We start from the raw sequence: 55,743 nt of genomic DNA on the forward strand, positions 1-55,743 counted from the left end.
GCTCGGCCAGGCCCGGCATGATCTCGCCTTCCTCACCCAACGTGCAGGTCACCACGGTCACCTCGGCGCCTTCGGCGGCGTATCGTGCGATCGTGGCGCCGGTGGTGATGCTCTCGTCGTCGGGATGGGCGTGGACGAGCAGCAGCCTGCGCGGTACCGGGGAGATCACGGGTTGAGCGTAATTCCCGTGCTCCGACCTTCGTCGGGGACACCCTCGGTTATCCTCGCGCGAGTCGCGACCGCCGCGTCGCGATCGTCTGTACCCCCACGAAGGGCATCTTGGTGAGCACTGAAGCAACTTCGGCGGACGTCGCCGGCGTGTCCGGATCCGTTCTGTCGATCTCCGACCTCAGCGTGTCGTTCCAGACCGAGGACGGCGTCGTGAACGCCGTCAAGGGCATCGGGTTCGACGTGCAGCCCGGCGAGATCGTCGCCGTGGTCGGGGAGTCCGGGTCCGGCAAGTCCGTCACGTCGATGTCGGTGCTGGGCCTGCTGCCCAAGACCAGCCGGATCGCGGGCGAGCTGCGCCTCGGCGAGCGCAACCTGGCGGACCTCAAAGAGAAGGACATGCAGAAGATCCGCGGCAACCAGGTCGCGATGATCTTCCAGGAGCCGATGACCGCGCTGAACCCGGTCTACACGGTCGGCTGGCAGCTGCGCGAGTCCCTCCGCTCGCACCTGGACATCTCCAAGGACGCCGCCGACAAGCGCGCGATCGAGCTGCTGGAGATGGTCGGCATCCCGAACCCGCCGCTGCGGTTCAAGCAGTACCCGCACCAGCTGTCGGGCGGGCTGCGCCAGCGCGTCGTGATCGCCATGGCGATCTCCTGCGACCCGAAGGTCATCATCGCGGACGAGCCGACGACGGCGCTCGACGTGACGGTCCAGGCCGAGATCCTCGGCCTGCTGCGCAAGCTGCGCGACACGCTCGACACCGCGATCGTGCTGATCACCCACGACATGGGCGTCGTCGCCGACATGGCCGACCGCGTCATCGTCATGTACCAGGGCGAGATCGTCGAAGAGGCGCCGGTGCGCGACCTGTTCGCGGCGCCGAAGGAGGACTACACCCGGCGGCTGCTCGCCGCGGTGCCGGTGCTCGGCCAGCGCCCCGAGGGCCGCCGGCTGCTCGACGACACCGGGATCGCGTCCGACAGCACCGAGGCGGCCAAGATCGCCGAGGAGATCCGGCTGGCCGACGCCGAGCTGGAGGCCGTGATCGAGGAGGCCGCGCCGGCCCTGGAGATCAAGAACCTCGTGCTCGAGTACCCGGGCCGCCGCGGCCAGGCCAAGAACCGGGCGGTGGACGACGTCTCGCTGACCATCGCCAAGGGCGAGATCGTCGGCCTGGTGGGCGAGTCGGGCTCCGGCAAGTCGACGGTCGGCCGCTGCGCCGTCGGCCTGCTGCGCGCGACCCAGGGCACGATCGCGATCGCCGGCAAGGACATCACGACGATGTCGGCGAAGGAGATCCGCCCGCTTCGCCGGTTCTTCTCGATCGTGTTCCAGGACCCGGCGTCCACGCTGGACCCGAAGATGACGATCGGCGAGTCGATCGCCGAGCCGATGGTGCTGCACAAGGTGCTCTCCGGCAAGGAGCTGTCGGCGCGGGTGCGCTCGCTGCTCGACAAGGTCGAGCTGGGCGGGCACTACATGAACCGCTACCCGCACGAGCTCTCCGGCGGCCAGCGCCAGCGCGTGGCCATCGCCCGCGCGCTGTCGCTGGACCCGGCGCTGCTCATCGCGGACGAGCCGACCTCGGCGTTGGACGTCTCGGTGCAGGCCCGCGTGCTGGACCTGTTCCTCGACCTGCAGCAGTCGCTGCAGTTCGCCTGCCTGTTCATCAGCCACGACCTCGCGGTGGTCGACCTGCTGGCCGACCGCGTCGCGGTGATGCAGCACGGCAAGCTGGTCGAGGTCGGCACGCGCGACCAGGTGCTGCACTCGCCGCAGCAGGACTACACGAGGCGCCTGCTGTCGGCGGCCCCGGTCGCGGACCCGATCCTGCAGGCCGAGCGCCGCGCGGCCTGGGAGGCCGGCAAGCTGGCCCCGGTGGCCGACTGACGCACGCTGAAGGGGACTTTCCTCGCATCGGATGCGAGGAAAGTCCCCTTCACTGCGTCTGACGCGCCGAACGTCCCCTTCAGCCCACGCGGATGCGGGGGTCGAGGATGCCGTAGAGCAGGTCCGCGAGCAGGTTCGCGACGATGACGCTCGCCGCGATCACCACCAGCCAGCCCATCAGCACCTGCGGGTCGTTCTTGTTGACCGCTTCCACCAGCAGCGTGCCCATGCCGTGCCAGTTGAACACCGTCTCGGTGATGATCGCGCCCGTCACCGTGGCGCCGAAGTTGACCGAGAACAGCGTCATCACCGGGATCAGCGCGTTGCGGAACGCGTGCCGCCAGATCACGCGGCTGTTCGAGACGCCCTTGGCGCGCGCGGTACGCACGTAGTCGGCGCCCAGCACCTCCAGCATCGACGCGCGCTGGAACCGGCTGTACGCGGCGAACGTGATCGCCATGATGGACAGCGTCGGCAGCAGGAACGCGCCGACGTACTTCGCGAGCGCGTCGCCCACCCCGGTCGCCGACAGGCTTTCCGGGCTCGTCGTGCGCAGCCACGGGTCACCCAGGACGTCGGCCAGGCCGAGGTCGCGCACCCAGATGTTCGCGCGGATCGCGTAGCCCTTCAGCACGATCGCCACGCAGAAGATGGGCATCGAGAACATCAGGAACGCCAGCGTCGTCGCGGCGTAGTCCCAGATCGAATACTGCTTGACCGCGGCCAGCACCCCGACCAGCACGCCGAAGACGAGCGCCAGCACGGACGCCGCCAGCACCAGCTCCAGCGTCACGTTGAACGCGGCCATGACCTTCGGCGCCACCGGCGTGAACGCGTTGCCCTGGGCGATCGAGATGCCCCAGTCGCCGGTCAGGAAGTGGCCGAGCCAGGTGAAGTAGCGGGCGACGACGCTCTGGTCGAGGCCGAGCTTGTGCTCGGTGTCGGCGATCGCCGACGCGCTGATGCCCGGTTTGCTGCGGAGCTCGCCCAGCGGGTCGCCGGTGTTGGCCACCATGACGAAGCAGAGGAACGTGCCGACCAGCAGGACCGGGATGGAGATGGCCAGCCGTCTGAGCACGTAGAGCACAAGGTTCATCCGAAACCCCCAGGTCCGGCGATCCCGCGGCGGGAACGAGCGCGGGGGTGACCGGAACCCCGGTCACCCCCGCGTCGTGCGTTCAGGCCTTCATTCTCCGCTGGCGCGGGTCGAAGGCGTCGCGAAGACCGTCACCGATGAAGTTGATCGTCAGTGAAATCAGCACGAGCACGATGAACGGCCCGAAGAACAGCGCCGGCCGCGTCTGCAGCTGGGCGTAGTTCTCCAGGATGACGCGGCCCAGCGAAGTGTCGGGCAGCTGCACGCCGAGGCCGATGAACGACAGCGCGGCTTCCGCCAGCACGGCCTGCGCGACCGCGAGGGTCGCGTTGACCGTGATGCTGCCGACCATGTTCGGCACCAGGTGCTTGAAGATGATCCGGACGACGCCGGCCCCCGAAGCGCGCGCCGCGTCGACGAACTCGCGCTGCGACAGCGACATCGCTTCGGCCCGGGTGATCCGGGCGATCGGCATCCACGCGAACGCGGACAGCACCAGCGCGACGATGTACCACGTACCGCCGCCGAACACCTTGGCGAGGATGGCCGCCGCGGCGATCTGCGGGATGATCAGGAACAGGTCCGTCACCCGCGAGATCGCCGAGTCGGTGAACCCGCGCAGGTAACCGGCGACCGCGCCGAACACGACACCGATCACGGTGGCGAGGATCGACACGGTGAGCGCGATCAGCAGCGAGTACTGCGTGCCGCGCAGCACCTGCGACACCATGTCCTTGCCGACCTGGGTCGTGCCCAGCGGGAAGTCCCCGCTCGGCTTGGCGAAGGACGGGAACGAGCTGTCCTGGTAGCCGTGCTTCCAGAAGATCGGCATGACCACGCTGATCAGCACGATCAGGATCAGCACCGCCGTCGACGCCATCGCCAGCTTGTGGTGCAGGAACTTCCGGAGGACCAGCCTGCCCTGGCTGCGCGGCTCCGGCAGCGCGTCCGGCGGGAGCGTACCGTCGGCGGTCGCCTGTTCGGTCGCGAGAAGAGAGTTCAAGTCAGCCAACGCGAATCCTCGGGTCCAGGATGCCGTACATCAGGTCGGCGATCAGGTTGGCGATGATCACGAGGGAGGCGATCACCACGAGCCAGCCCATCATGACCTGGGTGTCGTTCTTCGTGACCGCTTCCACCAGCAGCGTGCCCATGCCGTGCCAGTTGAAGACCGTCTCGGTGATGATCGCGCCGGCCAGGACCGAGCCGAAGTTCACCGAGAACAGCGTCGTCACCGGGATCAGCGCGTTGCGGAACGCGTGCCGGAAGATGACCCGGCCGTTGGCGAGGCCCTTGGCGCGCGCGGTGCGCACGTAGTCCGAGCCCATGACCTCGAGCATCGAGGCGCGCTGGAACCGGCTGTACGCGGCGAAGCTGATCGCCATGATCGACAGCGTCGGCAGCAGGTACGCGCCGATCGTGCTCGTTATGAAGTCGCCGACCCCGTCGGTCCGCAGCTGCTCCGGGCTGGTGGTGCGCAGCCACGGGTTGCCGAGGACGTCGGACAGGCCCAGGTCGCGCACCCAGCCGTTGATCTCGATCGCGTAGCGCTTCAGGACGATCGCGACGCAGAAGATCGGCATCGAGAAGAGCAGGAAGGCGAGGGTGGTCGCGATGTAGTCGATGATCGAGTACTGCTTCACGGCGGCCAGCACACCGACGATGATGCCGATGATCAGCGCGAGGATCTCGGCGCCGACGACCAGCTTGAAGGTGACGCCGAGCGCGGCCATCACCTTCGGGGCGACCGGCGCGAGGGCGTTGCCCTGCGCGATGGAGATGCCCCAGTCGCCGGTCAGGAAGTCACCGAGCCACGAGAAGTAACGGGGGATGATGCCCTGGTCGAGACCGAGCTTGGCGGCCGTGGCGGCCAGCGCTTCCTTGCTGATCTGCGGGTTTTGGCGCAGCTCGCCCAGCGGGTCACCGGTGCCGGCGACCATGACGAAACACAAGAAAGTCCCGACCAGGAGGACGGGAATCGATATCGCCAGACGGCGAAGGATGTAGATCACCAGGTTCAACGAACTGCTCCTCATCCGGGCCTGGTCGTCAGAAGTGCGCTGGACCGCTACCCGGTTGTCTACCGTAGTGGCGGTAACCCTACGGTCAACAGCTACTTCCGGTGGGTACCGGGGCCCGGCTCGTGGCCGGACCCCGGTACCTCCCAGGTCATCTGGAGCGAGGGGAAAGAAGAGGCGGGGCGAGCCCTACTTCTTCTGCTCCCACTCGCCGACGTTCCACAGCACACCGTCGTACGACTGCATGTAGACGCGGTCGATGCCCTTGAACGCCCACATGCTCGGCGTCTGGAACAGCGGCAGGGTCGCGTAGTCGTCCGCGATGGCCTTGTCGGCCTCCTGGTACTTCTGCAGCTTGACCTGCTCGTCGGTCGCCTTCACCGCAGCGGTGTAGGCGTCGTCGATCTTCTTGTCGCACAGGCTCTGGTAGTTCTGCTCACCACCGTTGTCCGGGCAGACGTAGATCGACTTCGACTCCGCCTTGAAGGGCTGGGCCGACCAGCCGAACAGCGCGACGTCGTAGTCACCGGTCGAGACGCGGCCACCCTTGAGGAAGTTGGCGTCGGTCTCGTCCTTGACCTCGATGCCGGCGGCCTTGGCCTGCGAGATGATGATCTCGACGGTCTGGCTGCGGCGCGCGTTCTGGTTGTGCGTGATCTTGAACGAGGCACGCACACCGTTCTTCGCGAAGATGCCGTCGCCGCCCTTGACCCAGCCGGCATCGGTCAGCGTCTTGGCCGCCGCGTCGGCGCCCAGGCCCGCCTTGCTGCTGTACAGGTCGGTGTAGCCCTCTTCACCCTGGAAGAAGACGACGCTGTTCAGCGGCTCCGCGTCCGCCTGGACCTCCTTGAGCAGCTTGTCCGTGATCTCCTTGCGGTTGACCGACTCGAGGAACGCCTTGCGGAGGTCCTTGTCGGCGAACATGCGCTTGAAGTTCAGGTCGAGGTGCTCGTAGGTCAGCTGCGGGGCCGAACCGTAGACCACGCCCTGGGCCGCGAGGCCCTTCATCGTCTGGGCCGCGGTGGCGTCCGGCTGGGTCGACGCCGCGACGTCGATCTCACCGTTCTGCAGCGCGGTCGCCATGGCCTTGGTGTCTTCCATGGCGCGGACGATGATCTTCGACGGGCCACCCTTGCCGCCGACCCAGGTCGGGTTCTTCTCGAGGGTGACGGCCTTCTGGTTGGCGTCGAACGCGGTGATCTTGTACGGGCCCGACGACGGCATGATGTCCGCCTTGAAGCCCTTCCACTCGTTCGACCAGAAGTCACCGGCGGCCTTGATCTGCGCCGGGTCGCCGGTCGGGGCCAGCTTCGTGATGTCCGCGATGCCGGTCTTGGCCTCGAGGATGTGCGCGGGCATGATCGCCGGCGCGTTGAAGAGGCCCTTGTAGTCGAGGTAGGGCTCGCTGTAGTCGGTGACGAAGGTCAGGTTGTCCTTGCACGTCGCCGTCTTGATCAGCGAGTACCCGGTGGTCGAGGCCGAGTTGAACGGGTTCTTGCCGTCCGGGCCCTTCGCCAGGCCGCTCTGCGACAGCCACGCCAGGTACAGGTCCTTGCAGTCGTACGGCTGCCCGTCCGACCACTTGACGTTCGGCTTGATCTTGTAGGTGACCTGCTGCGGGTCCTTCGTCGTGATGTCCCACGACTCGAAGACGTCGCTGTTCAGCAGCACCTTGTTGTTGCCGTCGAGCTTCAACGTACCGGAGAGCACCGCGGTCAGGACGTAGTTGTTGTACGAGCTGTTGGTGTCCGGGGTCTGGTTGTTGTACCCCGAGTACCCGTCGTCGATACCGATCGTGACCGTGCCGTCGTACCCCGGGGTGTCCGCGAGCTTGAACAGGTCACCGGTCTCGGCCTTGCCGACAGCCATCGCCTTGACGTCGGTCGACGATCCGTTCTGATCGGTGTTGCCCGAACCCGAATCACCGCCGCTGCAGGCGCTCAGCAGCAGCGAAGCGCCGGCGACGAGCGACAAAGCGGAGACTGCTTTGGATCTCCTCATGAAGTGTGCCCTCCTAGCACTGAACCCTTGAATATCGGGACAAGGGCCCACACCGCTCCGGTTGGATGGGCCGGAGCCTACGACACGCCAAGCGACACTCAACTGGCGCACTGCGGGAGCACGCTAGAAAGGAAAAGCACCGACAGTCACCAGTTCAGGGTCGATCGTGACCAAAGGGTGACTTCCAGTGGACATCCAGAAATACGACGGTTACCTCACGGATTCAAAGCCACCCACTCGAAGGCGTCGGTGAAGATCACCCGGTAGTACTGAATGCGTAGTCGCGCGATTACTTCGGGCCGCGGGTCCAGTTCACCGCGGACCCGAATGGGCCCACCATGGGGGGACCTGGCGTGACGCCCGAGATGCCCGATCCGATCGCCAGGGTGTCAGCCAATTGGAACAACGGGACCACCACGTTCTGGCGCCAAAGTTCAGGCTCAAGGGTGGTGAGCGCTTCGGTGATCGGCGTCGATCCGGACAGCGCCGCGTCGATCGACGACTGCAGTGCCGGATCGCAGAACCCGGCCGAGTTGCCCGGAACGACCGGTTTGGCGGGGTCGGCGCCGGTGGCCGTCTGCTCGAGGCGGCAGCCGAAGGTCGACGCGAGCACCGAGGCCGGGTCGCCGCCGACCGCCTGCGGCACGACGGCGATGTCGATCCCGACGTTGCCCGCCGAGTCGCCCGTCGGCTGCTGGACGCCGTTGACGACCGGCATCGCGAGCAGGCCGCCGAACAGGTCGCGCGGCTGCGGGGTGATCGCGTTGACCTCGATGCCCTGCGCGACGAGCTGGGCGGTGAGCTCCTTGGCGATCGACGCGTACGGCTCCTGGGTGCCCGGCGAGGCGATCACGAGCGAGAGCGCCTTGCCGTTCTTGCGCCAGGTGCCCGCCGTCTTGGCGTAGCCCGCCGCCTTCAGCGATTCCTCGGCCTTGGCGACGTCGGGCGCGGTCGGCGGGCCGGGCGGGATGGTTGCCGCGTACCCGGCTTCCGACGGCGCCTTGACCTGGGCGTCGGCGTGCAGCGTCGACGACGGGCCGCCGTCGACGCCTTCGGTGATCAGCTTGTTCCGGTCGATGAACGCGGCGACCCCGGCGCGGACCTGGGCGTCCTGCAGGGTGGCGCTGACCGGGCGCAGCAGCACGCCGGCCACCACCGGCCGGGCCACCGTGTGCAGCCGCACGGCCGAACCCAGCTCGCCGAGCCGCTTGAGCTCGTCGCCGCTGGTCCGGGCCAGCGCGAACTGGTCGTTGCCGCTCTGCAGCGCGGCCAGCAGGGTGTTCTGGTCCGACCGGCGCAGCACGATCCGGTCGATCGCCGCGGGCTTCTCCCAGTAGCGCTCGTTGCGCTCGAGGATGACCTCGCCGCGGGCGGTGTCGATGCTCTTGATCGAGAACGGGCCGGCGACGGCCGGGAAGTTCGCCGCGAGCGCGCCGCGCCAGCCGTCGGGCGCGTCCTTGAGCAGGTGGGCGGGCAGCAGCCCGGAGAAGAGCGCCTGCCAGCCGGGGTACGGCTTGGCGAAGGTGACCTCGACGCGCTTGCCGCCCTCGCGGGACTGCAGGTCGGTGATCTGCCGGTAGCCGGCGGGCTCGATGACGCCGGGCTGGTCGCGCATCTGGGTGCGCAGGTAGTCGAAGTCCTCGGCGGCGATCGGCGCGCCGTCGGACCAGGACGCGTCCGGCCGGATCTCGTAGGCGACCACGAACGGCTGCTGCGAGACCACCTCGGCGGACTTCATGAGGTTCTTGTCGAGCTGGCTGCTGCCGTCGTCCTTCTGGCGGAACACCGAGGGCAGCAGCAGCTGCGACAGCGCCGAGGTCACCTGGGACGAGTCCGCGAGGTTGTGCGGGTTGTACCCGCCGAGCACGTCGTCGACCCCGACGACGATCTGCGACGGCGTCTTGCCGGTGGTGGACACCGGCGCGACCGACGAGGACACCACCGGGGGTGGCGGGGTGTTGGAGCACGCGGTGAGCAGCACGGCCGCGAGTGCCAGTACCGGCACCGCCTTGCGATTCACCCGCACGCCCAGTTCCTCCCAGATTCCGCCGATCGGGTCAGCCATGCTCCCACGACCGCGTTCGCGACCGGAACCGAGATTCCCACACCCGGATCGGCCGGGCCCACCGCCCCTTGGTGCCGCTATGGAAAAAGGACGCGCGGACCACCGTCCGGGTTCCCGGACCGTTCCGGAACGGCGGAACACGCGCCGGGGCCGCCGTCGGCCCCATAAAGATATAAGGAGAAGAACACCGGATTTCGTGACAGCCCGTTCGCCGCTTTTCCACCCGCGGTAGCGGAGCGGGCGCGAAAAAGCCTCCCGGCAGCTGGCACCGGGAGGCTTTTTCGCGGTCTCGAAGAGATCAGCCGTTGTCGCGACTCTTGGCGCGCGAACGCTCCTTCGCGCGGGTGTTGACGTCCAGGGTGACCTTGCGGACCCGGACGACCTCGGGCGCGACCTCGACGCACTCGTCGACGGAGCAGAACTCCAGCGCCTCTTCCAGGCCCATCTTGCGCGGCCGGGCCAGCGTCTCCATCACGTCGGCGGAGGACTGACGCATGTTGGTCAGCTTCTTCTCCTTGGTGATGTTGATGTCGAGGTCCTCGAAGCGCGGGTTCTCGCCGACGACCATGCCCTCGTACACCTCGGCGCCCGGCTCGACGAAGAAGGTGCCGCGGTCGGCCAGCTGGATCATCGCGTACGCGGTGACCGGGCCGGTGCGGTCGGCGACCAAGGAGCCGCTGTGCCGGGTGCGGATCTCGCCCGCCCACGGGAAGTAGCCCTCGAACACGTGGTTCGCGATGCCGGTGCCGCGGGTCTCGGTGAGGAAGTCGGTGCGGAAGCTGATCAGGCCGCGCGACGGGAGCACGTACTCCAGCTTGATCCGGCCGGTGCCGTTGCCGCTCATGTCCTCCATGCGCCCCTTGCGGGCGGCCAGGAGCTGCGTGATCGCGCCGAGGTGCTCCTCCGGCGAGTCGATGTAGAGGCGCTCGAACGGCTCGTGCAGCTTGCCGTCGATCGTGCGCAGGACCACCTGCGGCTTGCCGACGGTCAGCTCGAAGCCCTCACGCCGCATCTGCTCGACGAGGATGGCCAGCGCCAGCTCGCCACGGCCCTGGACCTCCCAGGTGTCGGGGCGCTCGGTCGGCAGGACGCGGATCGAGACGTTGCCGATCAGCTCCTGGTCGAGACGGGCCTTGACCAGCCGCGCGGTGACCTTGTCGCCGCCGTTGCGCCCCGCCAGCGGCGAGGTGTTGACGCCGATCGTCATCGAGATCGCCGGCTCGTCGACGGTGATCCGGGGCAGCGCGACCGGGTTCTCGACGTCGGCGAGGGTGTCGCCGATCGTGATGTCCGGGATGCCCGCGATGGCGACGAGCTCGCCCGCGCTGGCCTCGGTCGCCGGGACGCGGGTGAGCGCCTCGGTGACCAGCAGCTCGGAGATGCGGACGTTCTGCACCGTGCCGTCTTCGCGCATCCAGGCCACGGTCTGGCCCTTGCGCAGCTTGCCGGCGTGGATGCGGATCAGCGCGATGCGGCCGAGGAAGTTGGACGCGTCGAGGTTGGTGACCAGCGCCTGCAGCGGCGCGTCGAGGTCGGCGGCGGGCGGCGGCACGTGCCGGAGCAGCGTGTCGAACAGCGGGTCGAGGCTCTCGCTCTCGGGGATCTCCCCGTCGGCGGGCTGCTCGAGGCTCGCCTTGCCGGCGCGCGCGGAGGCGTAGACGACCGGGAGGTCGAGGATCGCGTCGTGGTCGGCGTCCTCGATGTCGCTGGCCAGCTCGAGCAGCAGGTCGTGGGTCTCCTCGACGACCTCGGAGATCCGCGCGTCCGGCCGGTCGGTCTTGTTGACCAGCAGGATCACCGGGAGCCGGGCCTCGAGGGTCTTGCGCAGCACGAAGCGGGTCTGCGGGAGCGGACCCTCGGACGCGTCGACCAGCAGGACGACGCCGTCGACCATGGCCAGGCCGCGCTCGACCTCACCGCCGAAGTCGGCGTGGCCGGGGGTGTCGATGACGTTGATCGTCACCGAGCCCTCGGGCGTCTGGCGGTGGATCGAGGTGTTCTTCGCGAGGATGGTGATGCCCTTTTCCCGCTCGAGCTCACCGGAGTCCATCACGCGGTCGACGACCTCGGCCCGCTCGGCGAAGGCGCCGGACTGGCGGAGCATCGCGTCCACGAGCGTGGTCTTGCCGTGGTCGACGTGGGCTACGATCGCGACATTGCGCAGGTCGGGCCGGGTCTTACCGGTCGGCCGGCCGGTTTCGACGGTAGCGCTGGCTGCGGGCACGCGAGAACTCCTGAACTTCAAGGGGTGGGTGGCCGCGCAAGCCGTCAGGCATCCCGTGACCGGCTCTGGTCACACGCGGACCTCACCAAGGATACCTTCCGCACGTTTGTGAGGAGCCCCACGCCCCCAGATCGGTTAGCCTCACCTAACGTGGATACCCGGTAGCGTCGCCGATCCGGAAGGTGCGTGCGCGTGGGGAAGAAGCAACCGGACGACCCCCGGAAGGTCGTGCGCAAGCTGATGAAGGCCGGCAAGGTCAAGAAGAAGTGCTGCCGGTCGAAGCCGCGCTGCAAGAAGTGCCCGGTGCTGGCGCTCAAGAAGGCGAAGCTGGACCTCGCCGCCTAATGCGGTGCCGCTTCGTTGAGCAAGCGCAGCTCCGGAGCGGTCTTGGTCGGTGAGAACTCGATGACCTCGTACTGCGCGAGGTGCTGCACGCAGAACGGGTCGGACGCCAGGATGGCGTCGAGCTTCCCGCGGTTCAGCGGACGCGTGATGATGACACCGCCGACGCGGGGGTTCCGCCGCCCGGACGCCAGGAAGTGGCCGTGCTCGTACTGCCTGTTCAGCCACTCGACGTGATCCGGCAGCGCCAGGTCGATTTCTTCGATCGGAGCCGTGTAGTTCAGCAGGACGACATACATGGTTAGACGGTAGACCCGCACGCCCCTTCGCGCCTATGCTCGCCGTATGCACGCGCAGACGTCCAGCTGGTGGCCGCCCTCGGCGGCCGTCTAGTCCTGCGCTGATCACCAGCGGCCGCCCCGGACGGGCGGCCTTTTTTCGTGCCTTCTCCGGGGTGGTCCCGCCCCGAAAGGAAGACACATGAGCAAGCTGTCCGGGATCACCCCGTCCGGTCACGTCCACCTCGGCAACTACCTCGGCGCGGTCCGCCGCTGGGCCCGCGAAGGCGGCGTGGACGACCTGTACTTCGTCGCCGACCTGCACGGCATGACGACTCCGCACAACCCGGCGAAACTCCGATCCTTGGCGAGCGAGCAGCTCGCCGTGCTGATCGCCGCCGGCATCGACCCCGAGCGGGTGTTCGTGCAGTCCGACCTGGCCCGCGAGCTGGGCGCGCTGACCTGGGTCCTGGAGTGCACCTGCAACTACGGCGAGGCCGCTCGGATGATCCAGTTCAAGGAGAAGTCGAAGGGCCAGGCCGGCGTGCGGCTGTCGCTGCTGACGTACCCGGCGCTGATGGCCGCGGACATCCTGCTCCAGGGCGCCCGCGAGGTCCCGGTCGGCGAGGACCAGCGGCAGCACGTCGAGCTGACGCGGACGCTGGCCAAGCGCTTCAACAGCACGTACGGCGAGGTCTTCACCATCCCGGAAGCGGTCCTCCCGCCGGCGGGCGCGCGGGTGAAGGACCTCACCGACCCGACGCGCAAGATGTCGAAGTCGACGCGCGACGCGGCGGGTGTGGTGTTCGCGCTGGACGAGCCGGACCAGGTCCGCCGCAAGATCCGCCGCGCGGTCACCGACGGCGGTTCGGTACCGGTGCACGCCCCGGAGACCCGGCCGGGGATGGCGAACCTGCTGGAGGTCCTGGCCGCCTGCCGGGGCGGCTCGCCGGCGGACCTGGCGGCGGAGTTCACGACGTACGGCGCGGTGAAGGACGCCGTCGCGGACGCGGTGATCGAGGAGCTGCGACCCTTGCGTGAACGAGCGTTAACGCTGCTCGACGACGTCGCGGAGCTGGACCGGGTCCGCAAGGCGGGCGCGGAACGGGCTCGGGAGCGCGGCTCCCACCGGCTCGACGCGGCGCTGCGGATGATCGGCGCTAACTGAGCAGCGCGCGCAGCTCCGGGAGCAGGATCCGGTCGGCGGGCAGCCAGTCGACGTCGTCGAGGTCGTCGGGCCCGAGCCAGCGCACGGCCCGGTGCTCGACGGCCCGCGGCTCCCCGCCGGGCGAAACGAGCGAAGCCGCGTAGATGCGGAGCACCTTCCCACCGGGCAGCGGCACGTCCTCCCCGACGCGCGCCCCGACCTCGATGACGACGTCGAGCTCCTCGCTGCACTCCCGGGCGAGCGCGAAGGCGTCCGACTCACCCTCCTCGACCCGGCCGCCGGGCAGCTCCCACTGCCCCGCGTGGTCGGCGGGCCAGGCCCGCTGCTGCGCGAGCAGCTTCCCGTCCCGCACCAGGGCGGCACCCACGATCACACCGTTCACAGCCCCGGAATCTACCCGGAAGCCTCTCCCGCGGCCGCGCGCCAGACGACCACGAACCGCGCGCCGCCGTCCGGGGACTCCCCCACCTGCACCCGCCCGCCGCGGCGCCGGACGGTCTCCGCCACCATCGCCAGCCCGAGCCCGGTGCCCCCGGACGAGCGGGCCCGGTCGTCGGCGATCCGGTAGAACCGGTCGAACACCTTCTCGCGGTGCTCCGGCGCGATGCCCGGGCCGTCGTCGTCGACCACCACCCGGACCGCCGAGCGGGACGCCAGCACCGACACCACGATCTCCCCGCGCGCGTAGCGGCAGGCGTTGCGCAGCAGGTTGTCCAGCACCAGCTCCACCTCGGCGTGCGCGGAAGCCGCCCAGGCCTGCGCCACCGCCGTGCTCACCCGCGTGTCCGGCGCCCCGGCCGGCAGCCGCGCGACGGCCGACCGCACCTCGCTCACCAGCTCGACGGGCGAGGCGGGCGGGACCTCGCCCGCGTCCGAACGTGCCAGCGACAGCAGCCCGTCCAGCAGCGACGACAGCCGCTCGGCCTCGGTGAGGATGTCCGACAGCGTCTCCTGGGACAGCTCCGGATCCGGGTTCGTGACGGCGACCTCGGCCTGCACCCGGATCGAGGCGACCGGCGACCGCAGCTCGTGCGCGGCGTCGCCGGTGAACCGCCGGAGCCGCTCGGCCGCCTGCTCCTGCCGTTCCAGCAGCGCGTTGAACTCCTCCGCCAGCGCGCGCAGCTCGTCGTGGGAGTCCGGCAGCGCCAGCCGCGCGCCCGGCGGCAGCGCCCGCACCGAACCCCGCATCCGCGCGACCGGCCGCAGCGACAGGCGCACCACCAGCCACGTCGCGAAGCCCGCCACCAGCGCGCCGACCGACGCGACGACGACCAGCCACACCCCGCCGTAGTGCACCGCGGCCGAGAACCCGACCAGGCCCGCACCCGCCACGACCAGCCGTTGAGCGCCGTCCGGCGCGCTGACGACGGTGCCGAGGTACCGCGCGCCGTCGCGCTGGACCGGCTGGCCCGCCTTCAGCGTCGAGATGTCGTACAACGTAAGGCCGGTCGGGGTGCCGCCGTCCACCGGCGCGCCCGCGGTGTCCAGGACCCGCAGCGTCACCGGAGCCGCGCCGGACAGCGGCCGGCCGGCACCCACTTCGGCGCCGGCCGGGCCGAGCGCGCTCGAGAGCTCGCGGTCGACCGAGCCGATGAGCAGCGGCGAGAGGTTCGACGCGGCCAGCGCCGCCAGCCCGAGCAGGCAGACCAGGGTGATCGTCGCGGCCAGCAGGGTGATCCGCACTTGCAGGGACCGGCCCCGCCACCAGGAGCTCACGGGGTGATGACCTCGTCGAGCTGCGCGTCGGAAGCCAGGTAACCGTGCCCGCGCACGGTCCGCAGCAACGCACCGGCGCCGACCGCGTCCAACTTACGTCGTACGTATCCGACGTACACCTCGACGAGGTTGCGCGTCACGGCCTGCTCCTCGCCCCAGACCGCACGCAGCAGCTCGTCCTTCGTGACGACCGTGCCGGCGCGCCCGACGAGCACTTCGAGCAGCGCGAACTCGCGGGGGCTCAGCCCGACCTCCTCGTCGTTCCAGTGCACCTGCCGCAGCCCGCGGTCGACGGCCAGCGCGCCCAGCCGCAGCGTGCCGCGGCTCGCCTCCGGCCCCGCCCGGCGCAGCGTCGCGCGGACCTGCGCGACCAGCACCACGAAGGAGAACGGCTTGACGAGGTAGCCGTCGGCGCCCAGGTCGAGCCCGTCGGCCTGGTCGATCTCGCCGTCCTTGGCCGAGACGAGCAGCACCGGCGTCGTGACGCCGTCCTTGCGCAGCCGCTCCAGCACGCGGTAGCCGGACAGGCCCGGCAGCATGATGTCGAGCAGGATGACGTCGAAGGAGCCGGTGCTCGCCAGCTGCAGCCCGGTGGGCCCGTCCGCGGCGGTGACCACGTCCATGTCCTCCGCGCGCAGCCCGCGTTGCAGCGCCTTCCGCACGCCCGGTTCGTCGTCGACCACCAGCACCCGAGGTTTCACGAGGTTCATCATGGCCGGTTCGCGCAGGTCGTGCGCCGGCTCTCAGCACGATCTCAGCGTGCGGGGGAGAACCTTCAGGGGTATCTCAGCCTCGAGAGGGAAGCGTCGTGGCCAGGGAACCGGGCACACTCGGCCCGGGAACACCACAGGGAGAGACGCATGAAACCGAAGACGAAGGGCATCACCGCCGCGGTCGTCGGCACCGCGCTCGGCGCCGGCGGGCTCGCGTTCGTCGCGATGCCGGCCAGCGCGGACGACAAGCCGGCGCTGCCGCAGGTGAGCGCCGAGGACCTGGTCCAGTCGGTGGTCAAGGCGAAGCCGGGCGCGTTCGACGGCACGGTGAAGGTGAGCAACGACCTGGGCCTGCCCGCGGTGGGGAACGCGGTGCCGGGCGCGTCGGCGCTGAACATCGACTCGGCGCACATCTTCAGCGACGGCGCCGGCAAGAGCCGGCTGGCGGTCACGCAGGGGGCCAGCCAGGAGACCGTGGTCCACGACGGCACGACCGTCTGGGACTACAGCTCCAAGACGAACACCGCGACCAAGGTGACCATCCCGGCCGAGGTGGCCAAGCAGAAGGGCGCGGGCAGCGAGAAGACGGCCGACCCGATCGCCGCGAGCACCGAGCTGCTGGCGAAGGTCCGGGAGAGCAGCACGGTGTCGGTCGACGGCACCGCGACCGTCGCCGACCGCCCGGCCTACGAGCTGGTCCTGACGCCGAAGCCGACCGAGCGGACGCTGCTGCGCGAGATCCGCGTCGCGGTCGACTCGCAGACGCGGATGCCGCTGCGGGTGTCGGTGCTGAGCAACGGCACGTCGACGCCGGCGCTCGAGGTCGCGTTCAGCGAGATCGAGTTCACCCAGCAGCCGGCCGACCTCTTCACCTTCACCCCGCCGAAGGGCGCGAAGGTCGAGGAGAAGACGCCGACGATCGACCAGAAGGACAAGGACCTCGCCGCGCAGGCGAAGCAGGACACCAAGGTCGTCGGGGACGGCTGGGACACCGTCGTCACCGGCAAGGTCCCGGCGGACGCGCTGAACGCGGCGCCGAAGGCCCAGGGCGACCGCAAGGGTGCGCCCGCCGACCCGAAGGCACTGCTCGAGCGGTTCGCCAAGAAGGTGAACGGCACCTGGGGCAGCGGCTACCTCGTCACGACGAAGGTGGGCACCGCGGTCCTGACCGACGACGGCCGCTTCGCCGCCGGTGCGGTGCCGGAGCAGGTCCTCTACGAGGCGCTGGGTCAGAAGTGACCAGCACGACTGTCCAGTCCGGGGCGGACGTCTCTTCGGAGGCGTCCGCCCCGGCGGTCCCGCTCGCCGCGCGCACGCGGGGGTTGCGCAAGGTGTACGGCAGCACCGTCGCGGTCGACCACGTCGACCTCGACATCCCGCAGGGGGCGGTCGTGGGGATGCTCGGGCCGAACGGCTCGGGCAAGACGACCACCATCCGGATGCTGCTCGGGCTGGTCCGGCCGACCGAGGGCGAGGTCGAGCTGCTCGGCCGTCCGATGCCGGACGCCGCCGCGCACGCGCTGCCGGACGTCGGCGCGCTGGTCGAAGGGCCGGGTTTCCACCCGTTCCTGTCCGGGCGCGACAACCTGCTGCGCTTCGCCGCCGCGGAACCCCGGCTGACTTCGGCCGGGATCCCGGCCGCCGTCGACACCGCGCTGGAGCGCGTCGGCCTGACCGCCGCCGCGCGCCGGCGGTACAAGGGCTACTCGCTCGGCATGAAGCAACGGCTCGGGCTCGCTTCGGCGTTGCTGGTGCCGCGCAAGATGGTCGTGCTCGACGAGCCGACCAACGGCCTCGACCCTGCTGGTACCAGGGAGATCCGCAGGATCGTCGCCGAGCTGCACGCCGACGGCGTCACCGTGCTGGTGTCGTCGCACCTGCTGGCCGAGGTCGAAGCGACCTGCACGCACGTCGCCGTGCTGCAGAGCGGGAACGTCGTCGCGCAGGGCGAGCTGGCGGAGCTGCTCGAGTCCGGGAACGCGGCCCTGCTGGTCCGCACGCCGGACGCGGAACGGGCGGTGGAAGTGCTGCGGGAGAACCGGATCGGCGCCCGGCTCACCCCGGACGGCGTCCGCGCCGACCTCACGGCGGCGGAAGCCCCGCGGGTGCTGCAGGTCCTGGTGGGCGCGGGGGTCGCGGTCCACGAGGCGACGCGGGCCCGCACCGGGCTGGAAGACCTGTTCGCCCGGCTCACGGAGGGGGCGGAATGACCGCGGTACTCGACGCACCGACGGCCCGCACGGGCCACGACACGGTGCCGCTGCCCCGGCTGCTGGCCGCGGAGCTGCGCTGGATCTTCCGCCGGCCGCGCACCTTGGCCGTGCTCGGGCTGCTGGCGCTGATCCCGGTGATCATCGGCATCGGCCTGACCCTGGTCGACGAACAGCCGGGCAGCGGCGGCGGCCCGGACGACGGCGGCGGCGCACTGCTGGCGTCCGCGGTCAACAACGCGTTCGTCCTGCCGATCGCGGCGATCGTGATGTCGCTGGCACTGCTGCTCCCGCTGGCCTCGGCCATGGCGGGCGCGGACGCGATCGCCGGCGAGACAGCACACGGAACGCTGCGCGGCTGGCTGATCGCCCCGGTCGGCCGCGGCCGGCTGCTCGCGGTGAAGGCGTTCGGCGTCGCGACCGTGTCGGTGGTCTCGGTGCTCGCGATGTGCGTGACCGGCGTCGTGACCGGGCTGATCATCAACGGCACGGATTCGCTGTTCACGCTGTCCGGCACGACGTTGTCACTCGGCGGCGCGCTGGCCCGGATCCTGCTGGTGGCCGGCTGGGTGGTGCTCCAGCTGTGGGCGGTCGGCGCGGTGGCGCTGGCGATCTCCAGCTGGACCGAGCACCCGATGCTGGTGGTGGCGTCCGTCCTGGCGACCGACATCGTGTTCACCATCCTCGGCTTCCTGTCCTCTTTGGACTGGCTGCACCCGTTCCTGCTGACGCAGAACTGGTCGATGGCACCGGCGGAGGTGCTGCAGGACCCGATGGGCACGCAGATGCTCGGCGAAGGCGCCCTCCGCGCGGTCTGCTACATCGTCATCGGTCTCTCGCTGGCCTACGCACGCCTTTCCACCCGCGACGGCTGACGGTCATGGTCCGGGGACATCCTGCGCGAGCAGCGCGATGGGGGTCGCGGGCGTGGTCGTACCGATGCGCCGCGCCATGCGGGATTCCATCCCGGCTAGCAGTTCCCGGACCGCGAGGGCGTTGCCGAACTCGGCGGGGCGAGCGGCCCGGCGGGCCACCAGCCAGCCGGCCGCCCGCTCGGCCGCCTCGGGCCGCAAGTCGTACCCCTTGGCCGTGGCCGCTCGGCGCAGGATCTCGAGGAGTTCCGCGTCGGTGTAGGGCGGGAACTCGACCGGCGGGGTGAACCGGGAAGCCAGCCCCGGGTTCGGCGCGCCCCACGCGCCCAGGTCGTCCTTGTTCCCGGTGATGATCACCGCGAGCCGGTCGTGGTGGCGCTCCATCTCGACGACGAGCGTGTCCACGACTTCCTGGTCGGACTCGGCGATGGGCTGACTCAGGAGTCCGTCGACGAACAGCACACCGTCCATCGCCGACCGGACCGCCTCTCGTACCCGGTCCGCGGCCTGGCCGAAGTACGTGGCGGCGAAGTCCGCCCGGGACACCTCCACCACTTGGCCGCGGCGCAACAGCCCCAGCTCGCGCAGGATGGGGCCGGTCATCCGGGCCGCCTCGGTCTTGCCGGTGCCGGGCGGCCCGGCGAACACGAACCTCGGGAGCGGGACGTCACCGCTGCCGAGGAACCGGCGCACTTCCACCAGGCTCGCGAGGTCGTGGATCGCTTCCTTGAACGGTGCCAAGCCGACCACGTCGCCGAGATCCGTCTGCCAGTCGCGAGGCGGGGAGAGCTCCTCGGGTTCGTCCGCCTGCGCCCGGTGCCAGAGCCGCTGGAGCCGGACGCTCTCTTCGTCGACGTCGAGGCGGGCGGTGCTCCAGCCGGCGAGCACCCGCACGACCGGCTCCAGCTTCGTCCAGCTGGGGAGGCTTTCCCCTCGCAGCATCGTGCTGATCTTCTCGTGGCTGACGGTGTCGCGGAAGTCGCCGTCCACGACCGCTTTCGCGATCCGGCGCAACCCCGGCTTCCCGGCACCGCGGTACAGCTCGTGGAGCGCCTCGACGAGGTCGCGATGAGGGCCGGGTGGCAAGCGATCCGGCCCGGGCATGGCGATACCCACGGTTGTCACGGCGCTTCCCCACCCTTGGCGTCGAGAATCGTCAACTCCGGCCGAGCTTACGGGACGAGCCGTCAGTATCCGTCGACCTTCGTCAGCAACCGTTCTCGCGGTGGTGACGTGCCGGAGACTGGGTGCAGGGTCATCCCGAGCACCTTCGGGGCCGTGAACGGGAAGGGGTCTCTCCGTGTCGTCGATATCCGCGCTCGTCGTGAACACGCCGGTGCTGCCGTATGTGCTGGCCGCCGCGACCACCGTCGGCCTGCTCCTGATGGCGGCCGTGGTGCTCACGGCCACCCTGCACACCGACCACCGCCGACGCGCCGACGCTCGACGGGTCTTGAGCATTCTCCTGTCGGCGCTGACCCGCGGACGAGGCCGGTGACGCCGCTTCCCGGCGGGCGTCAACCGACGAGCGCGACGCCGTCCGGGTCGAGCTCCACCCGCACCGCGTCGCCCGCGCGCAGGTCCGACGCCGCCGGGGCCACCGCGTCCACAGTGGACTCCGCCAGGCGCACCACGAGCCGGACGTGCTCGCGGCGGTGGACCGCGGCCACCACTTCGCCGGCCACGCCTTCGGCCGCGACCCGCAGCGCGTGCGGCCGCAAGCCCAGCCGGACCGGGCCGTCGGCGACGTCCGGGAGCGCGACGTCACCGAGGGACGTGTGCACGTGCCCGTCGGCCGCGACGCCGTCCACGAACGTCGTCACGCCGAGGAACCGGGCCACGTCGTCGTCGGCCGGGTTGCGCCACACGCGCAGGACCGCGCCCTCCTGCCGGACCTGCCCGGCGTCGAGCACCGCGACCCGGTCGGCGAGCGTGAACGCCTCTTCCTGATCGTGCGTCACCAAGAGCGCCGTTATCTTGCTGCGCCGCAACAAATCCGCGAGGTCGATGGCCAGCTGCTCGCGCAACCCGGCGTCCAACCCGGACAGCGGCTCGTCGAGCAGCAGCAGCCGCGGCTTCGGCGCGAGCGCCCGAGCCAGCGCGACCCGCTGGGCCTGACCGCCGGAAAGCTCGGTAACGCGCCGCTTTTCGAAGCCGGTCAGGCCGACCAGCGCCAGCAGTTCGGCGACCCGCGGTGCCCACTGCGCGCGGGGAACGCCGTGCATGCGCAGGCCGAAAGCGATGTTCGCGGCGACGTCGCGGTGACCGAAGAGCTGGCCGTCCTGGAACACCAGCCCGAACCCGCGCTTGTGCACCGGCACCGCGCCGAGGTCCTCGCCGTCCCAGCTCACCGAGCCGCGCGCGCCCGGTTCGAGCCCGGTGATCGCGCGCAGCAGCGTCGACTTCCCCGACCCCGACGGGCCGAGCAGCGCCAGCACCTCGCCGTCGGCGATGTCCAGCCGGGCGTCGCGCACCGCGGCGAACGATCCGTAGTGGACGGTCAGGTCCCGCACCGACAGCGCCATCAGAACTCCCCCACCCGGCCGCGTCCGAGCCGGTCGATCAGCGCGACCGCCAGCACCGTCACGAGCATCAGCAGCGCGCACGCGGCGTACGCCATCTGGTTGTTGAGCTCCCCCGGCCGTCCCATCAGCGACGCGATCGCGACCGGCAGCGTCGGCGCCGTCGGCCGGGCGAGGAAGCTGGTCGCGCCGAACTCGCCGAGCGCCACGACGAAGCCGAACCCGGCGGCGGCGACCAGCGGCCGCAGCGCCAGCGGCAGGTCGATCTCGCGCCACACCCGCAGCGGGCTCGCGCCGAGCGTCGACGCGGCCTGCCGCAGCCGGACGTCGACCGAGCGCAGCACCGGCAGCACCATCCGCACGATCAGCGGCGTGATCACCAGCGCCTGGGCCAGCGGGACGAGGTAGGGCGACGTCCGCAGGTCGCCAGGCAGCGCGTCGAGCGTGACCAGGTAGCCGAAGCCGACGGTCACCGCGGACACGCCCAGCGGCAGCATCAGGACGGCGTCCATCGTCTCGCCGAGGCCGCGCGCGGACTTCGCGGGTGAGCGCCGCAGCGCCACCAGCACCACGGACGCGAGCACGCCGACCACGGTCGCGAGCAGCGTCGCGTCGATCGCGACCTTCAGCGAGTTCACCGCGGCGTCCCAGCCGGACACCTGCAGCGCGCCCTTCTCCCCGGTGCCACTCAGCGCGCGGTAGCCCGCGAGGCTCCAGCCGTCCTCAGTGGACACCGACTCGGCGAGCAGCGCGACGATCGGCGTCAGCAGCAGCGCCAGGACGACACCCGCGGCGCCGACGCCCCACCACTCGCCGCCACGCGGCCGCCGTGCGCCGCCGGAACCGGTTTTGGCCCCCTCCTTGCGCCGCCGGGCCAGCCCGCCGAGCACCAGCGCGGCGACCACGGCCGCGAACTGGATCAGGGAAAGCGCCGCCGCGCCCGAAAGGTCCAGGAGGTCGACCGTGCGCAGGTAGATCTCGGTCTCGAGCGTCCGGTACTTCGCGCCGCCGAGGATCAGCACGACCCCGAAACTGGTGGCGCAGAAAAGGAAAACCACGGCCGCGGCGGACGTGACCGCCGGGGCCAGCGCGGGCAGCGTCACCGAGCGGAAGGCCCGCCACGGGGACGCGCCGAGCGCGCGGGCGGCGTCGGTCGTCCGCGAATCCAGCCGCGCCCACAGCCCGGCGACCGTGCGCGCGACGACGGCGACGTTGAAGAAGGCGTTGGCGAGCACGATCGGCAGCACGCCGCCGTCCGGCCAGAGCGCGCGGAACGCCAGCCCGACGACGACGGTCGGCAGCACGAACGGCACCAGCACCAGCGTCCGCGCCAGGCCGACGCCGGGCAGCTTCACCCGGGCCAGCAGGAACGCCACCGGGAGCCCGGCCACCACCGCCACCAGCGTCGACGCGGCCGCGCTCGCGACGGTGAACCCGGCCAGCTGCCAGGTCCGCGCGTCGCCGAGGACGACGTCGAGGCCGCCCGCGGCGAACCCGCGCCCGACGATCGCCAGCACCGGCCAGGCGAAGAAGACCACCAGGAAGCCGATCGGGGCCAGCCCCAGCAACGCCAGGCCGAGCCCCCGAGCCTGCCTTGGCGGGGCTACGACTGCACGAGCGTGCGCCATTCGCCGATCCACTTCTCCCGGCCGGCCTGCACCTGGTCCGCCGTCAGCGTCTGCGGCTTCTGCGGCAGCGGCGCGACCTGCGCCCAGCCCGCGGGCAGGTCGACGCCCTGGCGCGCCGGGTAGACGTACATGTTGGCCGCGACGGTCGCCTGGAACTGCTGCGACAGCAGGAAGTCGACGACCTTGCGCGCGCTCTCGGTCTGCTTGCCGCCGGCGAGCACGCCGGCGTACTCGACCTGCCGGTAGCAGGTGTCGAGCAGCGCCTTGGTGCGCGGCTTCCCGTCGTCCCCGACCTCGGCGGCGGGCGAAGACGCATACGACACGACGATCGGCCGCGGTCCCTTGCCGGAGGAGCCGGAGAACTCCTTGGTGTAGGCCTCTTCCCAGCCGCTGACGACCTTGAGGCCGTTGGCCTTCAGCTTCGTCCAGTAGTCCTGCCAACCGGCCTCGCCGTACTTCGCGATGGTGCCGAGGAGGAAGGCGAGCCCGGGCGACGCCGTGGCCGGGTCCTCGGCGACGAGGAGGTCCTTGTACTTCGGGTCGGCCAGGTCGTCGTAGCTGGCCGGCGCCGGGATCCCCTTGGTGGCGAAGTAGTTCGCGTCGACGTTGACGCAGACGTCCCCGACGTCGACGGCGGACAACCGGTGCTCGGGATCGACGGCGTACCGCTGCGGCCCGCGGTCGGCCTCCGGGCTGGTGTAGGGCTCGAAGACGCCTTCCTTGAGCGCGCGCGAAGCGAAGGTCGAGTCGACGCCGTACGCGACGTCGCCGACCGGGTTGGCCTTGGTGAGCACGAGCTTGTTGGTCAGCGATCCGGCGTCGCCCTGCTTGAGCACGGAGATCTTGATGCCCGACTGCTTCTGGAAGGCGTCGAGCACCTCCTGCGGCGCCAGGAAGGAGTCGTGCGTCACGAGGGTGACGGTGGGCGTCTGCTGCGTGCCACCGTCGCCGTCCGACAGCGAGCACCCCGCGGCGACGACGCTGACGACGGCGATGGCCGTCGCCGCGCGAACAGCCCTGCGTTTCATCTACCCCTCCTGCACTTCGCCGGACGAGGAGGGAAGCCCTCCCTTCGCCGGCATGATCCGGTCAGGTGCGAACGGTCGCGGGGTGACCCGCCTCTCAGCCCGGCTGACCGGACTCCCGTGGCAACCGTGCAGCGTAGTCCAGGACGGACGACCATGGAGACATGACGGAAATCTTGAGCGACTCCGAGGCCGACGGACGACTGGGCGCGAGCTGGACCAGGTCGGGTGCGGTGATCTCCCGCGAGGTGGAACTCGCCTCGTTCCCCCAGGCGATCGAGGTGGTCGACCGGGTGGCGGTGCTGGCCGAGGCGGCCGACCACCACCCGGACATCGACATCCGCTGGCGCACCCTGACGTTCCGGCTCTCCACCCATTCGGCGGGCGGCCTGACGGCGAAGGACTTCTCGCTGGCTTCACAGATCGACTCGGTGCTGTCATCGCTGTGATCTCGGTTACGCTGAGTGCACTTTTTCGCGGTTTCGACGTCTCTCGGTAAACGACTTTTGCTAGGAGAGACGGGTCATGACGCAGGCGATCGTGGTCGGCACAGCAGCATTCGCAACGATGGTGGCAGCAGCAGGCGGCGTCCTCTGGTTCACCGCCCGGGGCCGCCGTCACCCGGATGCCGGTGAGTTCGATCACAGCCGCTAACGAAGGGCATGATCAGCGCGCTGAGCAGGGCGGAAGCATCGATTTCGACCCTGGGAAACGCCATGAACAGCACCGCCGCCCTCACCCCCGCGCAGCGCGCCTGGATCAACGCCCTCGCCCCCGCGGTGGTGCTGATCGCGATTGCCCTGATGGGCCTGCTCGGCTGAGTACGTTCGCGCCGTCGCTCTGATCATCGGAGCGACGGCGTCTTTCATCCGACCCGGATCTGGTCCGGCGCTGGGAACGCGGCCGGGGGCTCGTCTTCGACGGTCCAGTACTCGAGGCAGGAAAGCCGGCCTTCGTCGACGAACACGATGAGCCCGCCATCCGGCACGTCGGCTTCGACCGCAGCCCGCTCCGTGATTTCGGCCGTCGGCGTGGCGTCGTCGACCACGAGGCAGACGGTCGGGCACCCGCAGCCGCAGCTCCCGCTCACCTGCGCGGTGGCGGCTTGCACTCGCAGTTCGACCGCGCCGGGGAAGTCACCGGCGAGTAGGACGTCGAGGACCGCGCGCTCGTCCGGGGTCAGCGAACGATTCAAGTGTCCTCCATCTACTCATCAGCCTTCGTGGAATTGCCACGAACTTAGTACTTGGGCCATTCGCTCACGCCCAGTAATCTCGTGGATGTGGATCGTGAGGGGAGTGCCGCAGAAGCCAGGTTGGCCGTCCTCGCGCAGCAGATCTGGCACGGCAGCCGCGAGCCAGGCGACTTCATGGACGCGTTCGCGAGCACGGTGGTGTACGCGCAGCGGCCGGAGTCACCCGCTCTACTGGTGACCGACCTCGGGGAGCGGGGCCGGTGGATGGTCGTGTTCACCACTGTCGAGAGGCTGGCCGCGCACGCGGGCGAATGCGACTGCTTCACCACGACGGGGGCGGATCTTCTGGAACTGGTACCGCCGGGTGTGGGTCTGATGGTCGACCCCGACGATACGCACCGGTTCCCCGTGCTGTCGCGGATGGCACCACCTGAGGTGATCGCACGAGCATGGGTTCAGGCCGACCGGCGGCGACATCGGACGGCGTAATCACCTGACGCGAGCCACGGGGTGCGGAGCGGTGGATGGTCCAGGCTTCCACGTCGACGTCGACGTGCTGGAGAGTGCGTCGAAGAACATGAGCGCAGTAGTGCACGACCAGAGCAGTTTCGAGTTACGCGGGTTGTGCGGTGAGTCCCGGCTGTACGGCCATAACGGTGTTCACGAGGCCCTGGCGGAGCTGTGCGCGAGGTGGAGCGTCGGACTGGATGCGCTGTCCGACCGGGCCGGTGATCTCGGCGACCTGCTGGGCCAGGCCGCCGCTGCCTACCGCGCGGTCGAGCACGACAACACCGCGTCCTTGAAGTCCGATCCCGGTTGGGGCGCGGTCACGCCCGACGAGCCCACGATCGGTGGCGTGTGATGGCAGAGCTCGGCCAGACCGACGATCCGAAGTCCTTGGTGCCCGGCGACCCGCCGGCGGTGTTCGAGAACGCCCGGGTGCTATACGAGCGCGCCAAGACGGCACACGCCGTCGGCGAGGCGCTCAAGCGGATCGACACCGGAGCATGGCAGGGACCGGCCGCGAACAAGTTTCACGAGGATCATCAAACCGAAGTACCCCGCTGGGGCCAGGCCGGCGACTCCTTGGACAACGCCGCCTCGGCGCTGACCGACTTCGCGAACTGCCTGTCCTGGGCACAAGGGCAGGCAGCGGAAGCCATCGCGCGGTGGGAAGAGGGTGACAACGCCACGCGGCAAGCCAGAGCCGATCACGACCGTGCCACCGCCGATGCCGAAGCCGAAACCAGGGCCAACGCACAAAGGGGCGATCCGACCGTGGTGCAGGCACCGCCGTTCGTCGATCCGGGCGAGCCCCAGCGTCAGGCTGCCCGGGACATCCTTGGCCGCGCCCGTCAGCAGCTGGCGAACGTCGGCGGCCTGACAGCCGATGCCTTGCGCTACGAGGGAGCCGCAGCGCCACAAGACTCGCGAAAGCAGGCTGACGCGAACTTTTTCGGCGGTATTTGGGACAGCATCAAGGGCGCCGGAGAAGGCCTGTACCAGGTTCTCGCCGATCCGGCGGAAGTGGTCGCGGCGATGGCGCACAACATCGCGCACCCGGTCGACACCTTCAAGGAGATGGTCGCTTGGGACGACTGGGCGAATGGGCACGGCGACCGCGCCTTGGGCAAGATCACCGGCAACGCGCTGGTCGGGTTCAGTGCGTTCGGCCTGGGAAAGGTGATCAAAGGTTCGCCTCGGCACGGCGAGCACGAACCAGATTCGGAAAATGGACTCCCGCGAGAGGGCGGATCCCCGGACGCGCCCACCAGCTTCGCCCCGGCCGACGTATCGCGAGTGAAGGAGCACCTGTCACGCCCCGGCCTCGATCACTTCGGACCGAACGATGTGATGCTGGACAGGATCGGCAAGGCCCTCGCGGAGGGGAAGCCCCTGTCCGAGGCACAAACCAACTTCATGCGCCACGAAACGCTCGAGGCGAAGCTGATGGATGGCGGAATGGGCTACGACGATGCGCACGCCGAGGCGCTGCAAACGCATCCTCCCGGCAAGAATTATGATCCCGACGTGATCGACCAGGAGCCCCTGTTCGGTCCGTGGTGGCGGAAGATGAACGGGTTGGGACCGCGATGACGATCGTAGAAGTGGAAAAACACGGGATCGTCGCGATCGGCGAAGGTGATCACCCCGCGACCTACCAAGCCGCGGACTGGCTGTGCTCGTCCCGCCCGGCCATAGCTGCCCCGGCCGTCCCTCTCCGCCTGCACGTCGAAGTCCTCCGGCGGTTCGGCGGTCTCGCTCCACGCGCACTTCTCGGCGGACAATTCGTGCCCGGCCAGGACCACGAAACCCGGTTCTCGGTAGCCGTGGCTCCCTTCGGGGTCTTCGATGCCGACGAAGCGCCAACGTGCCCGAGCGTTCTGTGGAAGCAGCCCTTCACCGTCGGCCTGCCCGGCGAGTTCGCCTCGGCGGTCGCCGACGCGCTCGGCGACGGGCCCGGACTGCCGACCGGGACGCTGACGATCGACCGCGCCGGCTTCGACCTGGTCAACTCGTCCGAGATGATCTTCGGGCAAACCGCGGCCGCGCTGAAAACCGCCGTGGCCGCGCTGCTTTCGGGTCAGGACGTCGACGCCGCGGTCAGATCCCTCGTGAGCAGTTGGTGACCCGTCACACGTTGAAGCGGAACTCGACCACGTCGCCGTCGGCCATGATGTAGTCCTTGCCCTCCATGCGGACCTTGCCCGCCGCGCGCGCCGCCACCATCGAACCCGCCGCCATCAGGTCGTCGTACGAGACGATCTCCGCCTTGATGAAGCCGCGCTCGAAGTCCGTGTGGATCACGCCCGCGGCCTGCGGGGCCGTCGCGCCCTGGGGGATCGTCCAGGCGCGGGACTCCTTGGGGCCCGCCGTCAGGTACGTCTGCAGGCCGAGCGTGTGGAAACCCGCGCGGGCCAGTGAGTACAGGCCCGGCTCCGGCTGGCCGACCGACTCCAGGAGCTCGCGGACCGACTCCTCGTCGTCCAGTTCCAGCAGCTCCGCCTCGACCTTCGCGTCGAGGAACACCGCGTCCGCGGGGGCGACCAGCTTGGTCAGTTCCTCGCGGCGGGCGTCGTCAGTCAGCACCGACTCGTCCGCGTTGAAGACGTACAGGAACGGCTTCGTCGTCAGCAGGCTCAGCTCGCGCAGCGCGTCGAAGTCGACTTCCTTCTGGGCCTGGAAGAGCGTGCGCCCGGCGTCGAGGATCTCCTTCGCCTTCTGGGCGTTGTCGAGCGCGGGCTTGTTCTCCTTCTTCGTCCGCGCTTCCTTCTCCAGCCGCGGCAGCGCCTTGTCCAGGGTCTGCAGGTCGGCGAGGATCAGCTCGGTGTTGATCGTCTCGATGTCGCTCGACGGGTCGATGCGGCCGTCGACGTGCACCACGTCGGGGTCGTCGAACACCCGGATGACCTGGCAGATCGCGTTGGCCTCGCGGATGTTCGCGAGGAACTTGTTGCCCAGCCCGGCGCCCTCGGAGGCGCCCTTCACGATGCCCGCGATGTCCACAAAGGACACAACTGCCGGGACGATCTTCTCCGACTTGTGCAGCTCGGCCAGCTTGTCCAGCCGCGGGTCCGGCAGCGGCACCACGCCGACGTTCGGCTCGATCGTCGCGAACGGGTAGTTCGCGGCGAGCACGTCGTTGCGGGTCAGCGCGTTGAACAGGGTGGACTTGCCGACGTTGGGCAGGCCGACGATACCGAGGGTGAGGCTCACGACCCCGCAGTCTACGTGTCTCCCCCGGTCCGGCCCCACGCACCCAACGCCGCGTCGGATTTCCGCCAGCCGCGGCGCTGACCTGCTGGCATGCTCGAATCCATGGTCACGACAACCGAGGCGCCGGCGCTCTGGCGCGACGTCGAACGCTGCTACCGCGTGGTCACCGCCCGCGACTCGCGCTTCGACGGCCAGTTCATCATGGCCGTCCGCACCACCGGCATCTACTGCCGTCCGTCGTGCCCGGCGTCGACGCCCAAGGCGCAGAACGTCCGCTTCTTCCCGACGTCGGCGGCCGCGCAGGCCAACGGCTTCCGCGCCTGCCGCCGCTGCCTGCCCGACGCCGTGCCGGGCTCGCCGGACTGGAACGTGCGCGCCGACCTCGCGGCGCGGGCGATGCGGCTGATCTCCGACGGGACCGTGGAGCGCGAAGGCGTCCCCGGGCTCGCGCGCCGGCTCGGCTACTCGGAACGCCAGCTCGGCCGGGTCCTCACCGCCGAACTCGGCGCCGGCCCGCTCGCCCTGGCCCGTGCGCACCGCGCACACTCGGCGCGGCTGCTCATCGAGCTGTCCGAACTGCCGCTGACCGACGTCGCGTTCGCGGCGGGTTTCTCCAGCGTGCGGCAGTTCAACGAGACGATCCGCGAAGTGTTCGCGACGACGCCTTCGCAACTTCGCGCCTTCGCGGCTTCACGACGCGGGCGGCACAGCGACGTGAGCGGGACGCGGCTCAGCCTGCGGCTGCCGTTCCGGCCGCCGTTCGACGCCGACGGGCTGCTTCGGTTCTTCGCCGACCACGCCGTGCCGGGCGTCGAGGTCGTCACCGCGGAGTCCTACGCCCGCAGCCTGCGGCTCTCCCACGGCACCGGCGTGGTCCGGCTGACGCCGCAAGCGGATCACGTGCGCTGCGAGCTGGTGCTCGCCGACCTGCGCGACCTGGGCAGCGCCGTCAGCCGGGTGCGCCGGCTGCTCGACCTCGACGCCGACCCGGCGGCGGTCACCCGCGTCCTCGGCGCCGACCCGGCGCTGGCGCCGCTGGTCGCGGCGGCGCCCGGCATCCGGGTCCCGGGCGCGGTGGACGGCGAGGAGCTGCTGCTCCGCACCTTGCTCGGCGACCAGGTGCCCGGCTCGCCCGGCGAGGAGATCCCCGGCGAGTGGGGCGTGACCCGGCTCTTCCCGGCCACGGCCCGCATCGCGGCCACCGGTCACCCGGTCGCCACCGCGCTGGCCGAGGGGCGGCTCGACCCGCACGTCGGCCGGGACGCCGCCGACCTGCGGGCGGAGCTGCTGGCGTGCCCGGGGATCGACGCGTCGACGGCGGACTACGTGCTGATGCGCGTCCTCGGCGCACCGGACGTCCTGCTCGCCGAGGACGCCGCGGTCCGCCGCGGCGCCGAGGTACTGGGCATCGCCCCGGAGTCGCTGCCGCGGCACGCGCGGAAGTGGACCCCGTGGTGCTCCTACGCCGGGAGGTACCTCCAGCGCGCGGCGACGGGACTCGCCGTCAGCTGAGCCGCGTCAGCCCTGCTCGCCCTGCCACAGCAGCGCCTGGGCCACGATCACCTGGTCTCCGTCGAACGTCGCCGCCGGCGAGCCGTGCAGGCGGTAGCCGAGTTCGAGCGCCTCGCTGACGCGGTGGCAGAACTTCGCGTCGTCGGGGCCGGTGAGCAGGCGGTAGCGGGGCAGGCCGTTCGGCGGCTGGTCCGTCATGGCTTCATCTTGTCCGAGCGATCAGCCGGCGCGCACCTCCAATGTCGAGCCCGTGCGGGACTTGCGGACCCGCAGCCGCGTCGGGATGCGCTGCCGCAGCTCCTCGACGTGCGAGACGAGCCCGACCACCCGGCCCCCGGCGCGGAGCTCGTCGAGGATGTTCATCACGACGTCGAGCGTCTCGGCGTCCAGCGTGCCGAAGCCCTCGTCGACGAACAGCGTGTCGAGCAGCGCGCCGCCGGTCTCCCCCGCGACGACGTCGGCCAGCCCCAGCGCGAGGGCCAGCGACGCGAGGAACGACTCGCCGCCGGACAGCGTCTTCGCCGGGCGGATGGTGCCCGAGTAGTCGTCCAGCACGTCGATGCCGAGCCCGCCGCGGGTGCCGCGCGCCCCGGCCGCGTCCGAGTGCACGAACGAGTAGCGCCCCTGGCTCATGGTGCGCAGCCGGTGCGTGGCCGCGACCGCGACTTCCTCCAGCCGCGCCGCCAGCACGTACGACCGCAGCGACATCTTGCGGCTGTTCTGCCCGCGTCCGTTGACGACCTCCGCCAGCGCCCGCAGCTCGGCGTACGCCGCTTCGGCCGGCGCCAGCCCGGCGAGCGCCTTCCGCAGCAAGCCGGCCAGCCGGGTCAGCTCCTCGTGCTGCGCGGTGGCCGCGCGCAGCGCCGCGTACGCCGAGTCGGCCCGCGCTCGCGCCAGCTCGGCGGCGTCGGCCGCGCGGTCGACGTCGGCGACGTCGTCCGGCGAGATCCCGAACAGGTCGGGCTCGGACAGCAGGGCCCGCGCCCCGGCCGCCGTCGCCTCGGCCTCCGCGATGCCCTGTTCGAGCTTCTCGATCTGCTCGTCCGGCAGCATCGCGGCCCGCGCCTTCTTCAGCGACGTGAACCCCTTCGCCTTGACCGCCGCCTCGACCAGCGTGCGTTGCTCGGCCACGCGTTCCCGGGCGCCGGTGACCGCCGTCCGGGCTTCGGCGACCGCTTCGAGGGCTTCGGCCAGGCCGATCAGGTGCCCCCGCCGGGTCGCGACGTCCGCGAACTCGCCGCGTCCGGCGACCAGCCGTCGGTCACGCTCGGCCAGCCGTTCTTCGAGGGCCCGGACGTCGGTCGTCGCCTCGGTCGCCGCCTGCTCGGCCTGGCGGCGGCGTTCGGTCCGCGCTTCGAGGTCCCGTTCCAGGAGGACGACCTGCTGCCCCAGCTTCGCCTTCCCAGCCGCCTGTTGAGCCAGCACCGCGACCGTGGCGCGAGCCTCCGCCAGCTCGGTGGCGATCGACTCCGCGGTGCGCCCGGCCAGCCGTTCGAGCAAGCCGGCCAGCCGCGCTTTCGCTTCTTCCAGCGCGACCACCACCCGCTGCCGCACCGCGTCCGCCGCCTGCTCGGCTTCTTCGGCGGCGCGCTCCTCGGCCGGGTCGACCAGCTCGGCGTCCCGGTTCGCGGGCGACGGGTGTTCGGCCGACCCGCACACCGGGCACGGCGCACCCTCCGGCAGCGCGGCGGCCAGCTCGGCCGCCATCCCGTCGAGCCGCCGCTCCCGCAGGTCGAGCCGCCGCTGCCGGGCCGCCTGGTGCGTGTCGATCACCTCGCGCAGCTTCGCCTCGCCGCGCCCGACCTTCGCTCGCGCCTCGGGCAGGTCGGCCGCGTCGCGCGCCGCGGCCGTCAGCTCCTCGACCTTGGCGCGGGCTCCGTCGAGCTTGGCTTCGGCTTCGGCCGCTTCCAGGGCGTCCGCGCGCAGCTTGGCCAGCTGACCGGGGATCGCGGCCAGCTCGGCGGTCAGCTGCTCGGCCTGCTGCTGGGCCGTGACGGCGGCCAGCTTCCGGTCGTCGCGCCGCATGACGTCGATCTGCTGCTGCTCGGCTTCGGCGACCAGCTCCGCGACCGCTCCGGCCTCTTCCCGCGCGGTGGCCGCCCGGGCCTTCAGGTCGCCGGTCGCGCGCGTGCCGAACTCCCGCAGGTGCCCGCCGCAGGCCTTCTCCGCCTGCTCGGCCTCGGCGAGTTCGGCGGCCCGGCGGTCCAGCAGGTCGGCCTCGACGGCGACCCCGGCCGCCCGCCGCGCGGCCGCTACCTCCTGCGCCCACTCGGCCCGCTGGGGCGCCTGCTCGGTGATCTCCAGGAGCCGCAGGTGCGCGGTGCGGACCCGCCGGATCTTCTCCGCGCCCGCGCGTTCTTCCTGCAGGTAGGCATCGGCGCGCTGGGCGGCCGACCGCGTCCGTTCCGCCTCGGCCGTGACCTGCCCGACGCGTTCGCCCGAGGCGGCGAGCACGCTGCCGACCCAACCGGCGACGTCCGTCTCCGGCGGGTCCTGCTGGGCTTCCTGCGCGTACCTGGCCAGCAGCTCCCGCACGTCCTGCTGCCGGCTGTCCAGCTCGCGGCCGCGCTCGGCGCGCAGGTCGGCCAGCCAGCGTTCGACGTCGGCGAAGCGCTCGGTGCCGAACAGCCGCTCGAGGAGCTTCTCGCGCTCGGCGGTGTCCGACCGCAGGAACCGGGCGAACTCGCCCTGCGGCAGCAGCACCACCTGGAAGAACTGCGCCGCTGTCATCCCGAGCAGCCGCTCGACGGTGCGCGCGACCTCCTCGATCCGGATCAGGCCCTCCGGGGCCAGCCCGGCGGGCGCGGTGCCGACCCAGCTCAGCGACACCCGGGCCTGCTGGGTGGTGGTGCCTTCGCCGCGCCGCTTCGGCCGCTGGTACTCCGGGTTGCGCACGATCTTCAGCCGGTGCCCCTGCACGGTGAGCTCCAGCGCGACCTCGGTGACCTGGTCGGGGTCGGCGAGGTCGCAGCGCAGCCGCTTGGCTTCGTTGCGAGCACCGGGCACCACGCCGAACAGCGCGAACGCGATCGCGTCGAGCAGCGTCGTCTTGCCCGCACCGGTTTCGCCGTGCAGGAGGAAGAGACCGTCGGCGCCGAGCACGTCGAAGTCCACCACTTCGCGTGCGCAGTACGGCCCGAAGGCTTCGACCTCCAGCCTGTGCAGCCTCATTTCGCGAGGGCCCCCCGGTCGGCCGCTTCCAGGGCCTTGAAGAGGAGCTGCTCTTCGCTCTCGGTCGGCGGGGCGCCCCGGCAGTCGTCGAGGAAGCTGCGCGAGATCTCGATGTCGGACCGGCCGCGGACGGCGTCGGAGTAGCGCAGCGGGGCGCCGTCGTGGCCGCCGGCGGGCTCCCACTCCAGGTGCACCGCGTACGGGAAGCGCTCGCGCAGGCGCCGCATCGCGTCGACCGGGCGGACCCGGTCGGTGACCGTGACCGAAAGGAAGTGGCCGAGGTGGACCTCGTGCGCCGGGTCGTGCAGGAGGTCCTCGATCTCGCCGGTGATCGTGGCGAGCGCGCGGGGCACCGGCAGCTCGTGCCTGCGCACTTCGCCGAGGCCGCCGGCGTCCAGGTCGACGAGCCAGACCGATTTCCGTTGGCGCGCTTCGGAAAACGAGTACGCCAGCGGGCTGCCGGAGTAGCGGAGGTGCTCGGCGAGCGTCTGCGGGCCGTGGAGGTGGCCCAGGGCCACGTAGTCGACGCCGTCGAAAACGGAGCCGGGCACCTGCTCGACGCCGCCGACCGCGATCGTCCGCTCGGAATCGGTCGGCTCGCCGCCGGTGACGAACGCGTGCGCGAGCACGACCGACCGCGTGCCCGGCCGGTTCGCGAGGTCCGCGCGGATCCGGCGCATGGCCTCGGTGAGCACGCCGGTGTGGCCGCGCGCCTCCGGCACGCCCAGCGCGTGCCGGGCCGGTTCCGGTTCCAGGTAAGGGATGCCGTAGACGGCGACCGGCCCGTGGTCGTCGTCGAGCAGCACCGGTTCGGCCAGCCCGCCGACGGTGGTGCGCAGGTGCAGGCCGCCCGCCGCGGCGAACTCCGCGAACGCGCCGAGCCGGGGCGCGGAGTCGTGGTTGCCGGGCGTGACGACCAGCCGGGCGCCGGCCGCGCGGATCCGGGCGACGGCCGCGGTGGCCACCCGGACGGCTTCGGCGGAAGGCACCGCGCGGTCGTAGATGTCGCCTGCCACCAGGACGGCGTCGATCGCCTCGCCGGCCACGAGGTCGGCGAGGTGCCCGAGCACCGCTTCCTGTTCCGCGAGCAGATCGGCGCCGTGGAACGTGCGGCCGATGTGCCAGTCGGAGGTGTGCAGGAATCTCACGGTGGTCAAGGTACGACCCGCCTCCGACGAAAACCCGGAGGCTCGCCGCCCGCTCACTCGAACGTGTGTACTAACACGAGCGTGCCGGATCGGACACGCCCTGCGTGGAATCGATGTGTTCGCAGGTCAGCTACCCAGAGCGACGATCCGGGTGCGGTTTTTGTCGGTGGGGTCCGCCATGATGTCCCCGCGGTCCGATTCCGGCCGGAGGGAGGAGACGAAGTGGCGACAGTGCTGACCACCGCGGCGATCGTGCTGGCGGTCCTGCTGCTCGTCGCCGTCGCGGTGCTGTGGCGGCTGTACAACGACGGGATGCGCCGGGCGGACGCGGCGGCCCGGCTGGTGGCGGCCGAGCGCGCGAAGGCGGATCAGCAGCAGCTCGCGCTGCGGCGCTACGAGGTGGCGTTCGCGTCGATCAGCGGCCGCGGTGAGCTGGGCGAGCAGGTGCTGGTCGAGACGGCGCGCGCGCTCGGGCTGCGCGAAGACCTCCACTTCACGCTGCAGACGGACCTCGCGGGCGGCGGCGCGGCGAAACCGGACATGGTGCTGCGCGTGGGCGGCGGCCGCACGGTGCCGGTAGACGCGAAGGCGAGCATGGCCACGTGGTCGGAGGCGGTGGAGACCGACGACCCGGACGAGCGGATCGACGCGTTGCGCGCGCACGTCCGCCAGATCCGCTCCCGAGCGGCCGAGCTGGCGGGCAAGGGCTACCAGCGCTGGGCGGACGCGATCTACGGCACGATCATGTTCGTCCCTTCCGACGCGGCGGTGGTCGCGGCGATGGACACGGACCCGGAGCTGCTGCGCTGGCTGATCGACCGGCGGGTGTTCCTGTGCGGCCCGACGGGCTTCGGCGTCCTGGCCTCGGCGGCTCTGTTCGCGGCGAGCGACCGCACGCTGGAGGCCGACGTCGAGCAGGTGCGAGCGGGCGCGGCGGCCGCCCATCGCGCGGCGGGTGGGGCCGTGGAGGCGCTGAACCTGTCGAGCACGCACCTCCAGCGCTTCCTGTCGGCCCGGCGACGGGAGCTGGAGGCGCTGGAGACGTTCCGGGCGACGGTGGCGCCGTTGTCGGAGGCGTCGGGCAGTCCGGCGCCGGTCCCGACGGTGCGGAAGGGGGACGAACTGGCGGCGAGCTGAGAGATCTTGCGACGCGGCCGGGGTGGCGACGGTACGGCTTCGGACTGCTTCTGAGGGCGGGCCGGTTGCGATCGGTGGCGCGAGCTGTCTCGGTCGGGCGGCCCTGCGGCCACGGGGCGCGCGAGCCACCGGGACCTCACGGCCACGGTCGGCGACCAACGCGCGCCGGGCAGCTCCGCAGCGACAGCCGGCGGTACGAGCCACGGCGAGCCCGCGGCAACCGAGCCGCACGGCGAGCCCAGCCGACCCGGCAGCACGACACCGGACCAGTCGGCCTGCGCACCGGAGCCCCGAGGGCCGACATGCCTGCTCGCTCACCGCTCGACCAGGCACGATCGGTGCCCGCGCGAGCCCCAAGCGAGCCGCGCGGAACCGGACCACGCGACTCCGCGACCGGTTGCCTGAGCACTCGTGGCGAAGGTCGTCATCACCCTTACCGTCCGCTTCTCCGCGGCCGCCGGGTCATGCCGGCGGGTGGCTGTAGGCCCACGTCGGCGGCGGTGCTGGCAAGATCTTCACAACCACGAGATACGGTGTTGCCCTGTGACCGCGATTCGCGATCGCCAGAGCGATCCAGATGCCGACGACGTCCCCGTGCCGTGGGATGAGCGTCCTGTCGTCGGTTCGAGGCGCGGACTGCCCTGGTGGGCGGCGGTCCTGGTCGGCCTCGTCCTGGCCGTCGTGGGCGCCCTCCTCGGCAAGCCGAGCCAGGCGAACATCCCGGTGGTCTTCATCGTCTGCTACATCGCCGGGGCCGTGATCGCGGTCTGCGCGGTGCGGCGGCGGGGCCTGTTCGGGCCGATGGTGATGCCGCCGCTCGTGCTGGCCGTCACCGTGCCCGGCGTGATCCTGCTGACCTCCGGGTCGCAGGGCGACGACCTCCTGTCGAAGGCCCTGAACATCGGCAGCCCGCTGATCAACAGCTTCCCGATGATGGCCATCACCACCGGCATCACGCTGCTGATCGGGTTCGTCCGCATCGTCCGCGAGCGCGACCCGGACGCCCCGAAGAAGGTCAAGGCCGACCGGCGCCCCGCGGAAGACGACGACGAGCAGCCGCGCCCGAGCCGGCCGCGGCCGGCGAACCGGACCGGTCAGACGCCCGTGCCGCCTCGACGTGGCCGGGACGGCGAACCGCCGCGGCGGCCGCGGCCGCCCGCGGAGGGTGACCGCCGTGCGCCGCGGCCGCCCGTCGACCGCGACCCGGGCACCCGGGGTACGCGGAAGCCGCCGCCGGCGAACCGGCGTGCGCCGCGGCCGGACGACGCCGACCCGCGCCGGCGTGAGCCTCGCGGTGACGCTCCTCGGCGTCGGCCGCGGCCGCCCGCCGAAGACGGCCGAGACGCTCCGCCGCCTCGACGGCCGGCCGGGGGCCGGGGCGCGCCGCCGCGGCGGAACCGTCCCTGGGACGACGAAGAACGCTGAACAGCTAAAACGGCGGTTGCCTCCCGAGGGGGCAACCGCCGTTCTTCGTGCCGGACCTCAGACCTTGCGCAGTTCCTTGGGCGGCGCGAAGGTGATCTTCTCGTTCGCCGTCGTCACCTCGTCGACGTCGCCGTAGCCCCGCTCGGCCAGCCACTCCAGCAGCTGCATGACGAGCTCGTCCGGCACCGACGCCCCGGACGTCACGCCCACCGTCGTCACCCCGGACAGCCACGCCTCGTCGACCTCGTGCGCGAAGTCGACCAGGTACGACGCCCGCGCGCCCGCCTTCAGCGCCACCTCGACCAGGCGCTTCGAGTTGGACGAGTTCGTCGACCCGACCACCAGCACGAGGTCGCACTCGGCGGCCATCGCCTTGACCGCGACCTGGCGGTTCGTCGTCGCGTAGCAGATGTCGTCGCTCGGCGGGTCCGCCAGACCCGGGAAGCGCTCGCGGAGCTGGTCGACGCGCTCCATCGTCTCGTCGACCGACAGCGTCGTCTGGGACAGCCAGATCACCTTCGACGGATCGCGCACCTCGACCTTGTCGACGTCCTCGGCCGTGTCGACCAGCTGGACCTTGTCCGGCGCCTCGCCGGCCGTGCCCTCGACCTCTTCGTGGCCTTCGTGACCGATCAGCAGGATGTCGTAGTCGTCCTTCGCGAACCGGTTGACCTCCTTGTGCACCTTCGTCACCAGGGGGCAGGTCGCGTCGATCGTGCGCAGGTTCCGGTCCGCGGCCTCCTGGTGCACCATCGGCGAAACGCCGTGGGCGGAGAACACCACCAGCGCGCCCTCGGGCACCTCGGAGGTCTCGTCGACGAAGATCGCGCCGCGCTCGCGCAGCGTCTCGACCACGTGCTTGTTGTGCACGATCTCCTTGCGGACGTACACCGGGGCGCCGTAGACCTCGAGGGCCTTCTCGACGGCGATCACCGCCCGGTCCACGCCGGCGCAGTAACCACGCGGTTTGGCGAGCAGCACCCGCTTGCCGGAGGCGGTTCCGGTGATCGTCGGGGTACCCGCGGGCTCGATTCCGGGACTCGCTGAACTCATGGCACCCAGGGTACGGGCAGCCCGGAGCCGAACTCGAAGTCCCTTTCGGGTGAGCTTCGTCCCCCTTCCGAGCTGTGCCCGGGGTCACGCAACGCGCCCGAGTCCACCCTTTCGGTTGGGCAGGATGGCGGACATGCGGCAGGCTAGACGCATGAAGCCATTCCCGCTCCCCCTCCGGGTCGCCGCGGGCCTCGCCGTCTCCACCGCCGAGCGGGTTCGTGACCTCCCCCGCCAGCTCGCCGGGCTCCCGGTGACCGTGGTCAGCCAGGTGCTGCAGGCCTCCATGCGAGTGCAGCAGCACGTCACCGAGCTGGCGATCAAGGGCGACAACGCGCTCTCGAGCCTCCGCCCGGTCGAGGACACGCCGAGCTGGGCGACGTTCGACGAGGACGTCGACGTCACGCCTCAGCGGCCGAACCTGACGCCGGTCGCCGACGTGCCGGAACCCCGTTCGGAACTGAACGGTCACCCTGGGTCACTGTCCGACCTCGAAGCGGAACTGGGTGATCCCTGGGCCGACGAGGAACGCGCGCTCGCGGAGGACCACGCCGACGGCGAAAACGACGCCTCGGAAGACAACAAGCCGCAGCCGGGCACGCCCAAGCTCGACAAGAAGGCCAAGGGCGAGGTCCCCCGGACCAGCGCGGGCGGGTACGAGGGTCCGGCCGGGCTGACCGGCTACGACCAGCTCACCCTCCCGCAGCTGCGGGCCCGGTTGCGCCAGTTCTCGATCCCGCAGCTCGAAACCATCCTCGACTACGAGCGCGCGCACGCCGACCGTTCGTCGTTCACCGGGATGCTGTCCCGCCGGATCGCCAACGCGCGCAAGGCCGAACGAGCCGGGGCCGAACCGCCCGAAGAAACCGGCGACGACGCGGAAGGCCAGTGACCGAAACCGAAGCGAGCACCGCCGAAAAGCCGTGGCCGGTGCGCACGGTCGCCCGAAAGATCGGCGACTGGATCCACCGCCTCGGCGCCGTCTGGGTCGAAGGCCAGGTAACGCAGGTCAGCTCCCGCCCGAACACGCAAACGGCGTTCCTCACGCTGCGCGACCCGTCGGCGGACGTCTCGATGTCGGTGAGCTGCCCGAACTGGCTGATCCGCGAGATGGAGCCGCCGCTGCGCGAAGGCGCGAGCGTGGTGGTGCACGCGAAGCCGTCGTTCTTCTTCGGCCGCGGCACCATCAGCCTGCGCGCCGACCAGATCCGCGCGGTCGGCATCGGTGAGCTGCTGGCCCGGATCGAACGCCTCAAGAAGCTCCTGACCGCCGAAGGCCTCTTCTCGGCCCAGCGCAAGCGGCCGATCCCGTTCCTGCCGAAGGGCGTCGGGCTGATCACCGGCCGCGCGTCGGCGGCCGAGCGGGACGTCCTGGCCAATGCGCAGGGGCGATGGCCGCACGTCCGGATAAAGGTGCTCAACACGGCCGTGCAGGGCTCGCAGGCGGTGCCGCAGGTCATGCGCGCGCTGCGGATCTTCGACGCCGACCCCGACATCGACGTCATCGTCATCGCCCGCGGCGGCGGCAGCGTCGAGGACCTGCTGCCGTTCTCCGACGAGGCGCTCTGCCGCGCGGTGTCGGCCACGGGCACGCCGGTGGTCAGCGCCATCGGGCACGAACCGGACACCCCGCTGCTCGACTACGTCGCCGACCTGCGGTGTTCCACGCCGACCGACGCCGGCAAGCGGATCGTCCCGGACCTGCGAGAGGAGACCGACCGCGTCCGGCAGATGCGCGACCGCGGGCGCCGCGCCCTGCACGGCTGGGTCGACACCCAGGCGCGGCTGCTGAACCAGATCCGCAGCCGCCCGTCGCTGGCCGACCCGCTCGGCCCGGTCCAGCGCCGGCAGGACGACGTCGAGGTGCACCGCGAACGCGCGCGCCGCGCCATGCTGACCCTGCTCGCCAAGGACCAGGCCGAGATCGCGAGCGCGCGGGCCCGGCTCACCGCGCTCGGCCCGGCCGCGACGCTGGCCCGCGGGTACGCGGTCGTGCAGTTCGTCGACGCCGAAGGCAACCTGCAGGTACTCCGCTCCGTCTCCGAGGTCGAGGCCGGTGCCCAGCTGCGCGTGCGCGTGGGCGACGGCGCGATCGGCGCGGTGGCGGAAGGGGCCAAGGAGTGAGAGCGACGTTCCTCCCGCTCACGGTGGACGCGGCCCGGCGCCTGGGCGCGCGGCCACTGCTGGACCAGGCGGTGCGCACCGACCGGGCCGCCGCCGAGTGCTGGACGGCGCTGCTCGCCGGCTGCCACAGCGCGGGCCGCCGCGACCTGGGCCCGCAGCTGCGCCGGCTGTCCGAAGCGACGTCGATGCAGGTCGGCTCGCGCTGGTGGTTCGCCGAGGGGGCCGGGCACCGCAAGCGCGTGGCCGGCGCGCAGGAAAACCTCGAAGAGGCGATCGCGGACGGTGACGGCCAGGAGTTCGCCCTCGCCTTCGTCGGGTACGACCACGCCATGGCCAGCGCGGTAGTGTGCGCGAACAGCGTGGAAGCCCGGAAGGTCGGAGAGCACCGAGCGTGAGTGAAGCAGCCAGCGAGGAACTCGGCTACGAGCAGGCGCGCGACCGCCTCGTCGAGGTCGTCCGCGAGCTCGAGGCCGGTGGCCTGTCCCTCGAGCAGTCGCTCGCGTTGTGGGAGAAGGGCGAGAAGCTCGCGAAGGTCTGTGAGCGCCATCTCGAAGGCGCGCGCGAGCGCATCGAGGCTGCTCTGGCGTCCGTGGAGGACGAAACCGGCGACGGTCAGTGACGTTTGCCATGCCTTCGGCACCGGGAAAGCCCGCGGGTATCTGACAGACTGTTGACCCGCCAGTTCCACGATCCGGGAGGCCTGATGTCCACCGAGCCGCGTCGTCGTGAAGCACCCGACCGCAACCTCGCGATGGAGCTGGTCCGGGTGACCGAAGCCGCCGCCATGGCCGCCGGTCGCTGGGTCGGCCGCGGCGACAAGATCGGCGGGGACGGCGCGGCCGTCGACGCGATGCGCCAGCTGGTGTCGACCGTGTCGATGCGCGGTGTCGTCGTGATCGGCGAGGGCGAGAAGGACGAAGCCCCGATGCTGTTCAACGGCGAAGAGGTCGGCAACGGCGACGGGCCGGCCTGCGACGTCGCGGTGGACCCGGTCGACGGCACCACGCTGATGGCCAAGGGCATGCCGAACGCGCTCGCGGTCCTCGCGGTCGCCGAGCGCGGCGCGATGTTCGACCCGTCCGCGGTGTTCTACATGGAGAAGCTGGCCGTCGGGCCGGAGGCGGCGGGCAAGGTCGAGCTCGGCGCGCCGATCGCGGAGAACATCCGCCGCGTGGCCAAGGCGAAGAACAGCAGCGTCGGCGACGTCACCGTGTGCGTCCTCGACCGGCCGCGCCACGAGCAGCTCATCAAGGAGATCCGCGACGCGGGTGCGCGGATCCGGTTCATCTCCGACGGCGACGTCGCGGGCGCGATCGCCGCGGCCCGCCCGACCACCGGCGTCGACATGCTGGTCGGCATCGGCGGCACCCCCGAGGGCATCATCGCCGCCTGCGCGATGAAGTGCCTCGGCGGCGAGTTGCAGGGCCGGCTGTGGCCGAAGGACGACGCCGAGCGCGAGAAGGCCATCGCCGCCGGGCACGACCTCGACCGCGTGCTGCTGAACGACGACCTCGTGACCGGCGACAACGTCTTCTTCTGCGCCACCGGCGTCACCGACGGCGACCTGCTGCGCGGCGTCCACTACCGCGAGGGCGGCGCGACGACGCAGTCCATCGTGATGCGGTCCAAGTCCGGGACCGTCAGAATGATCGACGGTTACCACCGGCTCACCAAGCTGCGGGCGTACTCCTCGGTCAACTTCGACGGCCAGCTGGACGCGCCCGACGACGACGTCGTGCCCCCGCTGCCGTAAGGAGATCCGTGCCCAGGCGACTGCTGGTCCTGCTGGTTCTGGTGTTCGCCCTGGTCCCCGCCACCGCGTCGGCCGACCCCGCCATCGTCGGGGGCGGCGACGCCGATCAGCCGTACCCGTTCGCGGTGTCGCTGCACTCCTCGACGGGCAAGCTGTTCTGCGCCGGGGCGCTGATCGCCCCCACCTGGGTGGTCACCGCCGCGCACTGCGCGTTCGACAAGTCCCCGTCCGCGGTGTCGGTGCGGGCGGGGACGAACGACTCCGGTGAAGGCGGCGAAGTCGCCAAGCTCGCCGCCATCGTCGTGAACCCGGCCTTCGACACCCAGAGCCCGGCGGGCGACATCGCGCTGCTGCGGCTGGCAACGCCGGTGAAAGCGGCGCCGGTCGGGCTGGCGACGGCCGCGGCACCGGGCACGGCGACCCGCATCCTCGGCTGGGGCCAGACGTGCCCGAAGCTGAACTGCGGCCAGATCCCGAAGACGCTGCAGCAGCTCGACACGCACATCGTCGAAGGCGCGAAGTGCACGTCGGTGTTCGACGGCACGGCCGAGCTGTGCACGGACAACCCGGGCGGCAAGTCCGGCGCGTGCTTCGGCGACTCCGGCGGCCCCGAACTCGTCCGCGACGGCGACCACTGGTCGCTCGCCGGCGTCACCAGCCGGCCGGGCAACAACGACCCGGAATGCGCGACGGCGCCGTCGATCTACACGTCCGTGGTCGCGTACGCGCCGTGGATCGCGGAGAAGACGAAGGCCTGACCTACTCGGCGTTGCTCGAATGCCCGGGGAACAGGTGGGCCTCCGGGTCGAGCAGGACGGCGATGTTGTTGACGGCGGTCGCGGCCTCGCCGAAGCCGGTCGCGATCAGCTTGACCTTCCCCGGGTACGCGGCGACGTCGCCGGCGGCGTAGACGCGTTCGCGCGCGGTCGCCATGGTCGAGTCGACGGCGATGGCGCGGTGGTCGATCTCCAGCCCCCAGCTCTCGATCGGCCCGAGGTCGGCGGTGAACCCTAGCGCCGCGACGACGGCGTTGGCCGGCAGCCGCTCGTCACCGGTGCCCTTGACCGAGACGTCGACGGCTTCGAGCGCGCCGCTCTCGTTTTCGACGAACCGCGTGACCTCGGCGTCGGTGATGATCCGGGTGCCGAGCTCGCGCGCCTGCCGGACGATGGACTCGGCGGCGCGGAACTTGGCGCGGCGGTGCACGAGGGTCACGCTCGCGGCGACCGGGTGCAGCGCGAGGATCCAGTCGAAGGCCGAGTCCCCGCCGCCGACGACCACGACGTGCTGCCCGGCGTGCGCCTGCAGCGACGGGACGAAGTGGACCATGCCGCGCCCGAGCCAGCCGTCGCCGGCGGGCAGCGGGCGCGGGGTGAACTCGCCGATGCCCGCGGTGATCAGGACGGCGCCCGCGCGCAGCGTCTCCCCGCCGTCCAGGGTCAGCTCGACGCCGTTCCCGAGGGTCTCGAGCTTCTCGGCCTTGCGCCCCAGGAGGTACTTCGGCTTCCACGGCGCGGCCTGCTTGACCAGGCCGTCGACGAGATCGCGCCCGCGGACCTCGGCGAACCCGCCGACGTCGTAGATCATCTTCTCGGGGTACATCGCGGTGACCTGGCCGCCGGGCTCGGGCAGCGAGTCGACCACCGCCATGGAGAGGCCGCGGAACCCGGCGTAGTAGGCGGCGAACAGGCCGGTCGGGCCCGCGCCGATGATCACGAGGTCGTAGGAGTCCCCAGAAGCTTCAGTCATGCTCGCTCCAGCCAGTGGTGGATGGCGGTGATCGAGAACACAGCCGATCCTAGCCGGACCGGAGTTCACTCGACGACGTGCGACACAGGCGCCCCGACGCCCGGCGGCCACCGTGGGGTGCGCGGCGGACCGCGCTGAGCGGGACCGCGGCGATCGTGGTGCTGCTCGGCCGGCTGGCTCTCGCGGTACGGCTGGGACTGCCGTCGGCCGAGCCGGTGGGCTTCCTCCCGTTCGTCTTCGGCGCTTTCGCGGGGGAAGCCGGCCGGCGTGCTGGTGACCGCCGAACACGCGCACCGGCTGAAGGGCGGCCCCGCCTACACCTACGACGTGCGGAACGCGGACGGCAGCCCGGATTCGCTCGACCCGGGCACGGGTACGCGGCTGGCGGTCGGCGGCCGGGTGGCCGTCGTCGAGGATCCGGCCGGGCTCGTCGCCACCCAGCTCGCGGGAAGGCAGGACCCGGCGGTGCCGCTGGTCTTCGCGTGCCTCGGCGTGGCGGGCCTGGTGGCAGCCGTGGCCGGCACGGCGGTGCTCGGCGAACGGCGCAGGGTGCGCAACGCCACCACGCGGTGACTCGCGAACAGGTCCAGAATCGGTGTCATGGCTGATCAGGAATACCGGATCGAACACGACACCATGGGCGAGGTCCGCGTGCCTGCCGACGCGCTCTACCGCGCGCAGACCCAGCGGGCCGTCGAGAACTTCCCCATCTCCGGCCGGGGCCTGGAGCGCGCCCAGATCCGCGCGCTCGGCCTGCTCAAGGCCGCCGCGGCGCGCGTGAACCTCAAGCTGGGCGTGCTCGACGCCGACGTCGCGAACGCCATCGCGGCCGCCGCCGACGAGGTCGCCGAGGGCGCGCACGACGCGCACTTCCCGATCGACGTGTTCCAGACCGGGTCCGGGACGTCGTCGAACATGAACGCCAACGAGGTCATCGCCACCCTCGCCACCCGGGCCCTCGGCCGGGACGTGCACCCGAACGACCACGTCAACGCGTCGCAGTCGTCCAACGACACCTTCCCGACGACCATCCACGTCGCCGCGACCGAAGCCGTGCTCAAGGACGTCATCCCGGCGCTCGAGTACCTCGCCGGCGCGATCGAGGTCCGCGCCGCCGAGTGGGCCGACGTCGTCAAGTCCGGGCGCACGCACCTGATGGACGCGGTGCCCATCACGCTCGGCCAGGAGGCCGGCGCGTGGGCGTCGCAGGTCCGCTTCGGCGTCGAACGGCTGAAGTCGGGCCTGCCGCGGCTGGGCGAGCTGCCGATCGGCGGCACGGCCGTCGGCTCCGGCCTCAACGCGCCGGACGGCTTCGGGTCCAGCGTCGCCGCCGAGCTCGCCACCGTCACCGGCCTCCCGCTGACCGAGGCCCGCGACCACTTCGAGGCGCAGGCGACGCAGGACAGCGTCGTCGAGACGTCCGGGCACCTGCGCACGATCGCCGTGTCGCTCAACAAGATCGCGAACGACCTGCGCTGGCTGGGTTCCGGCCCGCGCACCGGCCTGGCCGAGCTGGCCCTGCCGGACCTGCAGCCGGGCTCGTCGATCATGCCGGGCAAGGTGAACCCGGTGATCCCGGAGGCGACGCTGCAGGTCGTCGCGCAGGTGATCGGCAACGACGCGGCCGTCGCGTTCGCCGGCGCCGCGGGCAACTTCCAGCTGAACGTCAACCTGCCGGTGATCGCCCGCAACGTCCTCGAATCGGCGCGCCTGCTCGCGGCCGTCTCGCGGCTGCTGGCGGACAAGGTCTTCGCGGGCATCACCGTGAACACCGACCGCACCAGCACCTACGCCGAGGGTTCGCCGTCGATCGTGACGCCGCTGAACAAGTACATCGGCTACGAAGAGGCCGCCGCGGTCGCGAAGCGGGCGTTGAAGGAGCTGAAGACGATCCGCGAGGTCGTCATCGAGCGCGGGTACGTGAAGGACGGCAAGCTCACCGAAGCCCAGCTCGACGAAGCGCTCGACGTCCTCCGCATGGCCCGCGGCGGGAAGTGACCCGCTACCGCCGGCGCAGGCGCTTGTCCGCCAGCGCCGGCGGGGTGTAGTCCTTCTCGGCCGAATTGAGGTCCGTGCCCGGCGGGACGATTTCGTCGATTCGGTCCAGCACGTCGTCGTCCAGCACCAGGTCCGCGCCCGCCAGCAGGTCGGCGAGCTGCGCGGGCGTGCGCGGCCCGATGATCGCCGACGTCACGCCCGGGTGCGCCCGGACGAACGCCGTCGCGAGGTGCGTGAGCGGCCGGCCCAGGTCGTCCGCGATCTCCTTCAGCCGCGCGATCGCCTCGAACTTGACGGCGTTGGCAGGCAGGGCCGGGTCGAACTTGTGCGCCTGCAGGGTCTTGCGGCCTTCCGAAAGGTCCACATCGGACGGTCGGGTGTACCTGCCCGAGAGCCAGCCGCTGGCCAGCGGGCTCCAGGTGAGCACGCCCATGCCGTACTTCCGCGCGGTCGGGAGCACCGCCGCCTCGATCGCCCGGTTGAAGATCGAGTACGGCGGCTGCTCGGCGCGGAACCGCGCCAGGCCGCGCTTTTCCGCCACCCACTGGGCTTCCACGATCTGCTCGGCCGGGAAGTCCGACGAACCGATCGCGCGGACCTTCCCGGCGCGCACGAAGTCCGTGAGCACCGAAAGCGTTTCCTCGATGTCGGTCGTCGGGTCCGGCCGGTGCACCTGGTAGAGGTCGACGTAGTCGGTGTCGAGCCGCCGGAGGCTGTCGTCCAGCGCGCGGGTCAGCCAGCGCCGCGAAAGGCCGCCCTGGTTGGGATCGGCGCCCATCCGGAAGAAGCCCTTGGTGGCCAGCACGACGTCGTCGCGGCGGCCCTTCAGCGCCTTGCCGACGATCCGCTCGTTCTCGCCGTCGCTGTACATGTCCGCGGTGTCCCAGAAGTTCACGCCGGCGTCGAGCGCGGTGTGCAGCATCCGGACGCCCTCTTCGTGGTCCGGATTGCCCCACTTGCCCAGCATCATCGCGCCGAACGCGTACTCGCTGACCGAAATCCCCGTGCCGCCCAGAATTCGTCGTTCCATGCCACCACCCTGCGGCGGGCGGGCACGCCGGGCCAGGTCACGTCCAACCTGGGTCCGGCAGTACCAGGCGGGGACCCGCGGGCCGGGGATACTGGAGGCATGAGTGACGCAGCCGAGCTGGGCGCCTTCCTGAAGGCGCGCCGCGCCGCACTGGACCCCGCCGACCTGGGCCTGCCGCCCGGGATCACGCAGCGGCGGGTCAAGGGCCTGCGCCGCGAGGAGCTGGCGCAGCTGTCCGGGATCAGCGTCGACTACTACACGCGGCTGGAGCAGGGCCGCGCGAAGAACGTCTCGGACGCGGTCCTCGACGCACTGGCCCGCGCGCTGCGGCTCACCGGCGACGAACAGTCCTACCTGCGCAACCTCGCCGCGCCGAAGCGCCGGGAACGGAGCGCGCCGCAGCGGATCCGGCCCGAGCTCCAGCTGCTGCTGGACGCCATCCAGGCGCCGGCGTTCGTCTTCGGCCGCTACCTCGACGTCCTGGCGTGGAACGCGCTCGGCGGCGCGGTGGCGTTCGCCTACGCCGATCTCGGGGAGCGCAACATCCCCAAGCTGTTCTTCCTGAACGAGCAGCTCTCCCGCCAACTGCACCCGGAGTGGGACGCGGTGGCCGGCGAGGTCGTGGCGAACCTGCGCGCGGAGGGCGGCCGCCACCCCGGCGACCCGCGGCTGGCCCAGCTGGTCGGCGAGCTGTCCCTGGGCAGCGAGACGTTCCGCAAGCTCTGGGCGGCGCACACCGTGCGCGAGAAGGCGCACTGCTGGAAGGCCATGCGCAACCCGATCGTCGGCGACCTGCGGCTGCGCTACGAGACGCTCCGGCTGCCCGACGACCCCGACCAGGGAGTCGTGGTCTACCACGCCGAACCGGGGTCCGAGAGCGAACGCGCGCTCGGCCTGCTGGCCAGCTGGATCGCGGCCGATGAACGACCGGTGAACACTCGGTGGTCGCAACCCCAAACCGGGTGAGGCCTGCTTAGGCTCTTCCCCCTGGGGAGCCGGGGGTTGGGAGCAGCACGGTGGGTGTCGGCGCGACCATGCAGTCCCTCGCCGAGATCCTGAGCTCCGACTCCGGCAGCCTCGTGCTCGGGATCGCCGCGCTGGTCGCGATCGCGGCGCCGTTCGTCGACCGCTACTTCATCCGCCGCCGCCGGCTGACGTTCCGCGTGCTCTACAACTCGAAGATCGGGCTGTCCCCGATCGACCTGCACGACGGCGAGAACGGCTCGGCGCAGGCGGCCCCGCAGCTCGAACAGGTCGGGCGGCTGCTCGACCGGATGAGCATCGTCGTCATCCGGATCCACAACACCGGCGGGTTCGACATCGCGCCCGAGGACTTCGAGATCCCGCTGTCGTTCACCTTCGGCAGCCGGATCGTCTGGGACGCGCGGGTGTCCGACGCGACCGACGACGGCCTGCGCCAGCACGTCCGCGACGGCCTCGAGTTCTTCACCCGCGAGACCCCGCAGCGGCCGGTCGAAGCCGTGAAGCTGTCCCGGGTGCGCGCGTGGCTGCCGAAGCGGTTCGCCGGGCTCACCGCGGCCGAACCCCCGCCCGGGGCGCCCGAGTGGCACGGCGTGCGGTTCGCGCGGCTTTCGTTGAAGCGCAAGGAGAAGTTCAAGCTGGTCGTCGTCCTGCGCGAGTCCGACGAGCACGACGGCGAAATCAGCAAGGAGATCGACCACCACGCCCGGCTCGCCGCCGGCCGGATCAAGGACGACCGCAAGCAGCGCCGGTTCGGCTGGCCGGTCCTCACGACGGCGGTCGGGGTGCTGCTGACCGGAGCCCTGCTGGCCACGCTGCTCGTGTCGTGGTCCCGGCCGGCCGTTTCCGCGCAGTGCGCCACCGGGAAGTTGTCGGTCGAGGGCTCGAGCGCGTTCGTCCCGATCATCGGCAGCATCGCCGCCGAGTACCACGGCCAGTGCGACGGCGCCGCGATCACGACCCGCGCGACCGGCAGCGTCACCGGCGTCCGCGCGCTCGCCCCGGTCGACGCGGCGGGCAAGAACGGGCTGGCGGTGCTGTCGGACGGCCGGTCCGGGGAAGCCGGGCCCGACCTCGAGGCGAAGGCCGTCGCGGTGGTCGTGTACAGCCTGGTCGTCAACCGCGCGGCCGGCGTCGACCGGCTGACGACCCAGCAGGTCAAGGACATCTTCAGCGGCCGCGTGCGGAACTGGGACCAGCTGCGGCCGGGGCCGTCGGTGCCGATCGGGATCGTCGGGCGCGGGCAGGAGTCGGGCACGCGCAAGACGTTCGAGCAGAAGGTGCTGGGCGGCACGGAGGACCGGCTGACCTCGGACTCGTGCCGCAAGCCGGAACGCGATCCGGCCGCGGCGACCACCCGCTGCGAGCGCGGGACGACCGCCGAGGTGCTCACCGAGGTCGCGAACGTGCCGGGCGCGATCGGGTACGCCGACGTCCCGGCGGCCAAGACCGCGGCCGCCCGCGACCAGCAGGTCGGCGTCGTGCAGCTCGACGGCCGCTACCCGGACGTCACGACGATCGGCGCCGGCTACCGGTTCTGGACCGTCGAGTACCTGTACACGAAGGGCGTACCGGACGGCGAGAGCGTGCTGAAGCGGTTCCTCGACTACCTGGCGAGCCCGACCGCGCGGGCCGAGCTGCAGGACGCCGGGTACACCCCCTGCGTGACCAAGGACGGCCTGCTCGACCCCCTCTGCACCAGGGGAGACATCTGACCGACGAGAAATTGTCGGTGGTGCGGGTCATGATGTCCGGGTGTTGCTGAGCGAGTTGGTCCGGGTGTCCGCCGAGCTGGCGGCGACGAGGTCCAGGAAGGCGAAGATCGCCCTCCTGGCCGCGGTGCTGCGCGCCGCCGAGGTCCTCGAGCTGCCGGTGGTGATCGCGTACCTGACCGGGCAGACGGCGCAGGACAGGCTGGGTGCGGGCTGGCGCACCCTGGCCGGGCTCGGGGCGGCACCGGCCCCGGACCCCGTCGTGTCGGTGCTCGAAGTGGACGCCGCGCTGACCGGGGCGGCCGGGGTCGCGGCGGGCTCGGGTTCCGCGGGGCGGCGTCAGGAGATCCTGCGGGCGCTGTTCACCCGCCTCACCGAGGACGAGCAGCAGTTCCTGTTCCGGCTGGTCACCGGCGAGCTGCGGCAGGGTGCGCTGGAGGGCGTGATGGTCGACGCCGTCGCGGCCGCGGCCGAGGTGCCGGCCGAGGACGTGCGGCGGGCCTTCATGCTGTCCGGGAAGCTGGGCGTCACCGGGGTCGCGGCGATGACCGGCGGGCAGGGCGCGCTGGCGGAGTTCCGGCTCGCGCTCGGCACGCCGGTCAAGCCGATGCTGGCGTCGCCGGCGGAGTCGCTGGAGGAGGCCGTCGCCGAGCACGCCGAGGCGATCGTCGAGTACAAGATGGACGGTGCGCGGATCCAGGTGCACCGGCAGGGTGACGAGGTGCACGTCTGGACGCGGACGCTGCGCGAGATCACCGGTAGTGTCCAGGAGCTGGTCGAGCTCGTGCGGGCGCTGCCGTGCGAATCGGTGGTGCTGGACGGCGAAACGCTCGCCCTGACCGACGCGGGGCGGCCGCGGCCGTTCCAGGACACGATGAGCCGGTTCGGCAGCACGCGCGAGGAACAGGTGAAAGCGCTGCTGCTGCGGCCGTACTTCTTCGACTGCCTGCACCTCGACGGCGTCGACCTGCTGGACGCGCCGCTGTCCGAGCGCAACGCGGCGCTGCGCAAGGTCGCCGGTGCGCACGTGATCCCCGGCGAGGTGGGCGTTTCACGCGCCGCCGAGGTGCTGGAGGCGGCGATGGACGCCGGGCACGAAGGGGTGATGGTCAAGGACCTGGCGTCGCCGTACGCGGCGGGGCGGCGCGGGCGGGCGTGGCTGAAGGTCAAGCCGGTGCACACGATCGACCTGGTGGTGCTCGCGGCCGAGTGGGGACACGGCAGGCGCACGGGCAAGCTGTCCAACCTCCACCTGGGCGCCCGCGACCCGGACGGCGGCCCGCCGATCATGGTGGGCAAGACGTTCAAGGGCATGACCGACGAGCTGCTCGCGTGGCAGACGACGAGGTTCCAGGAGATCGAAACCCACCGCGACGACTGGACGGTGTACGTGCGGCCCGAGGTGGTGGTGGAGATCGAGCTGGACAGCGCCCAGGTTTCGACGCGCTACCCCGGTGGCCTGGCGCTGCGGTTCGCCCGGGTGGTCCGCTACCGCCCGGACAAGGAGCCGGGCGACGCGGACACGATCGACACCGTCCGCGGCCTGCTGCACGGCGACCGGTCGGAAGGGAGCTGACTACGAAGGTCTTGATCACGACATCTCGCGTGTCGGCGGTGCTTTCCTCGTAAAAGGAAAGACGAAAGTCGATGTTGCCTTCTCCCCGATCTGGCCAGAGTGGCTGACGGAGTTTCCTTCAGCCACGGGAGAAAAGCATGAGATTGCGCGCTGTGTCCGGCTTGCTCGCGAGCACGACCCTGCTCGTGACCGCGTTCGCGGCACCGGCTCTCGCCACACCCGTGCCGAGCACGCCGGGCGCCGGGCACCAGCCGTCGAAGCACCACTTCTCGGCGGCCGCGCGGTCGTTCGTCGGCGCCGACACCGTGCAGAAGCGCGTCGCGAAGCTCGAGGCGGCGATGGCGTCGCTGCCGAAGGAGAGCACCGCGTACAACGCGACGAAGCTGTGGAACGCCGGTATCACCGGTGCGGGCAGCACCGTGGCGACACTGGTTTCCTTCGGCGACGACAAGGTGAAGGAGGTTCTGGACACCTATTCGAAGAACCACGGCCTGCCGCCGGCGAACGTCGAGGTCATCGAGCCGTCCGGTGCGGTGCCCGCGTGCACCGACCCCGGCGTCGACACCGCCACCTGCCAGGGCTGGGGCGGCGAGACCGACCTCGACGTCACGATGATGCACGCCATGGCGCCGAACGCGAAGATCGTCGTCGCGGCGACACCGGTCGCGGAGACGCAGGGCTTCACCGGCCTGCCCGAGATGATGCACGCGGTCGACTACCTGACCGAGCACAAGCTCGTCGACGTGATCTCGATGAGCTTCGGTACGACGGAGGAGAACTTCCCGTCGTTCGACTCGATCAAGGCGCTCGACCCGGCGCTGGACCGCGCGAGCAAGGCGGGCATCACGATGGTCGCCTCGTCCGGCGACGACGGCCCGACCGGTGGCTACCTGTACGGCCCGGGCAACTACCCGTACCGCGTCGCGAGCTGGCCGGCGTCCGACCCGCGCGTCACGACGCTCGGCGGCACGCAGCTGCACCTCGACGCGAACGGCGCGCGCACCAAGGCGGACGACCTGGTGAACGTCGCCGACGACGGGTTCGCCGAGGGCGCCGGGCTGTCGAAGGCGTACGCGCGCCCGTCGTGGCAGGACGGCGTCAAGCAGATCACCGGCAGCAAGATGCGGTCCTTCCCGGACATCAGCATGGAAGGCGTGCACGGCACGTCGCAGTCCGCACCGCTGTTCGCCGGCGTGCTCGCACTCGCGGTGCAGGCCAAGCACGGCAAGCTCGGCCAGATCAACCCGGCGCTGTACGCGAAGCTCGGCCCTGCCGGCGCGAAGGCAGGCATCGTCGACGTCACCGAAGGCGACAACAGCCAGGACGGCGTCGTGGGCTTCACCGCGGCCAAGGGCTTCGACATCGCCAGCGGCTGGGGCACGGTCGACGCGTCGGTCTTCGTCCCCGCACTGGTGAAAGCGCTTCGCTGATCATTGACCGGAAATGTCGTCGTTCGGTTTATTCGACACCGTTCGATGACGCGATTTTCCCCACAGATCACGAGCACGGTAAGTGGAAAGCAAGGAACAGCTGAAATCGTCGATCCAAGGTGTACGCCGCGGAAATCAAGCAGAAGAACTTCATCGTTTTTCGCACCACCACCGTCAGCAATTTCGCGGTGGGTTTCCGGCCGGGCTCGACCGACCTCGTGATCGTGCCGCTCGACGAAAAGAGCGGCACGATCACGCCGGGCACCCCGCTGGCGATCACCGACGCGAACCGGGCTTCGGTCAAGAAGCGCGACCTGCAGGGCCGGTTCGTGGTCAAGACGACGGAGGGCCAGACCTTCCGGCTCAGCATCCTCCCGTCCGTGCCCAAAGTCCTCGCCGCCGGTTACCAGCTGCCCGTCGAGCAGAAGGCCGAGTACGAGGCGTTCACCACCCTCCGGGACGCCCTCACCGCCGCCTGACGACCGCGCGCCCCGGTGCACGGCGCCGGGGCGCGCCCGGCGTCAGTAGCAGCGATCCGACCTGATCGCGTAGGTGTAGTTGTTGGACAGGTTGGACGTCACCTCGAAGCGGATCTTGTGGTAGACGGGCGGGTCGCCGAGCACGCCGTGGGACACCGTGTGCTCCTTGCCCGGGGCGATCGCGCCGCTCCACAGGCCCTTGTCGAAGACGTCCTCGACGATCTGGACGAGCATCCCGCGGTAGTCGCTGTTGTGCACGGTGATGTCGATCTTCTGCCCGGCGCTCACCTCGACGACCTTCGTCGCCCCGCCCATCAGCTGGCCGCCGGCGCACACCTTCGTCGCGGCGGACGCGGAGGGGGCCGCCAGCACTGTCGCGGCCAGCGCCACGACCGGGACCACCAGTTCGCGGATCATCGGTTCCCCACCTTCGTCTTGACCACATTGGACGTTTCGGCGATGTCGATGCCGAACTTCATCGAGCCGCCGCAGTAGGCGTGCTTGCCGTTCTCGAAGTAGAGCGTCAGGTCGCCCGCGCACTCGAAGACGCGGATGTCCCAGGTGCGCTCCCCCGGCCACAGGCAGATGGCGTCCTTGCCGGCGCGGCGCATCCAGCCGTGGTACCCGGACTCGCACGTGGTGATCGGATCACTCGCGACGGTCGCCGGTGTGTTCCGAGCGGACGCCGAGGCCGGGCCGGCCGACAGCAGTCCCGCGGCGAGCGCGGTCCCGATGACGGCCGCGACCTTCAGATTCGGACGCATGGATTTCCTTTCCCCACCGTGAAAAGATGAAATGGATTCGCCCAGGAGATCCGGACACCGACGACGTTAAGGACCGCCGTCGGCGGCGGGAAGACGTCCGGTGGCCATCTCCGCGCGCAAGCCAAACGAAGATCGTCTTCGCAGGTCAGCGATTTGGCCAGCGGGCCGGGAAAGCCAAATTCAGGGCACGATCCGGACCGAGAAGAAGACCGCGCGGGCGTCCGGTAGCAGCAGGTGCCCTTCGGAGTCGGCCATCTTCCAGTACACCTGGCAGTGCCCGGCCGCGGGCGGCGCCTGCACGTCGACGGAGATCCGCACGTGCTCGCCGGGCGCGGTGTACGGGATCGGGACGCGGGCGGCCGTGCGGCACTCACCGGGGCTGCCGAACGAACCCGAGCGCACGAGGTACCGCCCGATCCATCCGACCGATCCGGCGTTGCGCAGCTCCCACGTCTTGACGAAGCGGCTGCCGGCCGGGACAGCGGTCCCGTCGGGCACGGTCACGTCGGCGACGAACTCGGACACGTCACCGGCCGCCGCAGGCTCTTCGGCCGAGAACGCGCCGCCGAACAGGAGAGCCAGCGCGACGACGAGCACGATCGCGACGGCCGCGGCGAGGCCGTAGGCCGCCCACCGGCGCCGCGCCGGTTCCGCGTCGCGCACACGCCACGATCCCGCCAGCCGGTGGCTGAGCAAGCCGGGCCCGGGTCCGCGGGCAACCGACCGGCGATGACTGGACGAACCGGACCCGGGTTCCGGCGCTCGTCCCCACGGCCGCCGCCTCGGCTCGGGTACCTCCGGTTCGCGTGCCTTCTCCCACGCGGCCCGCCACTCCAGCCGCGCCCGCGTTTCGTCCTCGCCGAGCACGCCCACCGCGAGCACGCGCACGAACTCCCACGTCGTCTCCCAGCTGGGCAGGTGCCGCCCGCGCGCCGCGGCCGAGAGTGCCGACTTCGAGGCCAGCGCGCCCAGTTCGTCGCGCATCCGGTCGTAGGACGGGTCACCCGCGGCGCGCTTCAGCTCCCACAGCCGGCGCGCGAACGCCGCGACCGGCCCGGTGTCCGCCGCGGGGCCCTGCGCGACCCGCCCGCGGCGTCCGGGGGTGCGTTCGACGTCCATCGCCGCCGAGGATAGGACGCGGAGCGGGTGACCGGCGTGACTCGATCGAGTGGTCCCGATCGAGTAGTCCACTGTGGAGCTAAGCTGCGGAAATGCGCAGCGAGAAGCTCACCCGCACCTGGTTCGCGGTCACCGCCGTGGTCGCGCTGACCGGGCTCGTCAGCCAGGTGGTGTCCACCGCGACCACCGCGGACGCCCGGGTGGCGAACCTGCTCTGCTTCTTCACCATCGACTCGAACGTGCTGGTCGCGCTCACCGCGGCGCTGATCGCGCTGGGCCGGGCCCGCGGGCGCCTGTTCACCGTACTCCTGCTCGACGCGCTGGTCGGCATCATCGTGACCGGCATCGTCTACCAGGTCGCGCTCGCCGGCCTGTACGAGCTGCACGGCCTGGCGTTCTTCGCCGACACGATGCTGCACAAGGTGACGCCGATCGTGTTCGTGCTCGGCTGGCTCCTCGTGGCGCCGCGCGGCGCCCTGACCTGGCGCACGGTCTGGTGGTCGCTGCTCTACCCGCTGGCCTGGCTCGCGTTCACCCTGCCGCGCGGCGCGCTCACCGGCTTCTACCCGTACCCGTTCGTCGACGCCGGCGCGCTCGGCTACGGCCAGGTGGCGCTCAACTGCGTCTTCATCGGCCTGTTCTTCACCGCGCTCGCCGCGGGTGCGCGCTTCTACGACCGCCGGCTCAGCCCCGCACCCGACGGAACGCGTTGAGCCCGTCGGTCAGCCCGG

General features: G+C 71.0%; 58 protein-coding genes and 1 riboswitch (2 of these 59 cut by a window edge). Of the genes, 31 read left to right on the forward strand and 27 right to left on the reverse strand.

From position 1 onward, the window contains the following. Positions 1-169: the start of an N-acetyl-1-D-myo-inositol-2-amino-2-deoxy-alpha-D-glucopyranoside deacetylase gene (mshB, locus tag AB5J73_RS04945; RefSeq protein ID WP_370968520.1), read on the reverse strand. Its footprint begins 674 nt before the window's first position; only the first 169 of its 843 coding nucleotides appear in the window; its start codon is at positions 167-169; its stop codon lies off the left edge, out of view. Positions 170-282: 113 nt separating this feature from the next. Between mshB and AB5J73_RS04950 the strand changes: the two genes are divergently transcribed. Beyond that, positions 283-2,064 carry an ABC transporter ATP-binding protein gene (locus AB5J73_RS04950; protein ID WP_370968521.1) on the forward strand — a complete coding sequence of 594 codons (1,782 nt, stop codon included), beginning with the start codon at positions 283-285 and terminating at the stop codon, positions 2,062-2,064. 79 nt (positions 2,065-2,143) lie between these two features. On the opposite strand, the gene AB5J73_RS04955 is transcribed toward AB5J73_RS04950, so the two are convergent. The 6 genes from AB5J73_RS04955 to typA all read right to left on the reverse strand — a co-directional run bounded on the left by AB5J73_RS04955 (position 2,144) and on the right by typA (position 11,468). Beyond that, positions 2,144-3,160, reverse strand: coding sequence for an ABC transporter permease (locus AB5J73_RS04955; protein ID WP_370968522.1), 1,017 nt, complete (start codon positions 3,158-3,160; stop codon positions 2,144-2,146). Between the two features lie 82 nt (positions 3,161-3,242). Then, complete coding sequence (locus AB5J73_RS04960) at positions 3,243-4,172, reverse strand: ABC transporter permease (RefSeq protein WP_370968523.1); 930 nt, start codon at positions 4,170-4,172, stop codon at positions 3,243-3,245. Then, positions 4,165-5,181, reverse strand: coding sequence for an ABC transporter permease (locus tag AB5J73_RS04965; RefSeq protein ID WP_086856010.1), 1,017 nt, complete (start codon positions 5,179-5,181; stop codon positions 4,165-4,167). The genes AB5J73_RS04960 and AB5J73_RS04965 overlap by 8 nt, the downstream gene beginning before the upstream one ends. A gap of 186 nt (positions 5,182-5,367) precedes the next feature. Continuing rightward, positions 5,368-7,179, reverse strand: a complete 1,812-nt coding sequence (locus AB5J73_RS04970; protein ID WP_370968524.1) for an ABC transporter family substrate-binding protein — start codon at positions 7,177-7,179, stop codon at positions 5,368-5,370. A 289-nt stretch (positions 7,180-7,468) separates the two neighbouring features. Next, positions 7,469-9,205 (reverse strand): ABC transporter family substrate-binding protein, encoded by a 1,737-nt coding sequence (locus tag AB5J73_RS04975; protein WP_370972944.1) that lies wholly within the window; start codon positions 9,203-9,205, stop codon positions 7,469-7,471. A 337-nt stretch (positions 9,206-9,542) separates the two neighbouring features. After that, positions 9,543-11,468 (reverse strand): translational GTPase TypA, encoded by a 1,926-nt coding sequence (typA, locus tag AB5J73_RS04980; RefSeq protein WP_370968525.1) that lies wholly within the window; start codon positions 11,466-11,468, stop codon positions 9,543-9,545. A gap of 192 nt (positions 11,469-11,660) precedes the next feature. Between typA and AB5J73_RS04985 the strand changes: the two genes are divergently transcribed. Next, positions 11,661-11,813: a hypothetical protein gene (locus AB5J73_RS04985; RefSeq protein WP_323323339.1), complete on the forward strand. Its 153-nt coding sequence runs from the start codon at positions 11,661-11,663 to the stop codon at positions 11,811-11,813. Here the strand turns inward: AB5J73_RS04985 and AB5J73_RS04990 are convergent. Further along, a complete protein-coding gene (locus tag AB5J73_RS04990; protein ID WP_370968526.1) occupies positions 11,810-12,109 on the reverse strand; it encodes a YciI family protein in 300 nt (99 codons plus the stop codon). The genes AB5J73_RS04985 and AB5J73_RS04990 overlap by 4 nt on opposite strands. A gap of 181 nt (positions 12,110-12,290) precedes the next feature. Here AB5J73_RS04990 and trpS point away from each other — a divergent pair, with 181 nt between their 5' ends. Then, positions 12,291-13,256 carry a tryptophan--tRNA ligase gene (gene trpS / locus AB5J73_RS04995; RefSeq protein ID WP_370968527.1) on the forward strand — a complete coding sequence of 322 codons (966 nt, stop codon included), beginning with the start codon at positions 12,291-12,293 and terminating at the stop codon, positions 13,254-13,256. Here trpS and AB5J73_RS05000 read toward each other — a convergent pair. Genes AB5J73_RS05000 through AB5J73_RS05010 form a run of 3 tightly spaced genes read right to left on the reverse strand, consistent with a single transcriptional unit; the run spans position 13,249 to position 15,685 of the window. Beyond that, entirely contained in the window at positions 13,249-13,638 is a 390-nt protein-coding gene (locus tag AB5J73_RS05000) for a (deoxy)nucleoside triphosphate pyrophosphohydrolase (protein ID WP_370968528.1), read from the reverse strand. The genes trpS and AB5J73_RS05000 overlap by 8 nt on opposite strands. A gap of 11 nt (positions 13,639-13,649) precedes the next feature. Then, positions 13,650-14,972, reverse strand: coding sequence for an ATP-binding protein (locus AB5J73_RS05005; protein WP_370968529.1), 1,323 nt, complete (start codon positions 14,970-14,972; stop codon positions 13,650-13,652). After that, complete coding sequence (locus tag AB5J73_RS05010; protein ID WP_370968530.1) at positions 14,969-15,685, reverse strand: response regulator transcription factor; 717 nt, start codon at positions 15,683-15,685, stop codon at positions 14,969-14,971. Before AB5J73_RS05010 ends, AB5J73_RS05005 begins: the two co-directional genes overlap by 4 nt. 147 nt (positions 15,686-15,832) lie before the next feature. On the opposite strand from AB5J73_RS05010, the gene AB5J73_RS05015 reads away from it, so the two are divergent. The 3 genes from AB5J73_RS05015 to AB5J73_RS05025 are packed head-to-tail and all read left to right on the forward strand — an operon-like array spanning position 15,833 to position 18,770. Further along, entirely contained in the window at positions 15,833-16,924 is a 1,092-nt protein-coding gene (locus AB5J73_RS05015; RefSeq protein ID WP_370968531.1) for an outer membrane lipoprotein carrier protein LolA, read from the forward strand. Next, entirely contained in the window at positions 16,921-17,895 is a 975-nt protein-coding gene (locus AB5J73_RS05020) for an ABC transporter ATP-binding protein (RefSeq protein WP_370968532.1), read from the forward strand. The genes AB5J73_RS05015 and AB5J73_RS05020 overlap by 4 nt, the downstream gene beginning before the upstream one ends. After that, positions 17,892-18,770 carry an ABC transporter permease gene (locus AB5J73_RS05025; protein WP_370968533.1) on the forward strand — a complete coding sequence of 293 codons (879 nt, stop codon included), beginning with the start codon at positions 17,892-17,894 and terminating at the stop codon, positions 18,768-18,770. The genes AB5J73_RS05020 and AB5J73_RS05025 overlap by 4 nt, the downstream gene beginning before the upstream one ends. A 3-nt stretch (positions 18,771-18,773) precedes the next feature. On the opposite strand, the gene AB5J73_RS05030 is transcribed toward AB5J73_RS05025, so the two are convergent. Beyond that, entirely contained in the window at positions 18,774-19,892 is a 1,119-nt protein-coding gene (locus tag AB5J73_RS05030) for an AAA family ATPase (protein WP_370968534.1), read from the reverse strand. Between the two features lie 175 nt (positions 19,893-20,067). On the opposite strand from AB5J73_RS05030, the gene AB5J73_RS05035 reads away from it, so the two are divergent. Then, positions 20,068-20,265 carry a hypothetical protein gene (locus AB5J73_RS05035; protein ID WP_370968535.1) on the forward strand — a complete coding sequence of 66 codons (198 nt, stop codon included), beginning with the start codon at positions 20,068-20,070 and terminating at the stop codon, positions 20,263-20,265. A 19-nt stretch (positions 20,266-20,284) separates the two neighbouring features. Here the strand turns inward: AB5J73_RS05035 and AB5J73_RS05040 are convergent, their stop codons facing one another. The 3 genes from AB5J73_RS05040 to AB5J73_RS05050 are packed head-to-tail and all read right to left on the reverse strand — an operon-like array spanning position 20,285 to position 23,945. After that, entirely contained in the window at positions 20,285-21,292 is a 1,008-nt protein-coding gene (locus AB5J73_RS05040; RefSeq protein ID WP_370968536.1) for an ABC transporter ATP-binding protein, read from the reverse strand. Continuing rightward, positions 21,292-22,917 (reverse strand): ABC transporter permease, encoded by a 1,626-nt coding sequence (locus tag AB5J73_RS05045; RefSeq protein WP_370968537.1) that lies wholly within the window; start codon positions 22,915-22,917, stop codon positions 21,292-21,294. Before AB5J73_RS05045 ends, AB5J73_RS05040 begins: the two co-directional genes overlap by 1 nt. Continuing rightward, positions 22,893-23,945, reverse strand: coding sequence for a thiamine ABC transporter substrate binding subunit (locus AB5J73_RS05050; RefSeq protein WP_370968538.1), 1,053 nt, complete (start codon positions 23,943-23,945; stop codon positions 22,893-22,895). Before AB5J73_RS05050 ends, AB5J73_RS05045 begins: the two co-directional genes overlap by 25 nt. 21 nt (positions 23,946-23,966) lie before the next feature. Continuing rightward, positions 23,967-24,074, reverse strand: a riboswitch (TPP riboswitch). A 32-nt stretch (positions 24,075-24,106) separates the two neighbouring features. Here AB5J73_RS05050 and AB5J73_RS05055 point away from each other — a divergent pair. The 3 genes from AB5J73_RS05055 to AB5J73_RS05065 all read left to right on the forward strand — a co-directional run bounded on the left by AB5J73_RS05055 (position 24,107) and on the right by AB5J73_RS05065 (position 24,763). Beyond that, positions 24,107-24,391, forward strand: a complete 285-nt coding sequence (locus AB5J73_RS05055; RefSeq protein ID WP_370968539.1) for a 4a-hydroxytetrahydrobiopterin dehydratase — start codon at positions 24,107-24,109, stop codon at positions 24,389-24,391. A gap of 76 nt (positions 24,392-24,467) precedes the next feature. Continuing rightward, entirely contained in the window at positions 24,468-24,596 is a 129-nt protein-coding gene (locus AB5J73_RS05060) for a hypothetical protein (protein WP_364453334.1), read from the forward strand. Between the two features lie 8 nt (positions 24,597-24,604). Beyond that, the gene (locus tag AB5J73_RS05065) at positions 24,605-24,763 is read left to right on the forward strand and encodes a hypothetical protein (protein WP_370968540.1); all 159 of its coding nucleotides are present in this window, start codon (positions 24,605-24,607) and stop codon (positions 24,761-24,763) included. A gap of 44 nt (positions 24,764-24,807) precedes the next feature. Here AB5J73_RS05065 and AB5J73_RS05070 read toward each other — a convergent pair whose 3' ends face one another. Next, complete coding sequence (locus tag AB5J73_RS05070; protein WP_370968541.1) at positions 24,808-25,137, reverse strand: hypothetical protein; 330 nt, start codon at positions 25,135-25,137, stop codon at positions 24,808-24,810. Positions 25,138-25,257: 120 nt separating this feature from the next. On the opposite strand from AB5J73_RS05070, the gene AB5J73_RS05075 reads away from it, so the two are divergent. Genes AB5J73_RS05075 through AB5J73_RS05090 form a run of 4 tightly spaced genes read left to right on the forward strand, consistent with a single transcriptional unit; the run spans position 25,258 to position 27,767 of the window. Further along, complete coding sequence (locus AB5J73_RS05075; RefSeq protein ID WP_370968542.1) at positions 25,258-25,626, forward strand: SseB family protein; 369 nt, start codon at positions 25,258-25,260, stop codon at positions 25,624-25,626. A 31-nt stretch (positions 25,627-25,657) separates the two neighbouring features. Then, entirely contained in the window at positions 25,658-25,999 is a 342-nt protein-coding gene (locus AB5J73_RS05080; protein ID WP_370968543.1) for a hypothetical protein, read from the forward strand. After that, positions 25,999-27,234, forward strand: coding sequence for a putative T7SS-secreted protein (locus tag AB5J73_RS05085; protein ID WP_370968544.1), 1,236 nt, complete (start codon positions 25,999-26,001; stop codon positions 27,232-27,234). Before AB5J73_RS05080 ends, AB5J73_RS05085 begins: the two co-directional genes overlap by 1 nt. Beyond that, the gene (locus AB5J73_RS05090) at positions 27,198-27,767 is read left to right on the forward strand and encodes a hypothetical protein (protein WP_370968545.1); all 570 of its coding nucleotides are present in this window, start codon (positions 27,198-27,200) and stop codon (positions 27,765-27,767) included. The genes AB5J73_RS05085 and AB5J73_RS05090 overlap by 37 nt, the downstream gene beginning before the upstream one ends. Positions 27,768-27,771: 4 nt before the next feature. On the opposite strand, the gene ychF is transcribed toward AB5J73_RS05090, so the two are convergent. Next, positions 27,772-28,854 (reverse strand): redox-regulated ATPase YchF, encoded by a 1,083-nt coding sequence (ychF, locus tag AB5J73_RS05095; protein WP_370968546.1) that lies wholly within the window; start codon positions 28,852-28,854, stop codon positions 27,772-27,774. Positions 28,855-28,956: 102 nt separating this feature from the next. Here ychF and AB5J73_RS05100 point away from each other — a divergent pair, with 102 nt between their 5' ends. Then, on the forward strand, positions 28,957-30,366 hold the full coding sequence (locus AB5J73_RS05100; RefSeq protein WP_370968547.1) for a DNA-3-methyladenine glycosylase 2 family protein: 1,410 nt from the start codon (positions 28,957-28,959) through the stop codon (positions 30,364-30,366). Between the two features lie 6 nt (positions 30,367-30,372). Here AB5J73_RS05100 and AB5J73_RS05105 read toward each other — a convergent pair whose 3' ends face one another. Genes AB5J73_RS05105 through AB5J73_RS05115 form a run of 3 tightly spaced genes read right to left on the reverse strand, consistent with a single transcriptional unit; the run spans position 30,373 to position 34,685 of the window. After that, positions 30,373-30,564 carry a DUF1737 domain-containing protein gene (locus AB5J73_RS05105; RefSeq protein WP_125312655.1) on the reverse strand — a complete coding sequence of 64 codons (192 nt, stop codon included), beginning with the start codon at positions 30,562-30,564 and terminating at the stop codon, positions 30,373-30,375. 21 nt (positions 30,565-30,585) lie between these two features. Beyond that, complete coding sequence (locus tag AB5J73_RS05110; RefSeq protein WP_370968548.1) at positions 30,586-33,537, reverse strand: AAA family ATPase; 2,952 nt, start codon at positions 33,535-33,537, stop codon at positions 30,586-30,588. Next, the gene (locus tag AB5J73_RS05115; protein WP_370968549.1) at positions 33,534-34,685 is read right to left on the reverse strand and encodes an exonuclease SbcCD subunit D; all 1,152 of its coding nucleotides are present in this window, start codon (positions 34,683-34,685) and stop codon (positions 33,534-33,536) included. The genes AB5J73_RS05110 and AB5J73_RS05115 overlap by 4 nt, the downstream gene beginning before the upstream one ends. Before the next feature lie 222 nt (positions 34,686-34,907). Here AB5J73_RS05115 and AB5J73_RS05120 point away from each other — a divergent pair, with 222 nt between their 5' ends. Next, positions 34,908-35,822 (forward strand): DNA recombination protein RmuC, encoded by a 915-nt coding sequence (locus tag AB5J73_RS05120; protein ID WP_370968550.1) that lies wholly within the window; start codon positions 34,908-34,910, stop codon positions 35,820-35,822. A 543-nt stretch (positions 35,823-36,365) separates the two neighbouring features. Then, entirely contained in the window at positions 36,366-37,247 is an 882-nt protein-coding gene (locus AB5J73_RS05125; RefSeq protein WP_370968551.1) for a DUF6542 domain-containing protein, read from the forward strand. 57 nt (positions 37,248-37,304) lie between these two features. Here AB5J73_RS05125 and AB5J73_RS05130 read toward each other — a convergent pair whose 3' ends face one another. Beyond that, positions 37,305-38,300: a 4-hydroxy-3-methylbut-2-enyl diphosphate reductase gene (locus AB5J73_RS05130; RefSeq protein ID WP_370968552.1), complete on the reverse strand. Its 996-nt coding sequence runs from the start codon at positions 38,298-38,300 to the stop codon at positions 37,305-37,307. Positions 38,301-38,451: 151 nt separating this feature from the next. Here AB5J73_RS05130 and AB5J73_RS05135 point away from each other — a divergent pair, with 151 nt between their 5' ends. The 6 genes from AB5J73_RS05135 (at position 38,452) to AB5J73_RS05160 (ending at position 42,932) form a co-directional block, all read left to right on the forward strand. Further along, a complete protein-coding gene (locus tag AB5J73_RS05135) occupies positions 38,452-39,189 on the forward strand; it encodes a lipid droplet-associated protein (protein WP_370968553.1) in 738 nt (245 codons plus the stop codon). Continuing rightward, complete coding sequence (gene xseA, locus AB5J73_RS05140; RefSeq protein WP_370968554.1) at positions 39,186-40,421, forward strand: exodeoxyribonuclease VII large subunit; 1,236 nt, start codon at positions 39,186-39,188, stop codon at positions 40,419-40,421. The genes AB5J73_RS05135 and xseA overlap by 4 nt, the downstream gene beginning before the upstream one ends. Next, a complete protein-coding gene (locus AB5J73_RS05145) occupies positions 40,418-40,816 on the forward strand; it encodes a hypothetical protein (protein ID WP_125312649.1) in 399 nt (132 codons plus the stop codon). The genes xseA and AB5J73_RS05145 overlap by 4 nt, the downstream gene beginning before the upstream one ends. Continuing rightward, a complete protein-coding gene (locus AB5J73_RS05150) occupies positions 40,813-41,040 on the forward strand; it encodes an exodeoxyribonuclease VII small subunit (RefSeq protein WP_155541053.1) in 228 nt (75 codons plus the stop codon). The genes AB5J73_RS05145 and AB5J73_RS05150 overlap by 4 nt, the downstream gene beginning before the upstream one ends. Before the next feature lie 84 nt (positions 41,041-41,124). Beyond that, on the forward strand, positions 41,125-42,174 hold the full coding sequence (gene glpX, locus AB5J73_RS05155; RefSeq protein WP_370968555.1) for a class II fructose-bisphosphatase: 1,050 nt from the start codon (positions 41,125-41,127) through the stop codon (positions 42,172-42,174). An 8-nt stretch (positions 42,175-42,182) separates the two neighbouring features. After that, complete coding sequence (locus AB5J73_RS05160) at positions 42,183-42,932, forward strand: trypsin-like serine protease (protein WP_370968556.1); 750 nt, start codon at positions 42,183-42,185, stop codon at positions 42,930-42,932. 1 nt (position 42,933) lies between these two features. On the opposite strand, the gene AB5J73_RS05165 is transcribed toward AB5J73_RS05160, so the two are convergent. Beyond that, positions 42,934-43,923 carry an NAD(P)/FAD-dependent oxidoreductase gene (locus tag AB5J73_RS05165; RefSeq protein ID WP_370968557.1) on the reverse strand — a complete coding sequence of 330 codons (990 nt, stop codon included), beginning with the start codon at positions 43,921-43,923 and terminating at the stop codon, positions 42,934-42,936. Positions 43,924-44,196: 273 nt separating this feature from the next. On the opposite strand from AB5J73_RS05165, the gene AB5J73_RS05170 reads away from it, so the two are divergent. Together AB5J73_RS05170 and AB5J73_RS05175 are read left to right on the forward strand one after the other, a co-directional pair. Further along, complete coding sequence (locus AB5J73_RS05170) at positions 44,197-44,496, forward strand: hypothetical protein (RefSeq protein ID WP_370968558.1); 300 nt, start codon at positions 44,197-44,199, stop codon at positions 44,494-44,496. Positions 44,497-44,523: 27 nt separating this feature from the next. Continuing rightward, a complete protein-coding gene (locus tag AB5J73_RS05175) occupies positions 44,524-45,921 on the forward strand; it encodes a class II fumarate hydratase (protein ID WP_370968559.1) in 1,398 nt (465 codons plus the stop codon). A 4-nt stretch (positions 45,922-45,925) separates the two neighbouring features. Here the strand turns inward: AB5J73_RS05175 and AB5J73_RS05180 are convergent, their stop codons facing one another. After that, a complete protein-coding gene (locus tag AB5J73_RS05180; RefSeq protein WP_370968560.1) occupies positions 45,926-46,951 on the reverse strand; it encodes an aldo/keto reductase in 1,026 nt (341 codons plus the stop codon). Positions 46,952-47,050: 99 nt separating this feature from the next. Between AB5J73_RS05180 and AB5J73_RS05185 the strand changes: the two genes are divergently transcribed. From AB5J73_RS05185 to AB5J73_RS05205, 5 genes are all read left to right on the forward strand, one after another. Next, positions 47,051-47,917 carry a helix-turn-helix transcriptional regulator gene (locus tag AB5J73_RS05185; protein ID WP_370968561.1) on the forward strand — a complete coding sequence of 289 codons (867 nt, stop codon included), beginning with the start codon at positions 47,051-47,053 and terminating at the stop codon, positions 47,915-47,917. 50 nt (positions 47,918-47,967) lie between these two features. Next, positions 47,968-49,647 carry a PstS family phosphate ABC transporter substrate-binding protein gene (locus AB5J73_RS05190; protein WP_370968562.1) on the forward strand — a complete coding sequence of 560 codons (1,680 nt, stop codon included), beginning with the start codon at positions 47,968-47,970 and terminating at the stop codon, positions 49,645-49,647. A gap of 40 nt (positions 49,648-49,687) precedes the next feature. After that, complete coding sequence (locus AB5J73_RS05195) at positions 49,688-51,220, forward strand: ATP-dependent DNA ligase (protein ID WP_370968563.1); 1,533 nt, start codon at positions 49,688-49,690, stop codon at positions 51,218-51,220. A 137-nt stretch (positions 51,221-51,357) separates the two neighbouring features. Then, positions 51,358-52,650, forward strand: a complete 1,293-nt coding sequence (locus tag AB5J73_RS05200; protein ID WP_370968564.1) for a S8 family serine peptidase — start codon at positions 51,358-51,360, stop codon at positions 52,648-52,650. Positions 52,651-52,769: 119 nt separating this feature from the next. After that, the gene (locus tag AB5J73_RS05205) at positions 52,770-53,129 is read left to right on the forward strand and encodes a hypothetical protein (protein WP_370968565.1); all 360 of its coding nucleotides are present in this window, start codon (positions 52,770-52,772) and stop codon (positions 53,127-53,129) included. A gap of 42 nt (positions 53,130-53,171) precedes the next feature. Here the strand turns inward: AB5J73_RS05205 and AB5J73_RS05210 are convergent, their stop codons facing one another. From AB5J73_RS05210 to AB5J73_RS05220, 3 genes are all read right to left on the reverse strand, one after another. Then, positions 53,172-53,546: a hypothetical protein gene (locus tag AB5J73_RS05210; protein WP_370968566.1), complete on the reverse strand. Its 375-nt coding sequence runs from the start codon at positions 53,544-53,546 to the stop codon at positions 53,172-53,174. Beyond that, on the reverse strand, positions 53,543-53,893 hold the full coding sequence (locus AB5J73_RS05215) for a hypothetical protein (protein ID WP_370968567.1): 351 nt from the start codon (positions 53,891-53,893) through the stop codon (positions 53,543-53,545). Before AB5J73_RS05215 ends, AB5J73_RS05210 begins: the two co-directional genes overlap by 4 nt. Positions 53,894-54,073: 180 nt before the next feature. Further along, positions 54,074-55,012: an NBR1-Ig-like domain-containing protein gene (locus AB5J73_RS05220; RefSeq protein WP_370968568.1), complete on the reverse strand. Its 939-nt coding sequence runs from the start codon at positions 55,010-55,012 to the stop codon at positions 54,074-54,076. Between the two features lie 92 nt (positions 55,013-55,104). Here AB5J73_RS05220 and AB5J73_RS05225 point away from each other — a divergent pair, with 92 nt between their 5' ends. Next, a complete protein-coding gene (locus tag AB5J73_RS05225) occupies positions 55,105-55,725 on the forward strand; it encodes a Pr6Pr family membrane protein (RefSeq protein WP_370968569.1) in 621 nt (206 codons plus the stop codon). Here the strand turns inward: AB5J73_RS05225 and AB5J73_RS05230 are convergent. Further along, a protein-coding gene (locus AB5J73_RS05230; protein ID WP_370968570.1) for an NADH:flavin oxidoreductase/NADH oxidase family protein crosses the window boundary here: on the reverse strand, positions 55,697-55,743 show its 3' portion. 1,162 nt of this gene lie beyond the right edge of the window; 47 of the gene's 1,209 nt are visible here — the last part of the coding sequence; its start codon lies beyond the right edge, outside the window; its stop codon occupies positions 55,697-55,699. The genes AB5J73_RS05225 and AB5J73_RS05230 overlap by 29 nt on opposite strands.

Source organism: Amycolatopsis sp. cg9 (genome assembly GCF_041346945.1).
Taxonomy (GTDB): Bacteria; Actinomycetota; Actinomycetes; order Mycobacteriales; family Pseudonocardiaceae; genus Amycolatopsis.

Bases quoted from the DNA above. Each gene is read 5' to 3' on its own strand.
- AB5J73_RS04955 (WP_370968522.1), bottom strand. From the start codon at position 3,160: ATGAACCTTGTGCTCTACGTGCTCAGACGGCTGGCCATCTCCATCCCG.
- AB5J73_RS04970 (WP_370968524.1), bottom strand. From the start codon at position 7,179: ATGAGGAGATCCAAAGCAGTCTCCGCTTTGTCGCTCGTCGCCGGCGCT.
- AB5J73_RS04990 (WP_370968526.1), bottom strand. From the start codon at position 12,109: ATGTATGTCGTCCTGCTGAACTACACGGCTCCGATCGAAGAAATCGAC.
- trpS (WP_370968527.1), top strand. From the start codon at position 12,291: ATGAGCAAGCTGTCCGGGATCACCCCGTCCGGTCACGTCCACCTCGGC.
- AB5J73_RS05010 (WP_370968530.1), bottom strand. From the start codon at position 15,685: ATGATGAACCTCGTGAAACCTCGGGTGCTGGTGGTCGACGACGAACCG.
- AB5J73_RS05015 (WP_370968531.1), top strand. From the start codon at position 15,833: ATGAAACCGAAGACGAAGGGCATCACCGCCGCGGTCGTCGGCACCGCG.
- AB5J73_RS05025 (WP_370968533.1), top strand. From the start codon at position 17,892: ATGACCGCGGTACTCGACGCACCGACGGCCCGCACGGGCCACGACACG.
- AB5J73_RS05040 (WP_370968536.1), bottom strand. From the start codon at position 21,292: ATGGCGCTGTCGGTGCGGGACCTGACCGTCCACTACGGATCGTTCGCC.
- AB5J73_RS05045 (WP_370968537.1), bottom strand. From the start codon at position 22,917: ATGGCGCACGCTCGTGCAGTCGTAGCCCCGCCAAGGCAGGCTCGGGGG.
- AB5J73_RS05050 (WP_370968538.1), bottom strand. From the start codon at position 23,945: ATGAAACGCAGGGCTGTTCGCGCGGCGACGGCCATCGCCGTCGTCAGC.
- AB5J73_RS05055 (WP_370968539.1), top strand. From the start codon at position 24,107: ATGACGGAAATCTTGAGCGACTCCGAGGCCGACGGACGACTGGGCGCG.
- AB5J73_RS05060 (WP_364453334.1), top strand. From the start codon at position 24,468: ATGACGCAGGCGATCGTGGTCGGCACAGCAGCATTCGCAACGATGGTG.
- AB5J73_RS05065 (WP_370968540.1), top strand. From the start codon at position 24,605: ATGATCAGCGCGCTGAGCAGGGCGGAAGCATCGATTTCGACCCTGGGA.
- AB5J73_RS05085 (WP_370968544.1), top strand. From the start codon at position 25,999: ATGGCAGAGCTCGGCCAGACCGACGATCCGAAGTCCTTGGTGCCCGGC.
- AB5J73_RS05100 (WP_370968547.1), top strand. From the start codon at position 28,957: ATGGTCACGACAACCGAGGCGCCGGCGCTCTGGCGCGACGTCGAACGC.
- AB5J73_RS05105 (WP_125312655.1), bottom strand. From the start codon at position 30,564: ATGACGGACCAGCCGCCGAACGGCCTGCCCCGCTACCGCCTGCTCACC.
- AB5J73_RS05110 (WP_370968548.1), bottom strand. From the start codon at position 33,537: ATGAGGCTGCACAGGCTGGAGGTCGAAGCCTTCGGGCCGTACTGCGCA.
- AB5J73_RS05130 (WP_370968552.1), bottom strand. From the start codon at position 38,300: ATGAGTTCAGCGAGTCCCGGAATCGAGCCCGCGGGTACCCCGACGATC.
- AB5J73_RS05135 (WP_370968553.1), top strand. From the start codon at position 38,452: ATGAAGCCATTCCCGCTCCCCCTCCGGGTCGCCGCGGGCCTCGCCGTC.
- glpX (WP_370968555.1), top strand. From the start codon at position 41,125: ATGTCCACCGAGCCGCGTCGTCGTGAAGCACCCGACCGCAACCTCGCG.
- AB5J73_RS05165 (WP_370968557.1), bottom strand. From the start codon at position 43,923: ATGACTGAAGCTTCTGGGGACTCCTACGACCTCGTGATCATCGGCGCG.
- AB5J73_RS05175 (WP_370968559.1), top strand. From the start codon at position 44,524: ATGGCTGATCAGGAATACCGGATCGAACACGACACCATGGGCGAGGTC.
- AB5J73_RS05180 (WP_370968560.1), bottom strand. From the start codon at position 46,951: ATGGAACGACGAATTCTGGGCGGCACGGGGATTTCGGTCAGCGAGTAC.
- AB5J73_RS05185 (WP_370968561.1), top strand. From the start codon at position 47,051: ATGAGTGACGCAGCCGAGCTGGGCGCCTTCCTGAAGGCGCGCCGCGCC.
- AB5J73_RS05200 (WP_370968564.1), top strand. From the start codon at position 51,358: ATGAGATTGCGCGCTGTGTCCGGCTTGCTCGCGAGCACGACCCTGCTC.
- AB5J73_RS05210 (WP_370968566.1), bottom strand. From the start codon at position 53,546: ATGATCCGCGAACTGGTGGTCCCGGTCGTGGCGCTGGCCGCGACAGTG.
- AB5J73_RS05215 (WP_370968567.1), bottom strand. From the start codon at position 53,893: ATGCGTCCGAATCTGAAGGTCGCGGCCGTCATCGGGACCGCGCTCGCC.
- AB5J73_RS05220 (WP_370968568.1), bottom strand. From the start codon at position 55,012: ATGGACGTCGAACGCACCCCCGGACGCCGCGGGCGGGTCGCGCAGGGC.
- AB5J73_RS05225 (WP_370968569.1), top strand. From the start codon at position 55,105: ATGCGCAGCGAGAAGCTCACCCGCACCTGGTTCGCGGTCACCGCCGTG.